Raw genomic sequence first — 55,560 nt, 5'->3', positions numbered from 1 at the left:
ATGGCATTCGTGGCGCGGGTCGCTTGTCCGGCGCATCTGGTGGTGGCGGCCGATGGCATGCTGGCCCAGCATCCGGAGTTGCTGGAGCGTCTACCCTTCAGTCATGAGCAGTTACCCGGCGGTCATCATTTGCACCTGAACGACGAGGCCGGTGCCGCGCTTGTAGCAGACTGTTTCAATCGGTTCTTCACCGTTCCTTGACTTGCGCCGGGCAACTGTCGAGGCTGAGCGGGTTGAAAGGGAGACAACCATGACAGACCTCTGTTTAGCAGCCTCGCGCTGCATCGACGACGCCCGTTGCGTCCAAGCGTCCCAGGCCAAGCCGATCCAATGAAAGTATCCGTTCATTCACTCGTCCTGCTGGTGCTGGCCTGCCTCAGCCCGGCGTCGTTCGCCGTCGATGTGCCGGGCAGCCGCGACCTGGAGCGTGTGCCGCGCATGCCCGACGCGCAGATTGTCGATTATCGGCAAACCAGCGACCTGGAACGCGTCTACCCCATGGGCTCGATCCGCAAGATCAGCGGTCAGCTGCGTTTCGACGGGCAGGTCGATGCCCGTGGCAATGTCACCTCGGTCACGTACGAACTGCCGCCGGAGCATTCCGCCACCCAGGCCTTTACCGCGGCGCGTGAAGCGCTGCAGAAACAGGGCGCCGAGCTGTTGTTCTGGTGCCAGGCCCGCGATTGCGGCGAAAGCAGCTTGTGGGCCAACGACGTCTTCGGCAATGCCAAACTCTATGGCGCCGACAGTGGCCAGGCCTTCTTGTTGCTGCGCCTGGCGCCGCCGGCGGACAACACGCTGATTGCGCTGTATGCCATCACCCGCGGCAATCGCAAGGCCTACCTGCATGTCGAGCAGTTCGAGGCGAACGCGGCGCTGGGGGACCTGCTGCCGACATCGGCCACGCTGCTGCGCCAGCTCAAGGACACTGGAGTCCTGGACTTGCCGCGTCTTGCCGGTGAACCCGACGACACCTGGTTGCGCCTGTTGTCCCGGGCGCTGAACCTGGACACGGGCCTGCGGGTCAGTATTGCCGGCCCCAGGGCCGAGGCCTGGCTCGAGGCTCTGGCGAGCCAGGGTGTCCGGGCGGCGCGGATGGAGACCGCTAGCGACGAAGCGGCGGGATTGCACCTGGAGTTGCTGCGCTAAGCTATCTCGGGGCAGCGGGTTTCACCGCGTTGCTTCGGTCCTGTTCATTTTTTCGAGACCCTACATGCTCAATAACGATCGGCTGTTGGTGCAGATCCTGCTCCTGGTGTTGTTCGGCGCAAGCCTCTGGGTCATGGCGCCGTTCTGGTCGGCGTTGTTCTGGGGGGCGGTGCTGGCTTTCGCCAGTTGGCCGCTGATGCGCCTGCTGACCCGCTGGGTCAATGGCCGCGAATCCCTGGCGGCGGCGTTGTTGACGGTGGGCTGGATGCTGCTGGTGGCGGTGCCGCTGGTGTGGTTGGGGTTCAACCTGGCCGACCATGTACGCGATGCCACGGCGTTCATCAAGGACGTGCAGGTCGACGGCTTGCCTGAAGCCCCCGACTGGCTGGCCGGCGTGCCGTTGGTAGGCGGGCGACTGGTAGGCATCTGGAACAGCATCGACCAGCAGGGTGCGGCGATGATGGTGTCCATCAAGCCGTACCTGGGCCAGGTCGGCAATTGGCTGCTGGCCCGCAGCGCGCAGATTGGCGGCGGCATGCTCGAACTGACCCTGAGCATCGTGTTCGTGTTCTTCTTCTATCGCGACGGCCCGCGCCTGGCGGTGTTTGTCCACGGCTTGCTGGAGCGCCTGATCGGCGACCGTGCCGGTTACTACATCGAACTGGTGGCCGGTACGGTGCAGCGGGTGGTCAACGGTGTGATTGGCACGGCGGCGGCCCAGGCCGTGCTGGCGCTGATCGGCTTCTTGATCGCCGGGGTGCCGGGCGCGCTGGTACTGGGTATCGTCACCTTCCTCCTGAGCCTGATCCCCATGGGGCCACCCCTGGTCTGGATCCCCGCCACGGCGTGGCTGGCGTGGAAGGGGGAGTACGGGATGGCGGTGTTCCTCGGCATCTGGGGCACGTTCATCATCAGTGGCGTGGACAACGTGCTCAAACCCTACCTGATCAGCCGTGGCGGAAACCTGCCCTTGGTCATCGTGCTGTTGGGGGTGTTCGGCGGGTTGATCGCCTTCGGCTTCATCGGCCTGTTCATTGGTCCGACCTTGCTGGCGGTGGCGTACAGCCTGTTGACGGACTGGAGCAAAAGCCAGGCGCGGTAGCCCACCCCAGAGGCAAGCACAAACCTTTGTGGCGAGGGGATTTATCCCCGCTGGGTTGCGAAGCGACCCCAAAAACTGCCGGCTCGTTCAGCCTGACACTCCGGGTCGTCTGATTTTAGGGCTGCTGCGCAACCCAGCGGGGATAAATCCCCTCGCCACAAGTGAGTTTCAATCCAGGCTTGCCGGTGAATCAGGTTGCCACGTTCAGGTGTTTACCCACGGTGGCGACGTTATCCAGCGAGTATTGCCGGCTGAGGTTGGCGATCATTCTGTTCAACGCTTCGCTGACATTGGCCTGTTCGGTGGAGCTGTCGCTGCGGCGACCGGCCTGCAAGGCGCTGTTGAATTCGTCGCTGCTGACACCACCGCTGCTGTCGCTGTCGAGTGCTTCCATCAGCATCGCGCTGGTGTCGGTGCTCGTGGACGTACCGTTGCTGGCCTGCAAGGCGCTGCTCAGTTCGCTGGCGGTGACGGTGGCGTCGCCATCGGCATCGAGCTGGCTGAACAGCTCTTCACTGGAGGTCTGTTGCGGTGGTGGCGGTGGCGCAAGGCTGGCGGCGAGTTCGTCAAGGCTGACAGTGCCGTCCTCGTTCTTGTCCAAGGCCGAGAACACTTGCTGGCTGTCGGCATCGCTGTCCGTGCTGGCCAGGCCGTTGCTCAACTCATCGCTGCTGACCACACCGTCACCGTCGGTGTCCAGGACGCTGAGCAGCGCATCAGCCAGTTCGGTATTCGGCGCCTGGTCTCGTGGCGGCGGAGGTGGCGGCGCCATTGCGGCCATTTCCTCGCCGCTCAGGTCACCGCTGCCGTCACTGTCCAGGTCGCCGAAATTGTCGCTCAGGCTGACCAGGATGCCATCGTCGCTTTTTTGCGACAGGGCGGTGCTCAACTCTTCCTGATTGACCGAACCGTCGCCGTCACTGTCGAGCTTGCTCAGCAGTTCCTTTTGAAACTGCTGGCTGCGGGCACTGCTGGTTGCGGTACTGCTGGTGCTGGTATAGGTCGAGTAACTGCTGACGCTACCAATCATGGGCGCTCTCCTTGGGCTGGGATAGCCGGTGGGTGCACCGGCTTATGCAGCCTCGGCGGGGTAGTTGTCGTGGGTATGTGGAGTTTGTACCGGTGGCTGTACAAAACCTTCAGATCGACGCTCCCACAGGTGATAGGTGTGTTCTCAGGTACGAGGCAGGCTGATCACCGCCGTCAACCCACCCCCTGGCGTCTCTTCCAGGGTCAATTGTCCGTCCAGGCGTTCGGCGGCTTCCCGGGCGATGGTCATGCCCAGGCCAACACCGCCGGAATTGCGGTTGCGCGAGCCTTCCAGGCGATAGAAGGGCTCGAACACGGCTTCGCGTTTGTCCGCTGCAATACCGGGACCGTGGTCGATGACCCGGATCAGAACCCGTTGAGGCTGGTCCTCCAGGGTAATCTCTGCATGGCCGGCGTAGCGCAGGGCATTGTCGATGAGATTGTTGAGGCACGAGCGCAGCGCCATCGGTTGTACCCGCAGGGGGGCGCAGCTGCCGCTGACGTGCACATCGGCGCCCCGGTCCTGGGCGTTTTCGCTCAACGATTCCGCCAAGGCCTGCACATCCATCCATTGCAGCTCTTCACTGGTGCGCTGTTCGTGCAAGTAGGTGAGGGTGGCATCGAGCATGCCGATCATGTCGTCCAGATCCTGGCGCATCTGGCTTTGCAGCTTGACGTCATCGATCTGCTCAAGGCGCAACTTGAGCCGCGAAAGCGGCGTGCGCAGGTCATGGGACACGGCGCCGAGCATGCGCGAACGTTGCTGCACTTGCTCGCGGATCCGCTTCTGCATCAGGTTGAATGTATGGGCTGCCTGACGCGCCTCACGGGGCCCGTTTTCATCCAGCGGCGGGCTGTCGAGGTTTTCGCTCAGGCGCTCGGCCGCCTCGCTCAGGCGCTGGATTGGTCGGGTCAGGAGTTTGGCGCCGTACCAGGCCGCGACGATCAGGAACACGAATTGAAAGGTCAACGGCACCACCGGGCCTCCGAACCAGGGACGTGGTGGACGGTTGGGGGGCGGGCCGTATCGCGGAGGGGCTTCGCCTTGTTGGTTCATGCCAGGTGACGGCCCGGGTGGTGGCTGGTCGTAATGGAAAAACCAGGCAAAGGCCAACAGGTGCGCCAGGACAATCGCCAGCAGGAGCACGCCAAACAGGCGGCCGAACAGGGAGTCCAGGCGCAGTCGCATCAACCGATGTCCCGGGCGTCGAACAAGTAGCCTTCACCGCGCACGGTCTTGATCAGTTGGGGGGCCTTGGGGTCGTCGCCCAGCTTCTGGCGCAGGCGCGATACAAGCAGGTCGATGCTGCGATCGAAGGCCTCGATGGAGCGCCCGCGAGCCGCGTCCAGCAGTTGTTCGCGGCTGAGCACCCGGCGCGGCCGTTCGATGAAGACCCACAGCAGGCGGAACTCGGCGTTGGACAGCGGCACCACCAGCCCGTCGGCGGAGATCAGTTGGCGCAGCACGCTGTTGAGCCGCCAGTTGTCGAAACGGATATTGGCCCGCTGCTCGGTACGGTCGTCGCGCACCCGGCGCAGGATGGTCTGGATACGCGCCACCAGTTCCCTGGGTTCGAACGGCTTGGCCATGTAGTCATCGGCGCCCAGTTCCAGGCCAATGATGCGGTCGGTGGGCTCGCAGCGAGCGGTGAGCATCAGGATCGGGATGTCCGATTCTGCACGCAGCCAGCGGCACAGTTGCAGACCGTCTTCCCCCGGTAGCATCAGGTCTAGCACGATCACGTCGAAGTGCTCGGCCTGCATCACCTGGCGCATCGCGGCGCCATCGCTCACGCCGCTGGCCCGTATGCTGAAGCGGGCCAGGTAATCGATCAGCAGCTCGCGGATCGGCACATCGTCATCGACGATCAGCGCGCGGGTACTCCAGCGCTTGTCATCGTCGGGCACTTTTTGATCGTCAGAATTTGCAACAGGGGTGTTCTGCATGGATGCATCATCTGCCAGGTAAGCTGCCAACCGCAAAGAAGGCGGCGAGGTTGAGGCTTCAGCATAGGCTTCGCGCCGCAGGGCGTGAAGCGCTGAAAGGACGGGTTGCGGCGCCAGACGGTAGCGTGTCGGCGTGTTGCGCGCATGTCATGAATGTATCGGCTTAGACACAAAGGCCGGTATCGTCCATGCTGCTCTGGACGCGATGATGATTTACCGATTATCGGGTCCCGCACGGGCGCTGGTTCCGCTATAATGCGCGCCGATTTCGACTTGCCTGAGAGCCCGCTCATGTCCGCCTGCCAGACGCCCATTATCGTCGCCCTGGATTTCCCTACCCGTGACGCCGCCCTGAAGTTGGCCGACCAGTTGGACCCCAAGCTCTGCCGGGTCAAAGTCGGCAAGGAACTGTTCACCAGTTGCGCTTCGGAAATCGTCGGGACCTTGCGTGACAAGGGTTTCGAAGTGTTCCTGGACCTGAAATTCCACGATATCCCCAACACCACCGCGATGGCCGTCAAGGCTGCCGCGGAGATGGGCGTGTGGATGGTCAACGTGCATTGCTCCGGCGGCCTGCGCATGATGGCAGCCTGTCGTGAAGTGCTGGATCAGCGCAGCGGCCCGAAACCACTACTGATCGGCGTGACCGTGCTGACCAGTATGGAGCGTGAGGATCTGGCCGGGATCGGCCTGGACATCGAGCCTCAGGAGCAGGTGCTGCGGCTGGCGGCGCTGGCGCAGAAGGCCGGCCTGGACGGCTTGGTCTGTTCGGCCCTGGAAGCCAGCGCCTTGAAAGCGGCCCATCCGTCGCTGCAACTGGTGACCCCGGGGATTCGCCCGGCGGGCAGCGCCCAGGACGACCAGCGTCGTATCCTGACTCCGCGCCAGGCATTGGACGCTGGGTCCGATTACCTGGTGATCGGCCGTCCGATCAGCCAGGCGGCCGATCCGGCCAAGGCGTTGGCGGCGGTCGTGGCTGAACTGGCCTGACCAAACCCTGAAGATCCCTTGTGGGAGCGGGCTTGCTCGCTCCCACAGGTGTTTTGTGACTAGACCTTCAATACCAGTTTCCCGAAATTCTCCCCACTGAACAATTTGGTCAGTGTCTCGGGGAACGTTTCCAGCCCTTCGACGATGTCTTCCTTGCTCTTGAGCTGCCCCTTGGCCATCCAGCCGGCCATTTCCTGCCCGGCGGCGGCGAACTGCGCGGCGTAGTCCATGACCACGAAGCCTTCCATGCGCGCCCGATTGACCAGCAGCGACAGGTAGTTGGCGGGGCCCTTCACCGCTTCCGTGTTGTTGTACTGGCTGATGGCGCCGCAAATCACCACGCGGGCCTTGAGGTTCAAACGACTGAGCACGGCGTCGAGGATGTCGCCCCCGACGTTGTCGAAATACACATCCACGCCCTTGGGGCATTCGCGCTTGAGGCCGGCGTGGACGTCTTCGTTCTTGTAGTCGATGACGCCGTCGAAGCCCAGCTCATCGATCAGGAACTTGCATTTATCGGCTCCGCCAGCGATGCCCACCACACGACAGCCTTTGATCTTGGCGATCTGCCCGGCAATGCTCCCCACCGCACCGGCGGCACCCGACAGCACCACGGTCTCGCCGGCCTTGGGCGCGCCGACGTCCAACAGGGCGAAATAAGCGGTCATGCCGGTCATGCCCAACGCGGACAAATAACGTGGCAGCGGCGCCAGTTTCGGATCGACCTTGTAGAAACCCCTTGGCTCACCGAGGAAATAATCCTGCACGCCCAACGCACCGTTGACGTAGTCCCCGACCGCGAACCCAGGGTTGTTCGAGGCGATCACCTGGCCGACACCCAATGCCCGCATCACTTCACCGATGCCGACCGGCGGGATGTAGGACTTGCCCTCGTTCATCCAGCCGCGCATAGCCGGATCCAGGGACAGGTATTCGTTCTTTACCAGGATCTGGCCGGCTGCCGGCTCGCCGACCGGGACTTGTCGATAGGTGAAAGTCTCACGGGTCGCCGCGCCTACCGGGCGTTTGGCGAGCAGGAACTGGCGATTGGTCTGGGCAGTCATGGCTGGCACTCAAGATGAATGGAGTCTTGTTGATAGACCTTCGAAGCGTTTGCCGCAAGGTTTGCTGATCCAGCGAATGCAGTTCGATCCAAGCGGGTGATAGTTCGCCCCAGGGCCTTATCACTGGCGCCCATGAATGCTCAAACGGCAATTGGATAGTGCTGCCGCGTCCTCGAGACCTGTGACTAGACTGTCGGCATCCCCCGCATTCTTCGAGGAACAGACAATGAGCATGACGTTTTCCGGACAAGTCGCCGTGGTCACGGGCGCAGCCGCAGGCATTGGCCGCGCCACTGCCCTGGCGTTCGCGGCCGAGGGCCTGAAAGTGGTGGTGGCTGACCTGGACGTGGCGGGCGGCGAGGGCACGGCGCAGTCGATTCGGGAGGCGGGCGGCGAGGCAGTATTCGTGCGCTGCAACGTGACGTTGGAAAGCGACGTACAGCATCTGATGAACGAGGTGATCAATACCTACGGTCGCCTGGATTATGCCTTCAATAACGCCGGGATCGAGATCGAGAAGGGCAAGTTGGCCGACGGTACCCTTGATGAGTTCGACGCGATCATGGGGGTCAATGTGAAGGGCGTCTGGCTGTGCATGAAGTACCAGTTGCCGCTATTGCTCGCCCAGGGCGGCGGCGCGATCGTCAATACGGCCTCGGTGGCTGGCCTGGGTGCCGCGCCGAAGATGAGTATCTATGCAGCGTCCAAGCATGCCGTGATCGGCCTGACCAAATCGGCCGCCATCGAGTACGCAAAGAAGAAAATCCGCGTGAATGCGGTCTGCCCGGCGGTGATCGACACCGACATGTTCCGTCGTGCCTATGAGGCGGACCCGAAAAAAGGCGAGTTCGCCAATGCCATGCACCCGGTGGGGCGTATTGGCAAAGTCGAGGAAATCGCCAGCGCTGTGTTGTATTTGTGCAGTGATGGTGCAGCGTTCACCACAGGGCATTCCCTGGCGGTGGACGGCGGGGTTACGGCTTTCTGAGGACGGTCTGCCAAGACTGTAGGAAATAGCCCGCACTGGTTGCGGGCTTTTTCTTGGGCGGCGCAAAAGTTCTTGGAAGGGACCATCAATGTGTTTCAAAGAGTGAGAATCAGCGGTTTTGATGTTGTTGTCTTACATCGTCTGGCGGCGGCCTGTGCTTAACTGTTTCCGGAAATAAAACAAACGCTTAGGAGCTTGGTTACTCATGGAATTGAGAATCGACCGACAGGCCCTGGTGCCCGTCGTGCAGCAAATTGTCGACGGGCTGGCGGGCTGGATCCGACAGGATGCGGTGCAACCGGGGACTCGACTGCCATCCGTCCGCCAACTGGCGCGGCAGAACCTGCTCAGCCAGTCCAGCGTCAATGAAGCGTGCGAACGCCTGGTCGCCCAAGGCCTGTTGGCGTCCCGCCATGGTTCCAGCTTCTTTGTCGCACCACCCCTTTCCCCCCTGCACGAGCCCACTGACCAGAATCGACAGCCAGATGCGCTTGCCGATGGGGGCGAAAGCGCGCAACGGGAATTGAAGTTGGGGTGTGGCGGGCTGCCCGAGAGCTGGCGTGAAAGTGATGACCTGGGTTATGCGATCCGTCAGGTCACCCGTACCGACATGGCGGGGTTGTTCAACTACAGCACGCCGTTGGGGCTGCCCGCCCTGCGCGAGCAACTGTCCAGGCGTCTGAAACAATTCAGTATCGAGGCCGATAAAAACCTGATCCTGACCACCACCGGGGCGACCCATGGGTTGGACCTCATCGTACGGACACTGTTGCCGCCAGGCTCCTGTGTGGTGGTGGAGAGTCCCGGCTATTCAAACCTGTTCGACCTGCTCAAGCTGCACAAGATCGACATGATCGAACTGCCCAGGACTCCGCGCGGCCCGGACGTCGATGCGCTGCAAGACCTGCTGGCGATGCACCGGCCTGCTGCGTTGTTCGTCAACAGTGCCTGCCATAACCCGACCGGTAGCAGCCTGGCTCCGGCCGTCGCTCAACGGCTGCTGCAACTGACGAAGGAACACGCCGTGCTGGTGATCGAAGACGATGCTTATGGCGACTTCCAGAGCTCGGCACGGACCCGGCTGGCGGCGCTGGATCCCGATGTGGTCTACGTGGGCAGTTTCTCGAAAACCCTGAGCAGCTCGTTGCGCGTCGGTTTCGTGGTGGCCGGGCCATCCATCATCGCGCGGCTGAGCGAGGTCAAGGGCATTACCAGCATGGGTGGGTCGCGGTTCTGTGAGTCGGTCCTTGCCTGCCTCCTGGCCAATGGGGCCTATCGCAAGCTGGTCCAACGCCAGCGCCAGCGCCTGGGCGCCGATATGGGGGTGTTGTTGCAGGTATTGGAGGACGCCGACTGGGAGGTCTTTGGCAAACCGGCCGGTGGGCTTTTCATCTGGGCAAGACCGCCATTGTGTGACTACGCTGGAGTGCAGCGCCTGGCCAAGCGGTTCGGCGTGCAGCTGTCTTCGCGTACAGCGTTCAGCCCTTCGGGCGCCGACAGCGACTGGCTACGGATCAACGTGGCCTATGCCCGGGACCCCAGAGCGCAGGCATTCTTTCGGGCCACGGCTCTGGATCGACCTCGAGTGTCCTGAAAACGACGCGGCTGTAGCTTTTTGCCATTATTCCGACGCCAGCATCTTGTGTTGCAGGGCGTCTCGTTGCGAATCTGCGATCAACACACACTGGCAGAGGACTGAGCGCAATGATTTCGGCCGTGCAAGGACGTTTTGCCAACCTGGGTATGGCAAAGAAACTGGGTATCGGGTTTGTCCTGGTGTTGCTGCTGACCGCTGTGGTCGCGGCCATCGGTGTCTGGTCCCTGCAGACCATCAGCTATCGCTTCGATGGCCTGAAACAGATGTCGTCCCTCAACAGCGGATTGCTCAAGGTCCGGCTGCTGGAGCAGGAATACGCCTCGCGTTCCGACCCCAAGACCGCCGACGCCCTGCGCCAGGGTGTCGATGGGCTGGTGGCCCAGGCGAACGAACTCAAGGTGCAGTCGGCTGCCAACGTACCAGTGATGAACGACGTGGAGCAGGCGCTGGCCGCGTATCGCAAGGCGTTCGACGAATTTGTCGGGTTGAGCCAGAGCAAGGACCTGGCGCTGGAAATGGCCAGTTGGTCGGTGTCCAGCGTCGCCAATAACCTGGATGTGTTGCAGGCCGGACTGGCGGATGACGGCGCCTATACCTTGAAAGACACCGAAGGCAAGGAGGGGGCCGAGTTCATCGAGCAGGCCAACCAGGTCAGCGAAGTGTCGCGGTTGATGTTGCAAGCCATGAATGAAGCGCGTGTCCGCTTGGACCAGAGCCGCAAGGGCAATGTCGAGGGCGCCGGGCAAGGCAGCATCGAGCAGGCCGAGCAGGCGATGAAACTGGCCGAAGCGCTCAAGACCACCGTCAAGGACCCGGGTTACCAGACCGTTCTGAATGAAGTGGCCGGGCATATTGGCGGTTTCAATGATCAACTGGCCGAATACACCGGTCTGTTGGCAAAGGAAAAAGTCGTCTACCAGCAACTGCACGAGCGCGCCGCCCAGGTGGTGGAGCGGGTGGACCAGGCCTTCAGTGCCGAAGACCATGCCATGCAGGCCGAACTGAAGAAAAACTCGCTGCTGATCATCGGTTCGTCGGCCTTGGCGTTGCTGGTGGGATTGATCGCGGCGTGGGTCATCACCCGGCTGATCGTGACGCCGTTGCGCAGTGTCATTCGTGTTGCCCAGCGGATTGCGGCGGGCGACTTGAGCGCCACGGTCGAAGTGACGCGCCGGGACGAAATTGGTCAGTTGATGCAGGCGATGCAACAGATGGGCGCGGGGCTGAGCAGTATCGTCAGCGGCTTGCAGGCCGGTATCGAGCAGTTGGCCAATTCGGCCCAATCGCTGTCGGCCGTGACTGAACAGACCAACCTGGAAGTCAGCAGCCAGAAAGAGGAAACCGAGCAGGTCGCTACGGCGATGAACCAGATGACGGCCACAGTGCATGACGTGGCACGCAACGCCGAAGAAGCGGCCCAAGCGGCCCAGACCGCCGACGACAAGGTCGAAAGCGGTCAGCAGGTGGTGCGTCAGAGCATGGTGCGCATCGAGCAATTGGCCGATTCGGCCACGTCGGCCAGTTCCAGCATCGAAAGCCTCAGTGCCGAGATCCAGAACATCGGTACGGTGCTGAGCGTGATCAAGAGCGTGGCCGAGCAAACCAACCTGTTGGCGCTCAATGCCGCTATCGAGGCAGCCCGGGCCGGGGAGCAGGGCAGGGGCTTCGCGGTCGTGGCCGATGAAGTGCGGGCATTGGCCAGGCGTACGCAACAGTCCACCGAGGAAATCGAGCGACTGGTGAGCGCCTTGCGCTCAGCGGCCCAGGCTTCCGTGCAGCAGATCCAGAGCAGTGGCGAGTTGGTGAAAATGGCCGTCAGTGATGCACTGCAGACCGAAAGCGCCTTGGGCAGTATTGCGGCCGCAGTGTCGTTGATCCAGCAGATGAACCAACAGATCGCGGCGGCGGCCGAGCAGCAGAGTTCGGTGGCCGAAGAGATCAATCGCAGTGTCACCAGCATACGCGCCAGTGCCGATCAATCCTCCCTGGCGATGCGCGGCAATGCCGCTTCCAGCATTGAGCTGGCGCAGTTGGGGATTGAGCTCAAGGGGATGGTGGGGCATTTCAAGTTGTAAGCCGTGGCGAGGGAGCTTGCTCCCGTTTGGGGGCGAAGCCCCCATCATTAAAGGGCTAGCGCGCCCGAAGCGCCGGACCGGCCCAGCGGGAGCAAGCTCCCTCGCCACAAGGGAACCCGATCCGACCCTCCAACCTCAGTCGTAGACTTTTTTCTTCTTCCACTCGTCGTTTATTTCGTCGTCCTTCAAACCTTCGGTCAACTGGTTGACCTCGCCTTCGACCGGCTGGGTGCTGGCCAGGACCTGGGCATTGGCCCGGGCCAGGAGTTTCTCCAGGTAGGCCAGTTGTTCGGCGTAGACCTGGGGTTCCTGTTGCTTGCGCAGGTACTGCACGCCGCGCTCGAAGGCCAGGCGGGCCTGTCCAGGCTGTTCTTGCTGCAGGGCTTGCTGGCCGAGGTTGTTGAAGAACTCGATGTGCAGCAGCACCAGGATATGTCGGACTTCGCGAATCCAGCGCTTGGCTTCGTTAGGCGGCAGGAAACCATCCTGGGCGGCGCGGGTGATCTGGCCGTGCAAGGCCTCGAGCAGGAAACGTACGTCCTTGGCCTTGGCTTCGGTCTGGATCGGCGCCGGCGGATTGTTCACCGGGATCGATTCACCCTGGGCGGCCAGTGCACTCAGCTCGTCCAGGCGTGCCTTGACTGCGGAATTGGTTTTATCCAGGTTCAGCAGGCGCTGGCAGACATTCATCTCAAGGCGCGTCATCAACAACTTCAGGGCCGGCGTCATCAACTGCCCGGGGAAGGTTTCGGTGAGTTCGCCGCAGCGACGCATCCGGTCGTTGAGTTCTACCTTGGTGCGGGCCTTTTCCAGCTTGTTGTTCTCCACCACGTGGTTCATGTAGCCAATGGCGATCAACAGGGCGATCCCGGCTACGACGAGCAGGGTGATCATGAGTGGTGTCACCGGTAAGACCTCTTTATTAGGGTACGCATGTCATGAGTGTAGTGGCTTGGCTTTTAAGCGCATAGGCCCGAGCGACGCGATTAGACGGGCGTCGTGCTGTTTATAGGAAGCACAACCGGGTGGGTGCACATTGCCATCATTTGCCGGGCGCGACTATAGCGCCCCGGCGGGTGACAGAATATAGGCGCCAGAGACTGGACAAGCAAAATGTCCGGATACGTCCCTTAAACAGGGCGAAGTCATTGATTTAAATAAATTTATATCTGGGGGTTGACGACCCTTCAATCCATCCATAGAATGCGCGCCACTTACAGCGTAAAGCACTCAGCCAAACGCTGTAAGCAGTGAATGTTGTACGTGTGTCCCCTTCGTCTAGTGGCCTAGGACACCGCCCTTTCACGGCGGTAACAGGGGTTCGAGTCCCCTAGGGGACGCCAATGCGGGAATAGCTCAGTTGGTAGAGCACGACCTTGCCAAGGTCGGGGTCGCGAGTTCGAGTCTCGTTTCCCGCTCCAATTTTAAACAGCGTTGCTTTCGGGCAAAGCTGAGTGAAACCAGAACCAACTCTTCGGAGGCGGATCTGGGCACTGGAACACACACCATGTGTTCCGGGCAGCGTGTCCCCTTCGTCTAGTGGCCTAGGACACCGCCCTTTCACGGCGGTAACAGGGGTTCGAGTCCCCTAGGGGACGCCATTTGCGGGAATAGCTCAGTTGGTAGAGCACGACCTTGCCAAGGTCGGGGTCGCGAGTTCGAGTCTCGTTTCCCGCTCCAAATTCAAAAAAACGCCGCTCATCGAGCGGCGTTTTTTTATGCGCGTGAAAAAGCCATTTCCGCGCTCACGTGCCTTTAGCCAGTGATTTTCGCTGTCTGAGGGGGGCTGTGGTGCTTTTCCTTAATAATGAAGGTAAAGCGCGAGTACTTCATACAAAACTTAAGGCAAAACCTTTAGGAAGATTAATAGTTCATTCCTAAAAAAAAGCGCTTCTCCTAACCTTCCAGTACCCATTCTGGAGGTGCACTTATGCTGATTTTTGTTAAATCGATGGTCATTGGGCTTTGCATTGCAGCCCCCGTGGGACCCATTGGGCTGTTGTGCATACAGAGAAGTCTCATGCTTGGATGGCGAGCCGGTTTCGCGACGGGATTGGGGGCGGCCACCGCCGATTCGATCTATGGATTCATCGGCGCCCTGGGTATCACGGCCATCATTGCGACGCTCATCAGTTTTAAACCTTGGTTGTGTATCGTTGGTGGGCTGTTCCTCGCCTACATCGGCTATCAAACAATACGGTCGAAAGGTGGCGCGACCGCCATGGCGGGTGAGCGGGCCAATATGTTCAAGGCCTACTCGACCACGCTGTTCCTGACCCTGTCGAACCCCATGACCATCTTGTCGTTCATCGCGATATTTGCCGCGTTGAGTGACGGCATGGCCAGTGATCAGGGCAGCCAGTACTCCGTGCTGCCGATGGTGGCAGGCATATTCCTCGGCTCGGCTGCCTGGTGGTTGGGGTTGAGCGGGTTCTCCTCCATTTTCAAGGCGCGGATTGCCCAATCAAAGCTAAGGTTGATCAACTATCTTTCAGGGGCAACCATCACCATCCTCGGGGCCTACCAGGTGGCCACCGGCGTCATGTTGGCCACAGGAACCTGAATCGGGAGAGTCACAAGGCTTATCCCTCGCCGAGCGATGTATAAGCCTTGGTATCCGTAGGACGTTTTATTGCAGCCTGAACTCGACGTATGCCTTGAAACGGCTTATCGCTTGGGTGATTTCTGAGGTTGTTGCATTGCTGAACGACAGCCTGACCTGGGTGGCAGCCTCATTCATCAGCGAAAACAAGGTGGTGGGAAATACAATCACCTTGAACAGCTTGGCGCATTCGCGCATTTCAGAGTATCCAAAGACGAAAGGCAGTTGCACATTGACGAAGAAGCCACCTGCCGGATGATTCCAGCTGACCGTTCTTTGGGCGCCGACCTTGAGTGGGAATTCCCGCTCAAGGCATTCAAGCATGTGGTTTCTTTTCTTCGTATAAGACAACACCCTGGGGTGGTTCAGCCCTTTCAACGAGTAGTCGTTCTCGATCAGCAAGCCGGCAACGACCGCTTGGCACAGGGCAGGGGTGTTGACGGTGATCAAGCTTTTGGCCTTGCACAATCGGCCGCTGAAGGACATGACCCCAGGGCCCTCTGGGGCGACCACATAGCCCATGCGCAAGCCCGGAAAAATCGACTTGGCAAAGGAGCCCAGCAAGAACACCCGACTGCTGTCGATGGACTTCATGGACGCAATGGCATCACCTTCGTACCTGAAGTAGCGGTAGGCCGTGTCTTCCAGAATGAAAAAGTTCTTTTCACTGGCCAAGGAAAGCATGGCGCTCCTGGCGTAGCAGGAAAGGCTGTCGGCGGTCGGATTGCTGAAGTCTGGGACGGCATAGAGTGCTTTGGTTTTTTCCCCTCGGGATTCAAGGTTTTCAACGATCTTGCGCAGGGCGCTCGGATCGAGAAAAGTCGCCATGGGGACGGGGACTATTTTTATGCCCAGCAGTTTTGCGATACCCGTGATCCCGGAAAACACCGGGTCAGGCACTAACAAAACACCGCCGCCTTCAAAAATGGACAGGAGCGTCAAGGTGCAGGCTTCCTGGAAACCCATGCACACCACAATACTTTCAGGGTTGGAAACGGTTATCCCTTCATCCACCTGCAAATAGGTGGCGATTATTTCATTGATGATTCCAGAGGTTTTTCCATATTGGCAAAGCAGCGTCGCCAGCGAATGCTCGGTGCCGGCAACGTGGTGTTTATATCGGGCCAGGCCCCTGTCGATGAGCGAAGGGTCGCACTGCTTATCATCAGGGCGACCGGAGGCCAATGAAATGGCCGCTGGGTTTTCTTGGGCGATGGAGTTTAGAAGGTGGATGACGTTCAGGATGGGGTCTTCGAATATCGTGTTTTCGAATGCGCTGGACACTTTCGTTTCTCCATAAAAAAGCAACGAGCCATCGAAGGCCCGTTGCTCATGATCGACACTCGCTAGGCCGGATCGACAGAGCTTTCTTGATCGATCTTGTGCTCCATGGCTTCGAATGCTTGCAGCAGGTCCTCCTTGAGGTCTTCCAGGTCCTCCAGGCCAAAGCACAATCGGACCAGGCCTTTCTCGATGCCCATGTCCGCTTTTTCCTGGTCCGTCATCGAGGCATGGCTGCCACTGAAGGGCTGGGCGACCATCGACGTCACGCAAGCCATTCCCGTGCCCGTGCCGAACCATTTGAGCGCGCTGGTGAATGTTTTGTAGAAGGGAACCAGATCGGGCCGAATATCAACAAACACGATGCCGCCATAACCGGTTAATTGTTTGCCGTCGATTCGTGGGTAATAGACATGCTCAATAAAAGGCAGCTCGCGCAGATAGTTGAGCATGCTTGCTGTGGTCTGGCTGTGTTTCTCCATGCGCAGGTTGAACGTCTGCATGCTTCTGCGCAGCAACCATGCGCTATTGGGGGTTAATATCGTGCCCGAATAAAAGCGACCCTCAAGGAGACGGTTATAAATCGTCTGATTGTTGACCAGAACCAGGCCGCCCATGACATCGCTGTGTCCAGAGAAGTATTTGGTTGCGCTGTACAGTGAGATGTCGGCGCCAAAGTTCAACGGTTTCTGGAAGATCGGCGTGGCCCAGGTGTTGTCAACGACCACCAGCGCCTGGGGGTTGTTTTGCTTGACGGCCCTGCTGACCGCATGAATATCAATGTCCTTCAGGAAAGGGTTGGTCGGTGTTTCGAAAATGACCATGTCGACGTTCGCCGGCAAGGCCTTCAGCCCCTCTTGTGTGGTGAGATCCAGAATCGTCAGGTGCGCGCCGATGCGGGCCGCATACCGCTGGAACAATTTATAAGAGCAGCCATAGATGTATTTGTTGATGACCAGCGAAGCACCCGGTTTCAACAGTTCCAACACCATGTAGATGGCGCTCATCCCGGTGCTGTAGGCCAGGGCATATTCGCTGCCCTCCAAGGACGCGACAACCTGCTCCAGTTCAGTCACATTGGGATTGGCCTTCCTTGAGTAGAAGAAGGCCGAGTCAGCGCTGAAAGCGCTGCACTGATAAATGGGCGTTACCGAAGGACGGGCGTCCCGGTCATCCACCTTGATATGAAGTATTTCAGTCGACACTTTCATGCTTGGCTGACCAGTTTGATGACTTGTTCATACATGTTTTGCTTGCCCTCATAACCAATGGTCGGGGTAATGTCATTTTGCGAAATACCAATTTCTTCAATCGACTCTGTCGGGAAGTGAGCCCTGTCGAATACTTCATGAAGATTCGAATTCACCCCTTTGGGTAGCCAGACCTCAGGACCGGTTTCATCGATGCGAGCCTTGGCAATAATGAATCGATAGCTTTCATGCGGCCGCAGCGTCAGTGATTTCCAATCGCTGTTGTGCCTGTCCGTATAATTACGCCGCAGGTAGACGGTCTGTTCGAAATCTTCGGTATTGAGCACTTGGGCGTGCAGCGACACGATATCCCCATGCCACTCGAACTTTCGCTTCTCGTGAGCGCTCAGTTCATCCTCTGGCAGCTCGACAGTGATGTTGGCTTGGTGTTCGCCCAGTAATTTGAAATGCGCATCGTGCCCGCATTGAGAGCAGCAACCCTTGCTGTCCAGCCCGATGATTTCAGCGTTCAAACCGTAGCGGGTGACGAGCAGGGCGTTACAGTTGTTGCAGCTGGTATTGGTGCCCTCGACATCATTCACGTTGCCCAGATAGACATGCTCGACGCCCATGCTGCGAGCCACCTCCCGTGCCTTGAGCAGCCTGTCCACGGGGGTACGGATGCTGTTGCTCATTTTGTAGTCGGGGTGGAACCTGACGAAGTGCAGCGGTACATTCGGGCCCAGTTCATCGAGTACCCACTGGCTGATTTTCCTGGCCGTCTCCTCGTCGTCGCTGATGTCGGTCACCATCAAGGTACTGACCTCAACGTATTTGCCAGCGTCATAGACTTTCTTGATGCCGGCCAGGACTGGCTCTACCCAGCCGGTTGTGACCTTGCGGTAGTACTCCGGGGAAATGGATTTCAGCGAAATCGAAAAAATATCGATGACCGGCAATAACTCATCAATGGCTTCTTCACTGATAAAAAACGCCGATTTATACAGGTTGATCAGGCCCGCTTCCTTGGCCAGCTTCGCCGTGTCGAGGATGAATTCATGCCAGACAACGGGATCGTTATACGTCCAGGAAATGACACGTATTCCGTGCTTGAGTGCGGTTTCCACAACCTGCTCAGGGGTGTAGTAGTAAACATCCTTGTCGGTTACATACTTGGCTTGTGAGGTTTTCCAGTTGTGGCAGTAGCCGCAGTTGAGCATGCAACCGATATTGCCCAGGGACAGGATTCGCTCCCCAGGAGCGAAGTGGAAAACGGCTTCGGTTTCAATCGTTTCTTCTGTGCTATGAACGCCTTTGCCGTAGTTCAATGTAACGAGTCTGCCGCCTCGGTTTCCGCGCACTTTGCAAAAACCTACCTTGCCTTCCTGTATGACACAGTTTCGTGGGGAAAGATGACACTTGACGGCGCCCCCTGGAAGGATTTCTTCCAGTTTTGCCGGGCTGCTTTCCAAGGTCCAGTTTTTATTTTTTGTAGTGTCCATCTCTCACTCCTCATCACGGAAGTTGCTATCGATATCATCGGTTAAAAAAGTCGAGGCGAAACAATTCAGCCGCCATGGATGGCAGTTATCTTCATAGGTATTAGTAAGCGGACGAAGCGCGAATCAATCCATGATTCTTGAGTGAAAAGCGCTTGGCATTCATATTCATGAAGGGTTGAATAAGCGGGCCGATCACTAACAGAAATGCAATCGTTCCCACACCGAAGGGACCGCCTAACAGCCAACCACTGGAAAAGATGCCAATTTCAATGATCATTTTGGCTTTGGTGAAGGACCAGCCCCATTTGGAGACCATGGTCAGTACCACGAGATCCATGATTCTGATGCCAATACCGCTCATGATGATCAATGCGGAAGAGTAGGCGCACAAGATCAGTCCCGTCGCCAATAACGTGTACTCATTCATTCTGGCGATCAAATACTCTCCGAGTCCCAACCCTGTCCAGAGGTCAATCAACAGGCCTGTCAGCGTAGTTGTAACGAAGGGACTTATCGGCGGGTATTTTTTGTTCCAGAGCATCCACCATGTCAGGAAGAAGAGGGATACGATCGCCGAGCAGATGCCCATGCCAAGCATAAGTATTTTATCGATCGAGATGATCAGGACGTCCAATGGGTCGGTACCCAGTTGACTGATGATGAAACATTTGGCACCCAGCGAAAAGAAACAGACACCCGTCAGGTACATCAGGACCTGATCCTTCTTGAAGCTGCGAAGACTTAGGACTTGCGTGCCAATGTAATGGGCGAAAGAGTATGACTTTTTTCCACACTTTATTTTTTCATCTTCCATGCGAACACCATCCCTGGAGAGAACATTTTATTATGAGTGCGTCACGCTAAAGAGCAGGGCTATTGATTGCCCGGTTCTTTTCAGGTTTTTCAGGCTGGAAATAGACTAGCGCCATGCTTTATTTTGGTGCATGCTTTTTTTAATGAAAAACGCGGGCTTTTCATTAAATTTTATACTTTTAACCGGGGAAAACGCACATGGATCGTATAGACGTCAAAATCCTGGGTAAGGTACAGGACTGTGGTCGCATTTCCATCACAGAGCTTTCCAAGCACGCGGGTCTTTCTATTCCTGCCACCAATGACAGGTTGCGCAAACTGGAAGACTCAGGGGTCATCAAGGGCTATTGCGCTCAGTTAGATCCAACCAAGCTGGGGTATGGCATATCGGCTGTTGTCGGCATCACCACCCTCAAGCCGGCGAAAGCCAAATTGATCGCGACACTCACCGACATACCCGAAGTCGTCGAGTGCCTGCACATCACGGGAAACGATTCCTATCTGATCCGGATCTACGCCCGATCCATGGCTGAGATCGAGGACATCATTGCGAAAATCAATGCGTACGGAGAGACGCGTACCAGCATTGTCCTGTCCATTCCTATCGAGAGAAGAAAGCTCGCCCCGTGAGTCGGGGCGCCTGTCCGGCAGGGTTGGGGAGTGGTCGATCGACAAGGTCGCTCCCCGGCCATGGCTAATTCCGGGACGGATGGGCAAGCCTATGCGGCCAGCGAGACATCCATACGAGTAAGAGCATCATGGCGGCGGGGCAGAGAGTGACCGTCAACAAACCGATGTGCAAATTCGAATGCGCTGAAACAATCCCCACGAGCCATGGAATCAGACTGCACCCGGCATTACCCGCAGCAGTCAGCACAGAGAACATGGTTGCGCCACCTTGAGGGTAGGCATCTGCCGAAATGGCGAGCATCGTTGGCCACAGGCAACTCCCTGAGAAGCCTGCGGCGATGGCGGCGGTTAGCGCGATTGCGGGGTTGGGGGCAAAACTGATCACGAAAAACAGGACGACGGTAACGGCACAGCAGCCCAGCATCAGTGAAACGGCGGGTATTCGCTCGTGCAGCAAGGCGGCGGCCATGCGCCCGAGGGCCATGCCCACTGAAAAACCGGCAAGCGCAAAGCCACCCACTTCTTTCGAATAGCCCAGCCCTTGTTCAGCAAAGGCGGGTAGCCATTGGGACAGACCCGTTTCCGTAGCCCCACCCAGGAAGATCGCGATCATGCAGGCAATGAAATAGGGCTGCCTGATAAGCGTGGGCATGGATTCACGCTGCACGTGCTCCTGTATCAAGGGCGGCAAGGTTAATCGCATGAACAATAGAAAGGTTGCAAGCGGGGCAATGATCAAGCCCAGGGCAACCATGCGCCATGAAATATCCCACTTCAACGCAATGCTTGCGATCAGCACGGCACTTACCGCGCCGATGCAGAAATACGAATGCAGCCAGTTCATGGCGGCACTCCGGCGTTCGGGTTGTAGGGCTGCGACAATGGGGCTGAGGATCATATCCAGCACACCCGCACCGAAACCCATGATGGCAACGGCCAGTAGCAGGAAGGCATAGGAGGGGGCGAAAGCCACAAGGCCCAGGCCTGCTGCAGTGGTCATCAGTCCAGAGAGAATGATCAGCTTGGCGTTCCCTCTGTCTGCCAATGGCCCGGTGATCAAAATGGCGATTATGAAACTGAGAAACATGACTGCGGGAATTCGTCCCAGTTGCTCCGTTGTCAGCCCTGACGAGGGGCCGAAGGCATCACTGAACGTGGTCAGATAGACCGGCAGAAAATTGAGTGCCATGGCCAGACACATCATGGCGGCATAACAAGCGTAGAGCGCGTGGCGACTAGGGGTGAGCGCAGACAGCATCAGGTATAGAACTCTTGAGATTAGAAACGTGGAGCGCCGTGCTCTTTCCAACAGCCTTCAGTCCATTCAATCTCTGAGAAATGTGCTGCGAAAGATGAATCGCCTGGGCTACTGGCAAAGAAACCGAATTGGACAAGTTCTTCTGCATGAAACAAGTGGAACATCCGCATCATGCAGAACTGTTTCCCGTCAACGGAGTTTTCAAGGAGGAAGTCACTGCCTCTTCGGCTCAGTCGGTAATACATGGTCTGGGTGACACGATCGAAGTCAGCCATGGACCAGTCCGAAAAACCATTGTTGGTCACGACAGAGAACAGTTGTTGAAAACCGTTTTTCTGATACTCGATGCCGCTTTTCATCCAGTTGTCTTTATCTTGATAGATAAGAAGGCCGCATTGGTCAAAGTAGGTATCTGAGGAAAAGGATACCTTGGCTTTCAATGTCCAGTAGCGTTCCTGGCTTGCAACCACGATGGCCGGTGCATTGTCATACTCCAGGCCATAGTAAGTGCCTCGCCAGAAGTCAGTGTCGGGCGAAGTGTGGATAATTATTTCCCGATCGCTGATGGTCGATCGCTCGGGTACGTTAATCCAGGTCCAGTCTGAAATGTTCAGTGTTTTCATATTTTTTATCGCCCGGAAAACCAATGGCTTATTTCACTGTGCTGGTGCACGCATAAATCCGCCGCACTCAGGTTCTGCCGCCCAGAGTTGGGGTTGAGCAAGCCGATACAAAACATGGTGGCGGCCTTTGCCGCCGCCACGCCATGGGCGGAGTCTTCAATCACCACACAGGAAGAGGGCGCAATACCCAAGCGCTTGGCGGCCATGAGAAAAATCTCGGGGTCTGGCTTGCTGTGCTTAACCTCATTGCCACAAACGACTTCATTGAAAAAAGTTCGTAGCCCGGCGTTACGCAAAATCAGTTCAACGAGTTCTCGAGGTGAAGAGGAGGCGACTGCACAGGGTATTCCTGCTTTCTTTAATGCATCGAGAAGTTCTGTCACCCCTGGCATGGGAGGCAAGGGGGTTGAATGTAACACCTCCATTAACTGCCGATGATGCTCCGTCATAAGGCAGTCCAGGGAATCCGCAAGCCCGTATTCGGTTTTGATGGTACTCCACATATGACGCTGCGTAGTGCCTACAAAACGTGACAGTTCTGCCTCATCGAGCACTACGCCATGACGCGAATAAGCGTCTCTTTCCTGTTTCATATAGACGGGCTCACTGTCAACCAGAACGCCATCCATATCAAAAATGAAGCCTTGAATAGCCCGCATCAATGTGCGCTCTGCTGTTTAGGGGCGCGCTTGAAATGCAGAAAGTTATAGTTCGAGCGTGCTTCAAATTCATGCAGCTTGAATGATTTGGTCATTTCAATATCTTGAAAGCCTTCGCCATCTATTAGCGTAGTGGTGTCCGCTCCACCAATAATGATGGGGAGTTGCATGAGCATGATTTCGTCGACCAAGTCGAGGTTGAATACCTGCCAATTCAGTTGGCCGCCACCCTCGACCATGATGTGATTTATTCCGCGGGCTTCCAGCATCGGGAAAAGCTGTTTGAAATCGACGCGTGCGCTGCCCGCAAAAAGTACCTCTTTACCATGGGCGCGGATTTGCTCGATCATCTCGTGGTCACGAGCCTGTTCTGTGGTCGCGATGATCGTTCGCTCGGGAGAACTTAGAATTTTTGCCGACGCTGGAAAGTTCAGCGATGTCGTCGGAATGATGCGAACCGGGTTGCGACCACTCCCGTAGCGATTGGTCAATTGGGGATCGTCGGTGATAATCGTGTTGCGCCCGACCATGATCGCATCGACTTCCCCACGGAATTTGTGAATAAAACGCATGTCCTCATCGTCGAAGTGCTGGAAAAGCGGTTTGCTCGATGCTTCATTGCCGAGCGTCAGTTTGCCGTCAATGGAGATCTGACTAAATACAGTAACTTTCATAAGGCGAGTCCACTTGGAGTACTTGTGAGTTTTAGCGTGACAGGTGCTTGGGATTGGGTGTGAAGACGCTTTTTATCGTGGGGGCGCAAGGATCATTCAACAAACTGTCAAAGACTGCTGAATACGCTTCCAGGGGATAGAGATGGGTGACCAGTTTTCCAAGTTCTGGAAGCCTATGGGCAATACGCAGCGCCAGGGGAAAGTGCTGGTTGTATTCGCCCGCGGCAATGATGCTGATGGCATTGACCAGAAAATGCTTTGCAGGAAGCGAGTATTTGTAGTCCCCGTTAAATCCGAACAGGACAATCCTGCCGCCTCGGCTGACTCTACTGGCGGCGGTTTCGAGCTGATTACCCACGGTATCGATGACGACATCAAATTTTTCTTGGTTTGGCCCAAGGCACTCAAGGTCCCGGGGATGAACGATGTCCAAACCCAAGGAGTGCCCGAATTCAATTCGAAAGGTGTTCAAATCGGTCGCACGGGTATGGACGCCCATGCCGCGCAAGAGTATTTGTGCGACCAGGCTCATTGGGCCCGATCCCAGAAGCAGCACCCGATCTCCCGCCTTGATGGACGCCTGCTCGATGTTGTTCAAGATGCACGCTACGGGTTCAATCAAGACGGCTGTTTCCCAGCTCATGTCGTCCGGGATGCCGTGTACAAAACGCTCGTGTGTGATAAATCGCTCTGCAAATGTACCGTGCTTGTTGACCCCGGCGATGTTCAGGCCCGCATTTGAACCACCACTGCATAGATGGGTTTTGGCTGAGTTGCAGTACGCACAATTGCCGCAATATTCATTGGGGTCTACAACCACGCGCATACCTTTACGCGTGCGGGTAACATCTGTTCCTACATTGACAACGACGCCGACCGCTTCGTGACCACGAACGATTCCCACCTGTCCTTCTTCGCGCCCTGACAATACCGCCAAATCTGTTCCGCAGATGCCGGACAGGACGATTTCTATTTCTACACCATCGGCGGGCAGCGTTTTGAATTCGTCGAGACTCACCAAGCTCAACTTTTGCGCGCTCACTAAACTGATTGCCTTCATATATACATCAGCGCTCTATTTGATTTTTGGATAAAGCATGCCAACTAGAGAACTCGCTCCGCTGTACCTGGAGCGGTCCACGGACGAAACCTGTTAATCCATTTGGAAACGGCCGGCATTATGCAAGGCTGGCAGAGTTGGTTTCAGTCTAAAAAGAATTACCGATAACGACATGATGATTCATGTTGTTTCAGCTTGGCGGCCCAGGCGCCGTAAATATGGGGGATGTATTGTTTTTTCTAATCTGGCGGGTGCGAATTTTATTATTTGGATACAAGTGCGCGGGCACAATGGAACTAAAGGAAGTGAGGGCCCCTTTTATCCCTCAAGGCTATGCACCAGGTTTTCAATCGCTTCCAGGGCCGCCTCATCCGGAGGCGGCGCAGCAGGACTTGCACTGCGCATCTGGTACGCGAGACGGTATTCGCTGGGGGTGCAATTGGCGTATTGCTTGAAGGCGCGGGCGAAGTAGGATGGGTCCTTGAAGCCTGCTTCATAACCGATACTGGTGATGGGCATCTGGCTGTTGTCGAGCAGTTCCTTGGCAAAGCTCATGCGTTTGTTCAGCACGTAGTCGGTGAAGCCGAGCCCATTGGCTTCCTTGAACACCCGGCTGAAGCGAAACGTCGTCATGCCACAGCGCTTGGCCAGATCGCGCTGATCGATGCTTTCGCGAAAATGCTGGTCGATGTACAGCATGATGTGGCTGAGGGCCTGGTGCTTCTGGTGTCCTGCGGTCAGGCGGATGCTGTCGGGCAGGGTTGGGGAGTGATCGATCTGCGAGGTCTTTCCCCGACCATTGGCAGTGCGGCGCAGCTCGCACAGTTGCATCACGGCCGTCAGGTAGCGCTTTCTCTCGGCGACAGACAGGGGCAACACCATGTATTCCCAGACGCTGGAGCGCATGGCCCATACCGCCAGTTCTTCGGAGTGCTGCACGGTGAACATGGTGATGGGGATGGTGGGAACGGTTCGCTTGATCTCCAGCAGGCGCCGCAGGCCTGGGGTGTCCGGGCGATCGAAGTGGATGCAGATCATGTCGACCTGTCCCCCGCTGGGCAGCATGGCGTTTTTTGCCAGCGTGCAGTCGCACGCGTCCTGGAACTGGGCGACGAGTTCCTGGGTGGACCGATCATGAGTCAGATCGAACCATAACAGCTTCGGCTTTTCAGTCGGGATTGACGCCATAGGACGACTACTCACAGGTTCTTTCTGCCCTTTAGCTAGCAGTATTGTCACTGTGCTATCACTTCGCCGAATAAATTTTTATAAAAATTCGATCTTTTAGCGTCATCCCTTGCCACGCAATGCTGGCGAGCGCCGTTTGCGCTGCGGCACGGATGGGTTTTCCGACCTCGCAGCCGTTCTCGTCCCCCGCAAAAAAATCCTAGCGATGTGCAAAATCCTCCTAACGGCTATCACCACCTGCTGACTAGGGTTGCATCAGGCAGTTCGCAATGTACTGCCCCTTGAGAAAACAACCCCGATGAGGTGTGCGAAATGACTCTTCAAACAATCAAGGCTTCGGTACTGAAGTTCGCCAAAGATGAAGATGGCCTGACCATTGTGGAATACGCCGTGGCTGGTGGGTTGATCACCGTCTTGGTGGCCGCCGCGTTTGTTCTCCTGGGCGGCGCCGTGAACACCAAGATCCGTGCACTGTGCCAGGCGGTCAACGGCAACGTTGCCTGCTGACAGCGGCAACTTGCGATGACGGGGACACGGCAACTTTCAAGGAATAACGCTGCGACTCTTTTGTAGTGAGTACAACGAATACATCAAATGGACTTCGCGCTGTCCCCTCCAAGCAAGTTCGTAGCAGTACTACTTACGAGCGTGAGGTTCATGAAATGACTCTCCAGACCATAAGCACTTCGATCAGCAAGTTCGCCAAAGATGAAGACGGCCTGACCATCGTTGAATACGCGGTGGCCGGTGGCTTGATCACGGTGTTGGTAGCCGCGGCATTCGTCCTTCTGGGCGGCGCCGTCGATACCAAGATCCGGGCGCTGTGCCAGGTCGTCAATAGCAACGTCGCCTGCTAACGAAAATCACTCTAGGGAGACGCATCATGTCCATGGAATTGCTGGTGTCGACGGTACTACTGCTGGGACTGCTGGGTGTGGCGGTGGTGAGCGATCTGCTTCGCCACCGCATCCCCAACACGCTGGTCCTGTTGGGCCTTGCCCTGGGATTGGCCGGCCAGGTCTATACCAGCGGGATCGGCGGCCTGGGCGATAGCCTGCTGGGCATGCTGATCTGTTTCGGGCTGTTCCTGCCCATGTACGCCGTCGGTGGCATGGCCGCCGGTGACGTCAAGCTGATGACCATGGTCGGCAGCTTCCTGCCTTTTCATTACGCACTGTGGGCGGCGCTGTTCAGCCTGATCGCCGGCGGTGTGTGCGGTTTTCTGATCGTCCTGGCCCGCGGCCAACTGCTCCAGACCCTGGGGCGCTACTGGCTGATTGTGCGCGCCCAGTCTTATCTGGCGCCGACTTCGGATGAAGTGGCCGGCAAACCCTTTCCTTATTCGATTGCGATCCTGATCGGTACTTTGAACAGCGTTTACTGGCAACTGGTTGCCGGCGGCTGGGGAGTCTAGTCATGCACGTCATCAACGATAGCGATGCCTACCCCAGCGAACGGGAAGCGGTGCAACGCCTGGCGCCACAGCCATGCACCATTCGCGACACCGGCCTGACCGACAGTTTCCTGGGTGAGTTGGTATGCAAGCATCTGCACGATGCCGGTGTGCTGGACATGACTCGGCTGGTGGAGCGCCTGGCCCTGACCGGCGCGGTACTGGAAGAAGTCCTGGCGTTCCTGCGCAAGGACGGTCGCGTCGAAGTGCTGGGCCAGTTGGGACAAACGGGCGTGCAGACGCTGCGTTATGGCCTGACCGAGCGCGGCCGCAGTTCGGCCCGCGATGCCCTGGCCCGTAGCGGCTACATCGGCGCGGCCCCGTTTCCGGTGAGCACCTATCGCTCGCTGATCAAGATCCAGACCATTCACCATGGCCGCATCACCGCCAAGGACATGCACCAAGCCTTGGCCGGCCTGGTGCTGAGCCAAGGCATGCTCGACCAACTGGGCGTCGCCCTGAATTCCGGGCGGGCGATCATGATCTACGGCCCGGCGGGCACGGGCAAAACCTACGTCAGCAGCCGATTGATCCGGCTGTTCGCCGAGGCCATCTGGGTGCCCCATGCCATCGTCATCAACGAGTCGGTGATCGAGATCTACGACCCGCAGGTGCATCAGCGCCTGGATGACAACGGCCAAGCGAACAACCTGATGCTCAACGAAGGCATCGACCGCCGGCTGCTGTGCTGCAAACGCCCGATCGTCATCACCGGCGGCGAGCTGAGCATGGAGCAGTTGGACGTGCGCTACGACCCGTTCACCCGGCAATACCAGGCGGCGTTGCAGCTCAAGGCCAGCAACGGGCTGTTCATCATCGATGACATGGGCCGCCAGCGCATGGCCCCGGCCGAGCTGCTCAATCGCTGGATCGTGCCCATGGAGGAGAAGCGCGACTTCATCAACCTGGGGGGCGGCCGGCATTGCGAGCTGCCGTTCGACCTGGTGCTGGTGTTTTCCACCAACCTCAACCCCCTCGAATTGGCCGACGAGGCCTTCCTGCGGCGCATCGGCTACAAGGTGCAGTTCGGTTACCTCAAGCCCGAGGAATACGAACGCATCTGGCGCCAGGAGTGCGAACGCCTGGGCATCCCCTACGATCCGCTGCTGGTGCGCTATGTCCTGCAGCGGCTGTATGCAGGCGAAGGCATGCCGCTGGTGCCTTGCCATCCCCGTGACCTGTTGAACATGGCGCTCGACCGCCAGCGTTACCTGGGCGGTTCCGGCCCCCTGTTGCCGCAAGAACTGGAATGGGCCTGGCACAACTACTTCGTTCAGCTCGACTTCCTTTGATCTGGAGATACCGACATGAGCTCTCGTACGCTTCCGCTGATAGGCGTTTCCCTGGTAATGGGCCTTGGTGCCGCATGGATGGCTGACTCCTGGCTGAGCGCGCGACTCAACGCGACCCCCGATGATCACCTGCGAAGCGTGGTGGTCGCCACGGTGGAAATCCCCTTCGGGCAGATGGTCGAGGCCCAGCAAGTCACCACCGTGCGCATGCCCATGGACACGATCCCGGACGATGCCTTCGATTCCAGCGAACAGGCCGTGGGCAAGATTGCCACCTTCGACATCCTGCGCGGCGACATCGTGCGAGGCGCGCGTCTGAGCGAGCACTTGGGCGGCAGCACCCTGGCTTCGCTGATCGCACCGGACAAGCGGGCCATATCGGTACGCGTGGATGATGTGGTCGGCGTGGGCGGCTTCCTCTTGCCGGGCAACCGGGTCGATGTGTTGGCAACCAAGACCACCAGCGCCGGCAGCAACAGCGCCACGTCGCGGACCATCCTGGAAAACCTGCGGGTGCTGGCGGTGGACCAGACGGCGGGCACCGACAAGACCCAGCCGGTGGTGGTGCGGGCCGTGACGCTGGAAATGTCCGCCAGCGAAGCGGAAGCGCTGGTCACTGCGCAAACCGAAGGCAAGCTGCAATTGGCCTTGCGCAACCCGCTGAACCTGGAGAAAAAGGCCGTGGCCGTTGCCCCGCCAGCCCCTGCGCCGGTCATGGCAGTGGCTGCCGCTGCGCCGCCAAAACCTGTGGTGCAGCGCAGTGCCAAGCCCCAAGGCGGGTCGATCACGTTGATCCGTGGGATTGAAAGCAGCGTGATCAATGTTCGCTGAATAGCGCCTGCATGCCAGGCCCTCCCGGGCCGTGGCGATACCGATCCTCAAACGTTGCAGATGAGGGCTCGATGATGAATGCCAATATCCGGCGCCAGGGAGGGGCGGTGAGTGTGTTGATGGTCATCGCGCTGGTGGCGATTTCCATGATGGCGGCGTTGGCCCTGGATGGCGGGCACATGCTGCTGAACAAGACGCGCCTGCAGAATGCGGTGGATGCCGCCGCCTTGGGCGGGGCCAAGACCCTGAGCCAGGTGAGCGGCGGCATCAATATGGCCAGCACCACCCGCGCGGCGGCCCTGGACACGCTCAACAGGAATGCCAACGCCGTCGGCAACACCGAGCTGGCCACCGCTGTCGCCGGCAACCCGGGTGTGTTTGCCGTGGTGGAACTGTCCAGCAGCGTCTACGGCCCGTTCTCCTACCCAGGACCTAGCGATGCCAAATACGTACGGGTGTCGGTATCCAGCTATCAATTGAGCGGGTTTTTCTGGAGCTTCGTGCAAACGATGGGCAGCGCCGGCTTGGGCAACAAGCGCGTGACGGCGATTGCCACTGCTGGTCCCAGCCCGACCTCGCCTTGTGACCTGGCGCCGTTGATGGTCTGTGGCGATCCCACTCAATACAACCCGGCCGCCGGTAATTTCTGGAGTTATCACTTTGGCGACTTGACGGTCTTGAAGACCGCGGCGGGCAACACATCGCCCATCGGCCCAGGCAACTTCCAATTGCTGGATTTCGGCTCAGGTGGCAGTGCAGTCCGTGAAGACCTGGCCGGCGGTGGCTCGGTTTGCCGCAATGTCGGGGACAACGTCCAGACTGCGCCAGGTAATAAAGCCGGCCCGACCTCACAAGGCTTGAACACGCGTTTTGGTATCTACAACGGCCCGGTCAGTTCTTCCGACTACCCGCCGGACCTGGTCACCACGTCCGGCACCCCGGCGATGACCTACAACGATGCGCTCTCCCAGGCGCAATACAAAGGCAAGGCCGTTACCTCGAGCAACGGCGATCTCTCGGCGGGCGGCGAGGCGATGCTGGACTACAACGACTGGCGTACCAGCGTCGCCGCGTGTGTCGCGGGAGGCGGCAGTGGCTGCCAAAGCAACGGCGTTTTCGAGCGCCGGATGCTGAAGATCGTGGTAGGCAACTGCACCGGTAAGCAGGGTGGCTCCACCTCGATTCCCGTCCTGGGGTTCGGTTGTTACTTCGTCCTGCAGCCGGTGAATGGTGGTGGTTCGGACTCCATCATCTTCGGTCAGTTCGTCAAGGAATGTGAAGGCGACAACGTACCGGGTCCCACGCCGTCCACCGATTCGGGCCCACAGATCATCCAGCTCTACAAAACCTACCTCAACGGCAGCGGCACTCCGAGCACCGACTCGTAGGAGGCGTCATGGGACTTTCTCATTTCAAACCGGCGCAAGCCCAGCGAGGCGTGGCCCTGGTGGAGTTCACCCTGGTGCTGCCGTTGCTGCTGTTGTTGCTGCTGGCCTTCGGCGAGTTCGGCCGCATGCTCTACCAGTACAACGTACTGCTTCAGGCCAGCCGCGATGCCGACCGCTTCGTCGCCAGCCAGGCGTGGAATGCCACTCTCGGCGGTATCACGTTGAACAACACGCTACTGACCCAGACGAAAAACGTCGCGGTGTATGGCGTGCCCAGTGCTGCCGGCACCGCCGTGGTGTCAGGGCTGACCACGGCTAACGTGCAGGTCGCCGCCGAGGGCATCGATCATGTGCGCGTCACCATTACCTACACCTTTTGCCCGGTGATCGGTGCGGGTAACTGCACCGGGTCTATTCCAGGATTTTTCGGCAATGCCATTCCGCTGGGCATCCAGTTGGTCGCGACCACCGTCATGAGGGCGCTGTGATGAACCATAAACACATGCGCGGCACCTACATCGTGGAGTTTTCCTTCGTGGGCTTGCTGGTGTTCATCCTGTTGTTCGGCGTGGTGGAAATGGGCCGGCTGTACTTCACGGTCAACGCGCTGGATGAAGCGGCACGGCGTGGAGTACGCCTGGCGGCGGTGTGCAATATCAGCGATCCGGTGGTGTTGCGCCGGGCTATCTTCAACGCCGCGACGGACGCCGGTACCAGCCAACTGATCACCAGCCTGGCGACCTCGAACCTGGCGCTGACTTACCTGGACGTCAATGGCGCCGTGGTGGCGAACCCCGCCGATACATCCGGCAGCACGGGCTTCCGTGCTGTCCGCTATGTCCGGCTGAGCGTGCAGAACTTCGTTTTCAACCTGTTCATTCCCGGCTTGGGCGTGCCCATTACCTTGCCCACCTTCAGGGCAACCTTGCCACGCGAAAGCCTTGGGCGTCATTCCGATTCCGGGGAGATCACACCATGCTGAACACCAGGGAAACTCCGCTTTCGACCACGACTGGCAGAGCCGGGCTGCGGATACTGATCAGCAGCCGCGATGCCACGGCCCTGCGCGACCTGCAATGCGTCTGCCAACGTATGCCTGGCCTTGAGGTCAGTACACGCCTGGTCAGCAACGGGCATGTCGACCCGCTCTATGGCCTGGAGCGCATGCCCGACCTGCTGCTGCTTCGCGTCAGCCACCTGTGGCGCGAAGAGCTGTCGGCATTGTTGCAGCGTCCGGCCCATGAGCGTCCACCGATGCTGGTGTGTGGTCCTTTGGGCGAGCAGGAGGGCATGCGTCTGGCGATGCAGGCCGGCGCTCGGGATGTACTGCCCGAACCCGTCGCCGATACGGAATTGGTCGCGGCGCTCAATCGCCTGGTGACGGAAGTCCGCCTCGGCAGCGGGAACGAAGGGAAGCTGGTCGCGGTGATCAGCGCCAAGGGCGGCTCAGGCGGGACCTTGGTAGCGTGCAACCTGGCCCAGCAGCTCAGCGCTCGAGCGGGCAATACCTTGTTGCTGGACATGGACCTGCAATTTGGCAGTGTGACCCATTACCTGGACGTGGCGCAGTCCCACAGCCATCTGGAAGTGCTGCAGCAGATCGACGACATGGACAGCGTCGCGCTGCGGGGTTTTTGCAGTCACTTCAGTCCGACCCTGCACATACTCGGTGGCCGGGCTGGCGAATTGTGCTTGCCCCAGGACGCCCAACCCGAACAGCTCGATGCCCTGTTGCAACTGGCCCGTGCCAGTTATGACTGGGTGGTGGTGGACCTGCCGCGGCAGATCGATCACCTCACCGGCTCGGTGCTGGAACAGGTGGACCGGGTGTACGTGGTGGTGCAACAGAGCGTCAGCCACCTGCGCGATGCCAGCGCCCTGGTGCGGATCCTGCGCGAAGACCTGGGCGTGCGCGGCGATCAGTTGCAGATCGTGGTCAACCGCTATGACAAATCCGCCGCCGTCAGCCTCAAGGACATCGGCGAAGCCCTGCGTTGCGCGAACCTGTCGAAATTGCCCAATGACTTCAACCTGGTCAGCCAGAGTCAGAACACTGGCGTGCCGTTGGGGCTACATGCGCCGAAGGCGGCCATCACCGCCGCCTTGCGCGATTTGACCGAAGACCTGGTCGGTCACCAGATGGCCACAGACAAGGGCCTGCTTAAACGTGCCTTCAACCGTTTTTTCGGGGGATGACCCATGATCAGCGACTTTCGTAACCGCTTGCGCAAACAGCCCGCCAAACCTGGCGCCTCAGTGGGTACCCCGCCCAATGACGGCCTGCCGGACCCGACAGACGCGTTGATGGCCTGGGAGCAGGCCATTCCGGATGTGCTTTACGAAACCCGCAGCCAGGTCACCCCGGTGGAGGCCGAATGGCGGGAGAAGATCTACCAGCAATTGCTCAAGGTCATGGACCTGTCGTTGCTCGATGCCCTCGAACAAGTCGAGGCCGCGCGGCAGATCCGCGATATCTGCCAGCGCCTGCTCGAGGAGCATTCGGCCCCGGTGAGTACCGCCAGCCGGCAGTTGATCATCAAGCAGATCACCGACGAAGTGCTCGGCCTGGGGCCGCTGGAACCGCTGCTGGCCGACCATAGCGTGTCCGACATCCTGGTCAACGGGTTTGCCTCGGTCTATGTCGAACGCTTCGGCAAGCTGCAACGCACCGATGTGCGTTTTCGCGATGACCAGCATTTGCTGAACATCATCGATCGCATCGTTTCCAGCCTGGGGCGACGTATCGACGAATCTTCGCCTTTGGTGGACGCCCGGCTCAAGGACGGTTCGCGGGTCAACGCGATCATTCCGCCGCTGGCCATCGACGGTCCGAGCATGTCGATCCGGCGTTTCGCCGTGGACCTGCTCAACACCGACAGCCTGATTCAGGTCGGCACCATGACCCCGGCCATTGCCTTGCTGCTCAAGGCCATTGTTCGCGGTCGCCTGAACGTGCTGATCTCCGGCGGGACCGGCAGCGGCAAGACCACCATGCTCAACGTGCTCTCCAGTTTCATTCCCCATAACGAACGCATCGTCACCATCGAGGATTCGGCCGAGTTGCAACTGCAGCAGCCCCACGTGGTACGCCTGGAGACCCGGCCTTCGAACATCGAGGGGCGCGGCGAGGTGAGCCAGCGGGAACTGGTGCGCAACAGCCTGCGCATGCGTCCGGACCGCATTGTCATCGGCGAGGTGCGCGGTGCCGAGGCGCTGGACATGCTCACGGCGATGAACACCGGCCACGACGGCTCCCTGACCACCATTCACGCCAACACCGCACGCGACGCCCTGGGGCGAATCGAGAACATGGTGTCGATGACCGGGGCGACTTTTCCGATCAAGGCCATGCGTCAACAAATTGCCTCGGCCATCGATGTGGTGATCCAACTGGAGCGTCAAGAAGACGGCAAGCGACGCGTGGTGAGCATGCAAGAGATCAACGGGATGGAAGGGGAGGTCATCACCATGACCGAAATTTTCTCCTTCGTGCGCCAAGGCATCGGCGAGCACGGCGAGGTGCTCGGGGAGTATCGGCCCAGCGGCATGATCCCGGCCTTCCGCGATGTGCTGGCCAAACGTGGAATCGAGTTGCCGCTGACCTTGTTTCGCCCTGAGTGGATGGAGGGCCGGTCGTCATGAACAATATTCCCGGCGAGTTCATCCTGATTTTCCTTGGCATGGTGTTCATTGCCGTGTTCCTGCTGTCCCAGGGCGTGGTGGTGCCGGTGTTCGGCGAGGCCGGCAAAATGCGCAAGCGCATTCGCGGGCGTCTGCATGTGCTGGAGAAGGCCAACCACTTGCCCAACATGCAGACCGTGTTGCGGCAGAAATACCTGACGCGCCTGTCGCCCCTGGAAGCCCGTCTGGAACAACTGCCGTTCATGGCCAACCTGACGCAACTGATCGAGCAGGCCGGTCATGAATACCGGGCTTATCGGGTCATGCTGCTCGGTCTGATCCTGGGAGTGGCGGCCGGTGCCCTGGTGCTGATGGTCTCGCCGGTCTGGTGGATGGCGCTGCTGGCGGCATTTGCGGTGACCTGGGTGCCGGTGTTGAAGATCCTGCGTGACCGCAGCAAGCGCTTCGCCGCGTTCGAAGAGGGTTTGCCGGATGCGCTGGACGCCATGTGCCGGGCCTTGCGCGCCGGCCACCCGTTCAACGAAACCCTGCGTCTGGTCGCCGAGGAGCACAAGGGGCCGGTCGCCCAGGAATTGGGCATGACGTTTTCCGACATCAACTATGGCAACGACGTGCGCCGGGCCATGCTCGGTCTGTTGGAGCGCATGCCGAGCATGACGGTGATGATGCTGGTGACCTCGATCCTCATCCACCGCGAGACCGGCGGCAACCTGACCGAAGTGCTGGAGCGCCTGAGCCGCCTGATTCGTGGACGTTTTCGTTTCCAGCGCAAGATCAGGACGCTGTCGGCGGAAGGGCGCATGTCGGCCTGGGTGCTGGTGGCGATCCCGTTCGTGCTGGCGATCGCCATCGTGCTCACCAGCCCCAGCTACATGCCGGTGCTGATCAATGACCCCATAGGGCACAAGCTGATCATCGGCGCGTTCTGCGCCATGTTGATCGGGATTTTCTGGATAAGAAAAATCATCCGGATCCAAGTTTAAGCGCTGTCGCGCCGAGAGGTTTCAGTCATGGACTTTTTGCTCGGATTGTTGAGTCGGTTTACCGGTAACGAAGAACTGGCGCGCCTGTTGTTCATTGCCGCGATTGGCCTCAGTACAGTGCTGGCGGCCGTCGCACTCCTGCTATTGTTGTTGGGCCTGCAGGATCCGGTACAGCGGCGTCTGGCGCTGATCAAGCGTGGTTACGGTGGCAATACCGGGCAAGAGGCGCCCAGTAACCTGCAGCTCTTGCTGGAACGGGTCGGCCAGCGCTTTGCCTCGACCGACCAAGCCCACACGTCCGCTACCCAGACTTTGTTGACCCACGCCGGTTACCGCTCTGCCTCGGCGGTGCAGATGTACTGGGCCGTGCGCCTGATGTTGCCGTTGTTGCTGGTCGGCGTTGCGTTGTTGCTGTTGCCGATGGTCAAGGTTTCAGTGGTCATCGGCCTGTTGGCGGTGACCCTCGTGGCAGGCATTGGCTGGTTGCTGCCGGCGATCTATGTCGGCAAACGCAAGCAGGCACGACAAGGCCGGTTGCGCGCCGCGTTCCCGGATGCATTGGACCTGATGGTGGTCTGCGTCGAGTCGGGCCTGGCCCTGCCCACGACGATTGAACGGGTGGCTGAAGAAATGTCGGTCAGTCAGGTTGAGTTGGCTGAGGAGCTGGCGCTGGTCAATGCGCAGATCCGGGCGGGCATCACCAGCACCGAGGCGCTCAAGCAATTGGCCGTGCGCACCGGCCTGGAGGATATCCAGGGGCTGGTCAGTCTGCTGGCGCAAAGTATCCGTTTTGGTACCAGTGTGGCCGATACTCTGCGCATCTACGCTGATGAGTTTCGTGATCGGCGGACCCAGGCGGCGGAAGAAATGGGGGCCAAGATAGGCACCAAGCTGATCTTTCCGTTGATCTTTTGCCTGTGGCCGAGTTTTTTCCTGGTCGCCATTGGTCCGGCCATGATTGGTGTGTTCAGGGCTTTTGGGAATATGTAGAACACGCAGCGCTTATTGTGGGAGCGAGCTTGCTCGCGATAGCGGTTTGACAGTCAATGAAGGTGTTGAATGTCGGTCCGTCATCGCGAGCAGGCTCGCTCCCACGGTTGATTTTGGGTGTTCAGGAGACTTGTGTTCACCGCAGGCCCATTGTGGGAGCGAGCTTGCTCGCGATAGCGGTGTGACAGTCAATGAAGGTGTTGAATGTGGGGCCGTCATCGCGAGCAGGCTCGCTCCCACGGTTGATCTTGGGTGTTCAGGAGACTTGTGTTCACCGCAGGCCCATTGTGGGAGCGAGCCTGCTCGCGATAGCGGTTTGACAGTCAATGAAGGTGCTGAATGTGGGGCTGTCATCACGAGCAAGGTCGCTCCCACAGTTGATCTTGGGTGTTCAGGAGACTTGTGTTCACCGCAGGCCCATTGTGGGAGCGAGCCTGCTCGCGATAGCGGTTTGACAGTCAATGAAGGTGTTGAATGTCGGTCCGCCATCGCGAGCAAGCTCGCTCCCACGGTTGATTTTGGGTGTTCAGGAGACTTGTGTTGACCGCAGGCCCATTGTGGGAGCGAGCTTGCTCGCGATAGCGGTGTGACAGTCAATGAAGGTGTTGAATGTGGGGCCGTCATCGCGAGCAGGCTCGCTCCCACGGTTGATCTTGGGTGTTCAGGAGACTTGTGTTGACCGCAGGCCCATTGTGGGAGCGAGCTTGCTCGCGATAGCGGTGTGACAGTCAATGAAGGTGTTGAATGTGGGGCCGTCATCGCGAGCAGGCTCGCTCCCACGGTTGATCTTGGGTGTTCAGGAGACTTGTGTTCACCGCAGGCCCATTGTGGGAGCGAGCCTGCTCGCGATAGCGGTGTGACAGTCAATGAAGGTGTTGAATGTGGGGCCGTCATCGCGAGCAAGCTCGCTCCCACAGTTGATCTTGGGTGTTCAGGAGACTTGTGTTCACCGCAGGCCCATTGTGTGCGAGCTTGCTCGCGATAGCGGTGTGACAATCAATGAAGGTGTTGAATGTGGGGCCGTCATCGCGAGCAAGCTCGCTCCCACGGTTGATCTTGGGTGTTCAGGAGACTTGTGTTCACCGCAGGCCCATTGTGGGAGCGAGCCTGCTCGCGATAGCGGTTCGACAGTCAATGAAGGTGCTGATCGTGAGGCCGCCTTCGCGAGCAAGCCCGCTCCCACAGGTTCAGGCCTGTGCTCTACCGACCATTCAAGCCAAAAGACCGCAGCCTTCAGGAGTACCTACATCGGATCAAATGTAGACACTGCCGAAGGCCGCGATCTTTCGTTTCCTGCGTGTTTCATTTACTACTGGTGATCTCTCCCCCCGAGTCCTGGTCAAAGAATTCCGGGATCGGGTAGTTGAAGCTGTTGAGCCAGCGCTGCATGGCCAGTTCGCGTTCGGCGGCCGAGGCGGTTTGTAGGTTGGTGGAGGCTACCACGCCGCGAATCTGCAGTTGCATCCAGCTCTCTGTGCCTTGCTGTGCTGGCGAAGAGGGGCCTGGTTCGATTGCCCAGGCGGTGCTGGAAAGGCCCACCAGGCATGCGATCATCAGTTGTTTGGTCATCATCTCTTGGACTCCTCGTAACGCTCTACTTGATCGCGCCGGTTGAGGCATCGACGATCTCGGTGGGGCGGTTGGCGGGTGACGTCATTGCGTTAGGGGCCGAACCCCTGATTCTTTCCGCGCGGGCTTGGGCATCCGCCACTTGCTGGGGGCTCAGCTTGGCCATGTTCGCGAGCTCGGCGGCCTGCTTCCAGTTGTCCTGGTAGATCAGCAGAGTCACCATGTTGAGCGCTGCCAGCGGGTCTGACTGCTGGAGCTCCATGGCGGTCATGAACTCGAAGCGGGCTTCTGAAATGCGTCGTTGATTGAGGTAGACAACCCCCAGGTCATTGCGGATCTTGCCTTCGGTGGGAGCCATTTTCGCTGCGCGTTCGAGGTATTGCGTAGCGGCCGCATTGTCATTTCTGGCGGCCGCCAACTGGCCAAGGCCATGTTCACCGTCAGCGGCCAGGCATGTCCCGAGCAGGCTTTTGTATAACGGTTCAGCCTCGTTGCGCCCCATCAGGCGCAGTACCCGAGCCTTGCGCAGGCGGACCTGGACCAAGTCCTCGGGCAAGCGTTCGAGGTTCGCCAGGCTGGCGTACAAACGGCCCTCGTTGGCCATGTCTTCCGCCATGTTCAGGGCCAGTTCCTGGTCGGATCCAGGCTTGGCGCAATCGGCCGTGCGTGGAGCCACCGCGCTGTTGCTGGCACAGCCGGCGAGCATCAAGGTCGCCGTTAATGCGATCACTGTTTTCATTGAATGCCCCTTGGCAACCCGTTGGATATTGGATGCCTTGCACATCAGGCGCCGGCTCATTGAGAAAGCCCGCTGCGGTTGTCAAATTCGCCATGTTCAAGGAAGTACATGCGATAGAAGTTCGGGTCGTAATTGCGCAGTTGTTCACCTGGCAATGTTGGCAGTTGCGCGTCGGCGGCCAACGGTTGAACCAGGTGTGGCGTGACGATCATCAGCAGTTCACGCTCTTCGCGGTTGATGGAGTTGTCGCGAAAGAACGCGCCGAGAATCGGTATATCTCCCAGCCCCGGAAACTTGTTCACCTGTGAGCTGTTGCGGGTGCTGATCAGGCCGCTGATGACGAAGCTTTCGCCGTCGGCCAGGGCGATGCTGGTATCGGTACGGCGCACCGTGAGTGCTGGCACTAATGTCCCGGCGATGTTCACCGCGTTGGTGAAGTCCAGTTCACTGACTTCCGGCGCCACCTTCAAGGCGATGCGATTCTTGCCGATGACGGTGGGGGTCAGGGTCAGGCGAATACCGAATTCCTTGTATTCGATGGACACGTTGTCGCTGCCGGCGCTGGGCACCGGGATCGGCACTTCACCGCCGGCCAGGAAACTCGCGCTCTGCCCGCTGAGGGCCACCAGGCTTGGCCGCGCCAGGGTATAGGCGAAACCACTGCCTTCCAGCGCGTTGATCATCAACAGCGTTTTACCGGTGGCGAAAGACAGGTTGAACATGTCGTTGTTGACCGGCAATGAAGGCCGGACAATGCCGCCGATGGAGGGCAAGGTCCTCGGCGCGCCGAACTGGAAATTGCCACGGCTGCCGAAAATCGACGTCGAGGCTTCCTTGAGTTTGTTCCGGCTGACTTCAACGAAGCGAATGTCGGTCTGCACCTGGGCGAGCAGCATCGGGTCTTCGGAAGGCATGCTCGCTGCGCTGGTCAGCGCCTCAGTGGCCCTGCCTTTGACAAAGACCATGCTCTGGCGGGGGATCTTCGAACAGTCCGTCCAGACCATCAGGCTGGTGGCGCCGGGCGCCAGACCCGTGAGAATGAAGGCATCGCTGCCGCTGGGCTGTACATCGGCAATTTTCGGGTCGCCGACTGCCAGCTTCGTCACGGGGGCGAGGATGCGCAGTTCGCTCTGGAGCCCTTGGCCGACTTCGAAGGTCGCCGGCAGATTGTCCAGTTGCGAACAGTTTGCCGCGGCGGCCTGGGCCGCATCCAAGCCAAGACCCATCCAGAACAGGCCATGAATGAAATGTTTTAGAACCGGAGCAGTACGATGGGTCATGAAGTGATCCTCGATAAAGAGACCATCCCTAGGCTTAACCATTTGCCTCGGATCACTTAAGAGGCCCGGGCTGCCCCTTTCCATCTCGCCGGCCTGTTCATATGCCGGTTTCAGGCCTCGTCGCTATAAGCAAACGGGCGCATTTCTCCGGCCTGACTGAACGACAGGCAGCTTGCGAACAACTTTTCGGTTCCCGGGTCTCCGGGGTTTTCGAAGGCAACGACGGTGTCGATCAGGTCGCTTCATGAGCGTTTTGCCGAGCCTGTCATCGCTTCTGTTTCACGGTAGTTCAAACATGGCAAAGCGCCACGCCACGAATCAAAAAAATGACTAAAAAGTGACGGGTGGAAAAATTAGCTCACATGACCGTCAATAATTTGTCTTTTCGTGTTGTGAAGGGCGATACGCAGGGCATATCTTTCTGGGGACAGGGGGATGCCTGCGAGCCGTTTTTTGGTCGCAGGGTCTGGCGCAGATCAGGCCACGTGGTAGTGCACTGACAGTGTTCCTTTCTTTTGCGAAAGCGAGGCAATGGTGACTGTTCCCAGTTCGCGCAGGCGCTGCACGTGAGTACCGCCGCAACCGTAGGCGGCCAGCTCACCGAAACCGACTTCCCGCAGGCCTTCGCGCGACGTGATCAGGCGCGGCAGGTCGTCGGCAATCCATTCGTCGATGCCTTGCTGAATGATCGAGATGTCCAGTTCCTGAGGGTCTTCCCCAGGCTGGAACTGCACGCGGCTTTCGCCGGGCCAGTGATGGGCCTTGATCGGCTTCCAGCCACGGCTTTCGGCGAAATGGCCGATCAGGTGCCCGGCCGAGTGCAGGCGTGAATTCAACTGTCGCCGCTGCGCATCCACGCGGATCGCAGCCATGCCCAAGGCCACCGGGCTGTCGACGTAATGAACGATCTGTTGCCCGTCCTGGACCACGCGCAGCACTTGGCTTGCGCCGATCCATCCAGTGTCGCAGGGCTGACCGCCACCCTGGGGGTGGAACAGTGTGGCGCTCAGCACCACGGCAAACTCGTGTTCCCGGGGGCTGCAATCCAGGACTTCCACATTGGCCTCGAGGTCATCGCTATGGAAAAAGAGGCGTAGCGTCATGTGCCATATCCACATCAGAAATTGTGACGGGATTATAGGTAGGGCGTAAAAGGGTGATAATCCGTTCAAATTTCAAAGGACTGTTGCGTCATGAGCACAAATCTACCGTTGCCGCTGCTGGCCGAAATGGCCATCTTCGTCAAGGTCGTGGAAACCGGCAGCTTCTCCGAGGCGGCCCGTCAGTTGGGCTCATCACCGTCGGCCATCAGTCGCAGTATTTCCCGCCTGGAGAAAGCCCTGGCGACCCGACTGTTGCAACGCACCACCCGCAAGTTGCGTTTGAGCGATGGCGGAGAAGAGGTGTTCAAGCGCTGCCAGGAGATGGTCGCCGCCGCTCGGTCGGTGATGGAAATCAGCGGCCAGTTCACCCAGGAGGCTGAAGGGCGCATCCGCGTCAGCGTGCCCAAGGCGGTGGGGCGTTTCGTGATTCATCCGCACATGCCTGAATTCTTGCGTCGCTACCCGAAGGTCGATGTGGAACTGTTGCTGGAGGATCGGCAGGTTGACCTGATCGACGATCACGTCGACCTGGCCATCCGGATTACTGATCAACCGCCGGTCGGGCTGGTGGGGCGTCAGTTGTTGACCATCGATCACCTGCTCTGCGCCACGCCGCAGTATCTGGCTGAACACGGTACTCCCGCGCATCCCCACGACTTGTTGGAGCACAGCTGCATTTACCTGGGGGCAACTCCGAACGACGCTCGCTGGAAATTCAAGAAAGGGAGCAAGTCCGTCACCGTAGGCGTGCACGGACGCTACGCGGCCAATCACACGGGTGTGCGGTTGGGGGCCGTCCTGCAGCACATCGGCATCGGCAGCCTGCCGTATTTCACGGCCCGTCATGCCTTGGAGCAAGGCTTGATCGTGCAGGTATTGGCCGACTGGACGTTCCTGGCTTCCTACCACGGTGGCTTGTGGTTGCTGCATTCGCCGACTCGCTACCTGCCACCCAAGCTGCGAGTGTTCATTGATTATCTGGTGGCGTGCCTGGAGAAGGAGCCGACCCTGGACAAGGTGGGCAGTGGGAATCGTCCCAGCAATGTCGCGGCGCACTATGAGTTGCCGGAGAGTGATGGGTTGTACTGACGGCCCGTCCAGGCGACACACTTTGGCTAGGCAAAAAAAAGCCCGCCGGGTTAACCGTGCGGGCCTTTGCATGACCGGTCGCGATCAGTGCTTGCTGTCCTGGTCCGACATCGCCAGCAACTGCTTTTCCTGGTTCCAGTCGAAGGGCTCGTCGTTTTGCTCGGCTTCGAAACGACGTTCCTCCAGGGCCTGGTACAGGGCGATCTCTTCGTCGGGCATGTAGTGCAGGCAGTCACCGGCGAAGTACCAGAGCAGGTCGCGAGGCACCAGGTGGGCGATCTGTGGGTAACGGACGATCACCTGGCACAGGAGGTCCTGGCCCAGGTACTGGCTTTCGATCGGGTCGACGGGCAGTTGCGCGCGTAACTCGTCGAAGCGCTCCAGAAACAAGGCGTGGCTTTCTTCGGGCACCTGTTCGGCCTCACCCACGGCGACCAGGATGCTGCGCAAGTGGTCAAGCAAGACAAGGTGATCGGCAACGACATTGGACACGAGATAAGTCCTCAAGAGTAAAACGGGCGCAGGAGTATAAAGCCCTTGCGCCCGCTTTTATAGGTAGAGAGCTATAGGTGACGGGTCTACCGGCTCGTCGTCAACGAACCTTGTCTTGCGCCAGCGTCAGCTCTTCCTTATCGAAGTCATCCACGTCGATGACCTTGCGCCGCGCCGCCTCGGCCGCGCGCAAGGTCTGTGCTTCACCGGCTTGTAGCACACCCGTTTCCAGGGCCGCATCGATGAGCGGTTCGCCTGGCGCCGGATTGAGCTGACCCTGCTTGAGCGCTCCGTGCAGCTTCTTGTGCAGCGGATGGGCGGCAGCCAGCAGGTCGGCGGCGTGTTGCAGGGCGCCCACCGGATCGTCACTCGATTGCGGGCGATAGCAGCCTTGCAGTAACTCTTCGAGGGTCGGGTCACCCTTGGGCCGGCCGATGACCGCCGCCACCTCGGCGTCGAGCCTGTCGCTCGGGCCCTTGTGACGACGACCGAAGGGGAACACCACCAGGCGCAACAGGCAACCGAGCACCCGACTGGGGAAGTTGCTCAGCAGCTCATCCAGCGCACGTTCCGACTGGCCCAGGCTTTCCTCCATGGCCCAGGTGAACAGCGGCGCCATGTGGTCCGGCGAGTCCAGGTCGTGATAGCGCTTGAGCGCCGCGGACGCCAGGTAAAGGTTGCTCAAAACATCGCCCAGGCGGGCCGACAGGCGTTCACGGCGTTTGAGTTCACCTCCCAGCAACATCATGCTCAGGTCCGCCAGCAGGGCGAATGCCGCTGCCTGCCGGTTGAGGGCGCGGAAGTAACCCTGGCTCAGGGTATTGCCGGGGGCTTTCTCGAAATGCCCCAGGCCCAGATTGAGCACCAGGGTGCTGGCGGCGTTGCTGACGGCGAAACCAATGTGCTTGAGCAACAGGGCATCGAACTCGACCAGCGCCTGGTCTTTGTCTTCACGGGTTGCCAGGGCCATTTCCTTGAGCACGAACGGATGGCAGCGAATGGCGCCCTGGCCGAAGATCATCAGATTGCGCGACAGGATATTCGCGCCTTCGACCGTGATGAAGATCGGCGCACCTTGCCAACTACGCCCCAGGTAATTGTTCGGGCCCATGATGATGCCCTTGCCGCCATGTACGTCCATGGCGTGGCTGATGCACTCGCGGCCGCGTTCGGTCAGGTGGTACTTGAGAATGGCCGACAGCACCGAAGGCTTTTCCCCCAGGTCCACCGCGTTGGCGGTCAGCATGCGTGCCGCGTCCATCAACCAGGCGTTGCCACCAATGCGCGCCATGGCTTCCTGGATACCTTCGAACGCCGATAGCGGTACGTTGAATTGCTCGCGCACCTGGGCGTACTGCCCCGTCACCAGGCTGGTGAACTTCGCCGCGCCGGTGCCCACCGCCGGCAGGGAAATCGAGCGCCCGACCGACAGGCAGTTCATCAGCATCATCCAGCCCTTGCCCAGCATCGCCTGGCCGCCGATGAGGAAGTCCAGGGGGATGAACACGTCTTTGCCCCAGTTCGGCCCGTTCATGAACGCGGCGCCCAACGGCAGGTGACGGCGACCGATATGCACGCCAGGGGTATCGGTGGGAATCAAGGCCAGGCTGATGCCCAGGTCTTCTTCATCCCCCAGCAGGTGGTCAGGATCATAAGCCTTGAAGGCCAGGCCGAGGAGGGTGGCCACCGGACCGAGGGTGATGTAGCGCTTTTCCCAGTTCAGGCGCAGGCCGAGGGTTTCCTGGCCTTGCCATTCACCCTTGCAGATGATGCCGGTGTCGGGCATCGCCCCGGCGTCGGAGCCGGCCAGTGGCCCGGTCAGGGCGAAGCAGGGAATATCGTCGCCACGGGCCAGTCGCGGCAGGTAATGGTCGCGTTGTTCATCGGTGCCGTAGTGCAGCAACAGTTCCGCCGGGCCGAGGGAGTTGGGGACCATCACGGTGGAGGCCAGGTCGCCGCTACGGGTGGCCAGTTTCATCGCGACCTGGGAGTGGGCGTAAGCGGAAAAGCCTTTGCCGCCGTATTCCTTGGGAATGATCAGCGCGAAAAACCCGTGCTCCTTGATGTGGGCCCAGGCTTCAGGCGGCAGGTCCATGGCCTGGCCGATCTGCCAGTCGCTGACCATCGCGCAGAGTGCTTCGGTGGGGCCGTCGAGGAAAGCCTGCTCCTCCTCGGTCAGTTGCACCTTGGGATAGGCCAGCAACAAGTCCCAATCCGGACGACCGCTGAACAGTTCGCCATCCCACCACACCGTGCCGGCATCGATGGCGTCGCGCTCGGTCTGGGACATGGGCGGCAGGGTTTTCTGGAACCAGTCGAACATCGGCGCACTGAAGTATCGGCGGCGCAGGTCTGGCAGCAGCAACGGGGCGGCGACGGCGGCGAGTACCACCCAGAGGATCAGCAGCAGCCAGCCGGGCGCATGGCTGAAAATGCCCATGGCCAACAGGTAGACCGCGACGATACCTAGCGCGGGTAGCGGGTCGGTGCGCCGATGCGCCAGCCAGGCGATCCCGACGATCAGCACCAGTATCCACAACAACAGCATATGTAATCCTCCGTGAACCAAGGCAAAACCGACCTTCAGAGCTTAGACGGCATCTGCAAAACCGGTGGTCAGCGCGATGTGATTGATTTCGTGGGAAACCCCAGTTGTATTGCGCCAGTCTGGTTGGCAACAGCCGTGGGAAATCGTTCGTTAACAAGGTGAGAAAACGCCATTGTTTGGCCGGAATGCCGTTATCGCTGGGCGGGGGCTGTGGATAAACTCGGACACAGTCAGCCCCAGCCGAACACAGTACTTGTGGCGAGGGGATTTATCCCCGCTGGGCTGCGAAGCAGCCCCAAGGCAGGCCCACTCAATCTGCCTGGCACACCGAGGTGTCAGGGTTAGGGCCGCTTCGCGTCCAGCGGGGATAAATCCCCTCGCCACAAAGACCGAGTTCGACCCTGAGGGGGAGTGATGTTTCCCGAGAGGCTTTCCTTTTATGCAGCAATACCTGAACCCCGGCCCCTTCATCGACAGCGATCACCCTGCGGTCATCGACTTCACCGAAACCCACCGCGGTGCCGAGCGCGACCCGCTGGCCCAGGCGGTCAGCCTGTATTACGCCGTGCGCGAGGCGGTACGGTACAACCCCTATACCTTCAGTCGCGACCCGGCGACCCTGCGCGGCAGTCATGCGCTGGTTTCCGGTGAAAGCTATTGCGTGCCCAAGGCCACCTTGCTGGCCGGTTGTGCCCGGCATTGCGGCATCCCGGCGCGTATCGGCCTGGCGGATGTGCGCAACCACCTGTCCACCCCACGCCTGCTGGAATTGCTCAGGAGCGACGTGTTCGCCATGCATGGTTATACCGAGCTGTACCTGAACGACCGCTGGGTCAAGGCGACGCCGGCTTTCAACCAGGGGCTGTGCGAGTTGTTCGACGTGGCTCCGCTGGAATTCGACGGTCGTCACGACAGCGTTTTCCACCCGTTCAATCGACAAGGGGCGAAGTTGATGGAATACGTCACCGACCACGGTCAGTACACCGATGTGCCCGAGGCGTTTTTCTTCGAACACCTGGAGAAATGCTATCCGCATCTATTTGGCGAGCAGGTGCCGCTCCTGCTCGGCGACATGCAGGGCGATTTGAGTCGCGCCTGATCCGGCGTATGCTGCGGCGGCATTTATCCATCGAGGACGCCGTGATGCTGAAGATATGGGGCCGGAAAAATTCATCGAATGTGCGCAAGGCGTTGTGGTGCGCGGAAGAGTTGGGACTGGCCTACCAGGCCATTGATGCGGGCGGGGCATTCGGGGTGGTGGACACGCCCGAGTACCGTGCGAAAAACCCCAACGGCCGCGTGCCGATGATCGAGGACGACGGTTTCGTGCTCTGGGAATCCAACACCATCGTGCGGTACCTGGCTGCTCGCCATGCGTCGGGTTCGGCCTGGTATCCCGCTGACGTGCAGGCACGGGCCCAGGCTGAAAAATGGATGGACTGGACCACGTCCAGCTTTGCCGCACCGTTTCGTACGGTGTTCTGGGGCGTGTTGCGCACCCCGGCCGAGCAACAGGACTGGGCGGCCATCAACGCGGCGATCAAGGAGTGCGATGACTTGTTGGCGATGGTCGAGCGAACCTTGAGCGAACAGCCCTACCTGTCGGGTGATGAAATCGGCATGGGCGACATTCCCCTGGGCAGTTTCATTTATGCCTGGTTCGAGATGCCCATCCAGCGCGCCGAGCTACCTGGCGTAGGGGCCTGGTACGCGCGGTTGCAGCAGCGTCCGGCCTACCGCAAGGCCGTCATGACCGCGTTGACTTAATACTTACTATCGACACACTTGACTGTACTTGTGCGGCGACGCCACGCACCATTGCCTTCGCGCGCCGTGGTTGCATTGCTCGCCGCCCGCCCTTATCTATTGTTTTCTTCCCTCCCTTCTTGGTGCGTAATCCGATATGAGTTCCGCTCTGTCCATCCGGCAGCTAACCAAAACCTACGGCAACGGTTTCCAGGCCTTGAGTGGTATCGATCTGGACGTCGCCGAAGGTGATTTCTTCGCCTTGCTCGGCCCTAACGGTGCCGGCAAATCCACCACCATCGGCATTCTTTCCACCCTGGTGAACAAGACCAGCGGCACGGTGAATGTCTTTGGTCATGACCTGGACCGCGAGCCCGCCGCCCTCAAGCGCTGCATTGGCGTGGTGCCCCAGGAGTTCAACTTCAACCAGTTCGAAAAGACCTTCGACATCGTCGTGACCCAGGCCGGCTACTACGGCATCCCGCCGAAGATCGCCAACGAGCGCGCCGAGCAATACCTGACTCAGTTGGGCCTGTGGGACAAGCGTGACGTGCCGTCCCGTTCATTGTCCGGCGGCATGAAGCGGCGACTGATGATTGCCCGGGCGCTGGTGCATGAACCGCGGCTGCTGATCCTCGACGAGCCGACCGCTGGCGTGGACATCGAGTTGCGTCGTTCGATGTGGAGCTTCCTGACCGAGCTGAACCAGAAAGGCATCACCATCATCCTCACCACCCATTACCTGGAAGAGGCTGAGCAATTGTGCCGCAACATCGGCATCATCGACCACGGCACCATCGTCGAGAACACCAGCATGCGCCAGTTGCTCAGCCAACTGCATGTGGAAACCTTCGTGCTGGACCTGAAACACGACCTGAAGACCGCCCCCCAGCTCATCGGCTATCCGGCCCGCCTGGTCGACAGCCACACCCTGGAAGTCCAGGTGGACAAAACCGTGGGTATCACCGGGCTGTTCACCCAACTGGCCCTGCAAAACATTGAAGTGCAGAGCCTGCGCAACAAAACCAATCGCCTCGAGGAGTTGTTCGTGTCCCTGGTGGAGAAAAATCTGGCGAAGGTGGCGGTATGAGCATGAGTTCTGAACTGCGCCCCAACCTCATCGCCCTCAATACCATCGTTTACCGTGAAGTCCGGCGCTTCACGCGGATCTGGCCGCAGACGCTGCTGCCGCCAGCCATCACCATGGTCTTGTACTTCGTGATCTTTGGTAACCTGATCGGCCGGCAGATCGGCGACATGGGCGGCTTCACGTACATGGACTACATCGTGCCGGGGCTGATCATGATGTCGGTGATCACCAACTCCTACGGCAACGTGGTGTCGAGCTTCTTCGGCAGCAAGTTCCAGCGTTCGATCGAAGAACTGATGGTCTCGCCGGTGTCGCCCCACACGATCCTCATCGGCTACACCCTGGGCGGTGTGTTGCGGGGGCTGGCGGTGGGCCTGATCGTGACCCTGCTGTCGTTGTTCTTCACCCATCTGCAGGTGCATCACCTGGGGGTGACGGTGCTGGTGGTGGTGCTCACGGCGACGATCTTTTCATTGCTGGGTTTCATCAATGCCGTGTTTGCGCGCAACTTCGATGACATCTCCATCATCCCGACGTTCGTGCTCACGCCGCTGACCTACCTGGGCGGGGTGTTCTACTCGATCTCGCTGCTGCCACCGTTCTGGCAGACCGTGTCCCTGGCCAACCCGGTGCTGCACATGGTCAACGCCTTTCGCTACGGCATCCTCGGGGTGTCGGACATCAAGATCAGCATCGCGATTACCTTCATGCTGGTCGCGACCGTAGTGCTCTACATCGGTTGTGCGCGGTTGCTGGTCAGCGGGCGCGGGATGCGTACCTGATCCAGCAGGTGTGTTGACTGATATATCGCGAGCAGGCTCGCTCCCACATTGAAATGCGTTACCTTGTGGGAGCGAGCCTGCTCGCGATGGCATCAGCAAGCGCTGTCTAGTCCTGAAATAGGTTTACACCTGTTTCAGTCTCAAAACGCCCGATGCACCGCATCGGGCGTTTTGTATTTCAGGGCCAAATGAGGTCGCTTACGGTTATAGATTTCTATCGATTCCTCAACCATGCGCTTGGCTTGGGCGAGGTCTTTGGGACGGTGTAAAAGAAATTCTGTTTTCAGAATCCCATTCACTCGTTCCGCTAGGGCATTCTGGTAGCAGTCGTAGCCATCCGTCATCGAACACCTGACGCCATGCTTGGCGTGCAGCTTTTGGTAGAGATCAGAGCAGTATTGCGAGCCCCGATCGGAGTGATGTACCAGTGGCTGATTGGTTCTTCGGTGTCGAAGAGCTTTCGTCATCGCCCGGATGACTGACTCGGTATGCAGGCTTTCATGCACATGATGGCCGACTATTTTGCGCGAGAACGCATCAGTGACCAGACTTACGTAAGCGACGCTTTGCTCGGTCGGTAAATAGGTTATATCCGCCACCCACACCTGTTCCGGGCCGGTGGCAGTGACTTGGTCAGGGCCGGGCTTGAGCCGATTCGGATGTCGACGGAAGCGATGATGACTGTCGGTAGTCTTGTGATAAGCGCGTTTGCGTGGGACCAGTTGTCGATGGTCTCGCAGAATATCGAACAATCGATCTCGGCCTACCGTTTGCGTTAGTTCAGGTTCGGCTTGCATTAGCCCATGCAGCTTACGGGTGCCCAACCGAGGCATTTCAAGGCGTGCCTCCAGCACAAACCCCAGCACCTTTTGCGCATGGCTAGCTTGCGCGTCGTAAGCTCGATTGCGCTTGTAATACGCCTGCCGTGAGATGCCCAGAAACTGGCAAGCCCTGGTGACACTCAGGCCTTCGATTTGCCCTTGGCTGAGGACTTGCCGGATCGCTTTTTTACGACAGAAACACCGTAATCGTTTTTCAGCACGTCAACGACAGCTTCAAAAAATTGGGCTTTCTGGTTGGCAAGGGCCAGCTTTTCTTCCAGCTCCTTGATTCGCTGCTCTGGTGTCAGCGGCAAATTTGGCTCGGCCATCGGTCGGTTCCTCTGGGCACGAATGGAGGCGCCTTGGCTCCAGTCCTGCCGCCCATGCTTGCGTAACCATACCAACACAGTCGACCGGCCCTGAATCCCATAACGCCGTTGAGCCTCTTTATAACTCAGTTCGCCCTTTTCAACCTGATCGACAACCGCCAATTTAAAGCCCAGCGTGTAATCACGCTGACTACGCCTTCTTCCTGAATCCATTGGTTCCTCCTGAGGATAGGTCAGAAGGTGTAAACCTTATTCAGGACGAGACAACGCACCAAAAAAAGGCCTCCATTCCCAGGAGGCCTTTTTGCATTTCACATTCGGCTTTTCTTGCGCCGCCTCCACTGCCGGGCCACCCACCAGCGCCAGTAACTCATGGTGACGAAGTAGGCCAGGGCGCCGAGTACCAGGCCGGTCACCACCGAACCGAGCAGGAACGGCTGCCACAAGGTGGACAACTGGCCGCTGATCCATTCCCAGGTCAGTTCTTCGGGCAATGTCCGGGCGGGCACGTCCATCAGCCAGGCGCCGGTCTGGTAAGTGCAGAAGAACACCGCCGGCATGGTGATCGGATTGGTCAGCCACACCAGGCTCACCGCGATCGGCATATTGCCGCGCACCGTGACGGCCAATGCGGCGGCCAGCAACATTTGCAACGGGATTGGCAAGAACGCGGCAAACAGGCCAACAGCCATCGCCCGGGCCACGGAGTGCCGATTGAGGTGCCAAAGGTTGGGGTCGTGCAGCAGGGTGCCGAGAAAACGTAAGGATTTGTGTTCCCGGATGCTCTCTGGGTCTGGCATGTAACGTTTGAATAGGCGCCGGGGCATAAGGCTTCTCGGTCGGTTCAACGCAGTGAGGCCGCAAGTATGTCCGGATTCTACGGCTGGCAGATTCAGACTTTGTGACAATTGATAACGCCGGCAGTGCCATGGACCGTCTATGCCTGGAGAGGGCACTCTCAAGGACGGGTTATGCGCACAGGGTTAGTCGCGCTTGCACTGGGGCTGTTGGCCCCGATTTTTTTACCGGCACTGCCACCGTTGTGGCTGATTGCAGCCATGCCGGTAGTGGCATTGATGGCGTTGCCGTTTCGAACCTATCCGCTGGGTTTCTTCCTGTTCGGGCTGGCCTGGGCCTGTCTGTCGGCGCAGTTTGCGCTGGACGATCGGTTATCCGTCGCGCTCGATGGAGAAACCCGTTGGGTCGAGGGGCGCGTCGTCGGTTTGCCGCAACAGGGCGATGGCGTGGTGCGTTTCGAACTGGCTGATGCCCGTTCACGTCGTACCCGGCTACCGACGACACTGCGTCTCGCGTGGTTCGGTGGCCCGCCGGTCAACAGCGGCGAGCGCTGGCGATTGGCGGTGAAACTCAAGCGACCCGCCGGGTTGCTGAACCCACACGGCTTCGATTATTCAGCCTGGTTGTTGAGTCGCGGCATCGGCGCGACCGGTACGATCAAGGACGGCCGTCTTTTGCAGGCGGCCCGGGGCGCCTGGCGGGATGAGGTGCGCCAGGCGCTGGCACAGGTCGACGCCCACGGCCGCTCCGGTGCGCTGGCAGCGCTGGTTCTGGGCGACGGCGGCGGGCTGACTCGCGAAGATTGGCAGGTGCTGCAAGACACCGGCACCGTCCACTTGCTGGTGATCTCCGGGCAACACATCGGCCTGCTTGCCGGCCTGGTTTACCTGTTGGTAGCTGGCGCGGCGCGCTATGGCCTGTGGCCGGCAGGTCTGGCGTGGTTGCCTTGGGCCTGCGCGCTGGCCTTCTGCGCCGCCCTGGGCTACGGCTTGCTCGCCGGGTTCGAGGTGCCGGTGCGGCGGGCCTGCACGATGATCGGCCTGGTGTTGTTGTGGCGCTTGCGCTTCAAGCAGCCAGATCCGTGGTGGGCGTGGCTGCTGGCCTTCGCCGGAGTGCTGGTGTTCGACCCGCTGGCCAACCTGCGGCCAGGGTTCTGGTTATCGTTTGCGGCTGTCGCCATCTTGATGTTCACCTTTGGCGGTCGCCTGGGATCCTGGCGCTGGTGGCAAACCTGGACCCGTGCCCAGTGGCTGGTCGCGGTCGGCCTGTGTCCGTTGTTGTTGATCGTGGGGTTGCCGGTCAGTCTCAGCGGGCCGCTGGTGAACCTGCTCGCGGTGCCCTGGATCAGCCTGTTGGTCTTGCCGTCGGCGCTGCTCGGTACGGCGTTGTTGCCGGTCCCTCTCATTGGCGAAGGACTGCTGTGGATCGCCGGCGGACTGCTCGATCTGTTGTTCAAGGGGCTGACGCTGGTCGCCGGACGAATGCCGGCCTGGGTCCCGGCCGCAGTCCCGAACTGGGCCCTGGGTATCGCCGTTCTCGGCGCTTTTCTGCTGCTGTTGCCCAAAGGTGTGCCGCTACGTGTACTGGGGTGGCCAATGGTGTTGCTGATGGTTTTTCCACCGCGAGAACACCTGCCGCCAGGGCAAGCCGAGATCTGGCAACTGGATGTGGGCCAGGGGCTGGCGGTGCTGGTGCGGACCCGACGGCACACCCTGCTATACGACGCCGGGCCGCGTTTTGGCGAGGCCGATGTGGGCGAGCGGGTCGTCCTGCCGACCTTGCGCAAACTGGGGGTTCGAGGCTTGGACCTGATGCTGCTCAGCCATGCCGACGCCGATCATGCCGGTGGTGCCCCGGCCGTACGCAACGGGCTGCCGACGAGGGAAGTGATCAGCGGCGATCCCGATGCGCTGCCCGCCGAGTTGCTGGCCGGGCCTTGTGACAGTGGCCGGCGCTGGGAGTGGGACGGGGTAGGGTTCGAGCTATGGCGATGGGCCTCTGCTGTCGAAAGCAACCAGAAATCCTGTGTCTTGCTGGTGGAGGCCGGCGGTGAACGCTTGCTGCTGACCGGCGATATCGACATCCATGCCGAACGCGCCTTGCTCGACGAGGCCCTGGCACTACCGATCCAGTGGCTGGCCGCGCCTCACCATGGCAGCCGCAGTTCGTCGTCGATGGCGCTGCTGTCACGTCTCAAGCCGCATTCGGTGTTGATTTCCCGAGGGCAGGGCAACGCGTTCGGCCATCCCCATCCGCAGGTGATGGCCCGCTATCGACGCTCGGGCCTGGCGATCTACGACAGCGCCGAGCAGGGCGCCATTCGTCTGCAACTGGGGGCTTTCGAGCTGCCGCGCACAGAGGCCGGACACCGACGTTACTGGCGCGATCGGCCAACAGTCGGGCCACCGGGGCAATATTGATCCAGCGCAATCGGCTGATGCGCTTATCGGCGGGGCGGGTCTGCAAGGCGAGTCTGTGTGATAAAGTGGCGCACTTTTTCGAGGGGGCAGTCACTGTGTGGGAATTGGTCAAATCCGGCGGCTGGATGATGTTGCCGATCATTCTGAGTTCCATCGCGGCACTGGGTATCGTTGCCGAACGCCTGTGGACCCTGCGGGCCAGCCGCGTGACCCCGGAGCATCTGCTCGGGCAGGTCTGGGTCTGGATCAAGGACAAGCAACTGAACAAGGACAAGCTCAAGGAACTGCGGGCCAGTTCGCCCTTGGGCGAAGTCCTCGCCGCCGGACTGGCGAACTCCAAGCATGGTCGCGAGATCATGAAGGAGTGCATCGAGGAAGCCGCCGCCCGGGTCATCCATGAACTGGAGCGCTACATCAATACCCTGGGGACCATCGCCGCCATGTCCCCGCTGCTGGGCCTGCTGGGTACCGTGTTGGGCATGATCGACATCTTCAGTGCGTTTACCGGCTCGGGCATGACCACCAACGCCGCGGTACTGGCGGGGGGGATTTCCAAGGCCCTGATCACCACTGCCGCCGGCCTGATGGTGGGTATTCCGGCCGTGTTCTTCCATCGGTTCCTGCAACGCCGCGTGGACGAACTGGTGGTTGGCATGGAGCAGGAAGCCATCAAGCTGGTCGAGGTGGTGCAAGGTGACCGTGATGTGGACCTGGCTGGGGACAAGAAGTGAAATTCCGCCGCAAGCCACGGGAAAACATCGAGATCAACCTCGCGTCGCTGATCGACGTGGTGTTCATCCTGCTGCTGTTTTTCGTCGTGACCACCACATTCACCCGGGAAACCCAGCTCAAGGTTGAATTGCCGCAGGCCGTCAGCGGCTCGCCGGCCGAAGACCAGCAACTGAAGAACCTGGAAATCACCATCAGCGCCGAAGGGGCGTTCTCGGTGAACAACCAATTGCTGCCCAAGAGCGACCTGGCGAGCCTGATCGAGGCCCTGCAAAAAGAGTCTGGCGGCGACACCAACCTGCCGCTGTCCATCAGCGCCGACGGCAAGACCCCCCATCAATCGGTGATCACTGCCATGGATGCGGCCGGCAAGCTCGGTTTCAGCCATCTGCGCATGACCACGGTCGAGGCGGCTCCCGCACCCTGATGGCCATGTCCGATCGATTGCTTGCCGCGTGGTACGAAGGTCACCCGGCCCTGACCCTGCTACGGCCGCTGGAGTGGTTGTATCGACGAGTGGTGGTGGGCAAGCGCCAGCGTTTCCTGGCGGGTGAAGGGCAGATCTATCAGCCCCCCGTGGCGCTGGTGGTGGTGGGCAATATCACGGTCGGAGGCACTGGCAAGACGCCGCTGATCCTGTGGATGATCCAACATTGCCAGCGCAGCGGCTTGCGGGTCGGCGTGGTCAGCCGGGGTTATGGCGCCAAGCCGCCGCAACTGCCCTGGCGAGTCACGGCCGAGCAGGGCGCCGACGTCGCCGGTGATGAGCCGCTGTTGATCGTCCAGCGCACAGGCGTGCCGTTGATGATCGACCCTGATCGCAGTCGTGCGGTCCAGGCATTGCTTGCGGCCGAACCGCTGGACCTGATCCTGTCCGACGACGGCCTGCAGCATTATCGGCTGGCCAGGGACCTTGAGCTGGTGCTGATCGACAGCGCCCGGGGCCTGGGCAACCGCCGTTGCCTGCCCGCCGGGCCATTGCGTGAGCCGGTCGAGCGCCTGCAATCGGTCGACGCCGTGCTGTACAACGGCGCCAGCGCCGACCGCGAAGACGGCTTTGCCTTCCAATTGCGCCCCACCGAACTGGTGAACCTGGCCAGTGGCGAACGCCGTCCTCTCGACCATTTTCCACCTGGCCAGGCCTTGCACGCCGTGGCCGGCATCGGCAACCCCCAGCGTTTCTTCAAGACCCTCGAAACGCTACACTGGCGGCCAATACCGCACGGGTTTGCCGACCACGCCGAATACAGCGCCCAGGCCTTGAGTTTCACACCTTCGCTGCCAGTGGTCATGACGGAAAAGGATGCGGTCAAATGCCGTGCCTTTGCTGCACCTGACTGGTGGTACCTGGCGGTGGACGCCGCGCCATCGCCGGCCTTCGCGGCCTGGTTCGATACGCAGTTGATGCGCCTGTTGCCGGATCGGCTTTTGCCTTAAACCTTTCATCCAGGGGAATACCATGGACACCAAATTGCTCGATATTCTGGCCTGCCCGGTCTGCAAAGGCCCGCTCAAGCTCAGCGCCGACAAGACCGAACTGATCAGCAAGGGCGCCGGCCTGGCCTACCCGATTCGCGACGGCATCCCGGTGATGCTCGAAAGCGAAGCCCGCACCCTGACCACCGATGAGCGCCTGGATAAATGACCGCAGCCTTTACCGTTGTCATTCCGTCGCGCTTCGCCTCGACGCGCCTGCCCGGCAAGCCGTTGCTGTCGATCGCCGGCAAGCCGATGATCCAGCACGTCTGGGAGCAGGCCTGCAAAAGCAGCGCCCAGCGCGTGGTGGTGGCGACTGACGATGCGCGCATCGTCGAGGCCTGCAAAAGCTTTGGCGCCGAGGTGGTCCTGACTCGCGAAGACCATAATTCCGGTACCGATCGCCTGGCGGAGGTCGCGGCGAAACTCGGTCTTGCCGCCGACGCCATCGTCGTCAATGTGCAAGGTGACGAGCCCTTGATCCCACCCAGCGTCATCGATCAGGTCGCCGCCAACCTTGCGGCCCACACCGAAGCGCGCATGGCCACC

The 55,560-nt window shown here is 59.6% G+C and carries 55 protein-coding genes, 4 tRNA genes and 1 pseudogene (2 of these 60 only partly in view); 37 read left to right on the top strand and 23 right to left on the bottom strand.

Going from position 1 to position 55,560, the window contains the following annotated elements; all coding sequences use genetic code 11:
- The 3 genes from PSH86_RS22245 to PSH86_RS22235 all read left to right on the top strand — a co-directional run.
- On the top strand, positions 1 to 201 hold the 3' portion of the coding sequence (locus PSH86_RS22245; protein ID WP_109754443.1) for an alpha/beta hydrolase. The gene continues 651 nt to the left of window position 1, outside the view; only the last 201 of its 852 coding nucleotides appear in the window; its start codon lies off the left edge, out of view; it ends in the stop codon at positions 199 to 201.
- A 129-nt stretch (positions 202 to 330) separates the two neighbouring features.
- Entirely contained in the window at positions 331 to 1,149 is an 819-nt protein-coding gene (locus PSH86_RS22240; RefSeq protein WP_305484956.1) for a DUF4892 domain-containing protein, read from the top strand.
- A gap of 64 nt (positions 1,150 to 1,213) precedes the next feature.
- Positions 1,214 to 2,251, top strand: a complete 1,038-nt coding sequence (locus PSH86_RS22235; RefSeq protein ID WP_109754441.1) for an AI-2E family transporter — start codon at positions 1,214 to 1,216, stop codon at positions 2,249 to 2,251.
- Between the two features lie 190 nt (positions 2,252 to 2,441).
- Here the strand turns inward: PSH86_RS22235 and xopAW are convergent, their stop codons facing one another.
- The 3 genes from xopAW to PSH86_RS22220 all read right to left on the bottom strand — a co-directional run bounded on the left by xopAW (position 2,442) and on the right by PSH86_RS22220 (position 5,227).
- On the bottom strand, positions 2,442 to 3,281 hold the full coding sequence (gene xopAW, locus PSH86_RS22230; protein ID WP_116833174.1) for a XopAW family type III secretion system calcium-binding effector: 840 nt from the start codon (positions 3,279 to 3,281) through the stop codon (positions 2,442 to 2,444).
- Between the two features lie 144 nt (positions 3,282 to 3,425).
- On the bottom strand, positions 3,426 to 4,469 hold the full coding sequence (locus tag PSH86_RS22225; protein ID WP_116833173.1) for a HAMP domain-containing sensor histidine kinase: 1,044 nt from the start codon (positions 4,467 to 4,469) through the stop codon (positions 3,426 to 3,428).
- A complete protein-coding gene (locus PSH86_RS22220; protein ID WP_109754438.1) occupies positions 4,469 to 5,227 on the bottom strand; it encodes a response regulator in 759 nt (252 codons plus the stop codon). Before PSH86_RS22220 ends, PSH86_RS22225 begins: the two co-directional genes overlap by 1 nt.
- A gap of 291 nt (positions 5,228 to 5,518) precedes the next feature.
- Here PSH86_RS22220 and pyrF point away from each other — a divergent pair, with 291 nt between their 5' ends.
- Positions 5,519 to 6,217 (top strand): orotidine-5'-phosphate decarboxylase, encoded by a 699-nt coding sequence (gene pyrF / locus PSH86_RS22215; protein WP_160893102.1) that lies wholly within the window; start codon positions 5,519 to 5,521, stop codon positions 6,215 to 6,217.
- A 59-nt stretch (positions 6,218 to 6,276) separates the two neighbouring features.
- On the opposite strand, the gene PSH86_RS22210 is transcribed toward pyrF, so the two are convergent.
- Positions 6,277 to 7,281 (bottom strand): NADP-dependent oxidoreductase, encoded by a 1,005-nt coding sequence (locus tag PSH86_RS22210; protein WP_163857329.1) that lies wholly within the window; start codon positions 7,279 to 7,281, stop codon positions 6,277 to 6,279.
- 226 nt (positions 7,282 to 7,507) lie between these two features.
- On the opposite strand from PSH86_RS22210, the gene PSH86_RS22205 reads away from it, so the two are divergent.
- From PSH86_RS22205 to PSH86_RS30710, 4 genes and pseudogenes are all read left to right on the top strand, one after another.
- Positions 7,508 to 8,269, top strand: a complete 762-nt coding sequence (locus PSH86_RS22205; RefSeq protein WP_109754436.1) for an SDR family oxidoreductase — start codon at positions 7,508 to 7,510, stop codon at positions 8,267 to 8,269.
- Positions 8,270 to 8,474: 205 nt separating this feature from the next.
- Entirely contained in the window at positions 8,475 to 9,863 is a 1,389-nt protein-coding gene (locus PSH86_RS22200) for a PLP-dependent aminotransferase family protein (protein ID WP_305484941.1), read from the top strand.
- Between the two features lie 110 nt (positions 9,864 to 9,973).
- A pseudogene (locus tag PSH86_RS30715) lies at positions 9,974 to 11,032 on the top strand (HAMP domain-containing protein); the annotation flags it as partial.
- Positions 11,033 to 11,059: 27 nt separating this feature from the next.
- Complete coding sequence (locus PSH86_RS30710; RefSeq protein WP_370873828.1) at positions 11,060 to 11,941, top strand: methyl-accepting chemotaxis protein; 882 nt, start codon at positions 11,060 to 11,062, stop codon at positions 11,939 to 11,941.
- Positions 11,942 to 12,076: 135 nt separating this feature from the next.
- Here the strand turns inward: PSH86_RS30710 and PSH86_RS22190 are convergent, their stop codons facing one another.
- Positions 12,077 to 12,835 (bottom strand): hypothetical protein, encoded by a 759-nt coding sequence (locus PSH86_RS22190; protein WP_109754433.1) that lies wholly within the window; start codon positions 12,833 to 12,835, stop codon positions 12,077 to 12,079.
- Between the two features lie 373 nt (positions 12,836 to 13,208).
- On the opposite strand from PSH86_RS22190, the gene PSH86_RS22185 reads away from it, so the two are divergent.
- The 5 genes from PSH86_RS22185 to PSH86_RS22165 all read left to right on the top strand — a co-directional run bounded on the left by PSH86_RS22185 (position 13,209) and on the right by PSH86_RS22165 (position 14,504).
- A tRNA-Glu gene (locus PSH86_RS22185) sits at positions 13,209 to 13,284 on the top strand.
- 2 nt (positions 13,285 to 13,286) lie between these two features.
- Positions 13,287 to 13,362 (top strand) — tRNA-Gly (locus tag PSH86_RS22180).
- A gap of 104 nt (positions 13,363 to 13,466) precedes the next feature.
- Positions 13,467 to 13,542: transfer RNA gene (locus tag PSH86_RS22175), tRNA-Glu, on the top strand.
- A 3-nt stretch (positions 13,543 to 13,545) separates the two neighbouring features.
- Positions 13,546 to 13,621 (top strand) — tRNA-Gly (locus PSH86_RS22170).
- Positions 13,622 to 13,871: 250 nt separating this feature from the next.
- Entirely contained in the window at positions 13,872 to 14,504 is a 633-nt protein-coding gene (locus tag PSH86_RS22165; RefSeq protein WP_109754432.1) for a LysE family translocator, read from the top strand.
- A 66-nt stretch (positions 14,505 to 14,570) separates the two neighbouring features.
- Here PSH86_RS22165 and PSH86_RS22160 read toward each other — a convergent pair whose 3' ends face one another.
- From PSH86_RS22160 to PSH86_RS22145, 4 genes are all read right to left on the bottom strand, one after another.
- Complete coding sequence (locus PSH86_RS22160; RefSeq protein ID WP_305484936.1) at positions 14,571 to 15,827, bottom strand: PLP-dependent aminotransferase family protein; 1,257 nt, start codon at positions 15,825 to 15,827, stop codon at positions 14,571 to 14,573.
- A gap of 62 nt (positions 15,828 to 15,889) precedes the next feature.
- Entirely contained in the window at positions 15,890 to 17,035 is a 1,146-nt protein-coding gene (locus PSH86_RS22155) for a PLP-dependent aspartate aminotransferase family protein (protein ID WP_116833168.1), read from the bottom strand.
- Positions 17,032 to 18,516: an AmmeMemoRadiSam system radical SAM enzyme gene (amrS, locus tag PSH86_RS22150; protein WP_305484931.1), complete on the bottom strand. Its 1,485-nt coding sequence runs from the start codon at positions 18,514 to 18,516 to the stop codon at positions 17,032 to 17,034. The genes PSH86_RS22155 and amrS overlap by 4 nt, the downstream gene beginning before the upstream one ends.
- A 100-nt stretch (positions 18,517 to 18,616) precedes the next feature.
- On the bottom strand, positions 18,617 to 19,330 hold the full coding sequence (locus PSH86_RS22145; protein WP_109754428.1) for a YitT family protein: 714 nt from the start codon (positions 19,328 to 19,330) through the stop codon (positions 18,617 to 18,619).
- A 197-nt stretch (positions 19,331 to 19,527) separates the two neighbouring features.
- On the opposite strand from PSH86_RS22145, the gene PSH86_RS22140 reads away from it, so the two are divergent.
- A complete protein-coding gene (locus PSH86_RS22140; protein WP_060741195.1) occupies positions 19,528 to 19,959 on the top strand; it encodes an Lrp/AsnC family transcriptional regulator in 432 nt (143 codons plus the stop codon).
- 64 nt (positions 19,960 to 20,023) lie between these two features.
- Here the strand turns inward: PSH86_RS22140 and PSH86_RS22135 are convergent, their stop codons facing one another.
- The 6 genes from PSH86_RS22135 to PSH86_RS22110 all read right to left on the bottom strand — a co-directional run bounded on the left by PSH86_RS22135 (position 20,024) and on the right by PSH86_RS22110 (position 25,421).
- Positions 20,024 to 21,148, bottom strand: a complete 1,125-nt coding sequence (locus tag PSH86_RS22135) for a sugar MFS transporter (RefSeq protein ID WP_305484928.1) — start codon at positions 21,146 to 21,148, stop codon at positions 20,024 to 20,026.
- A gap of 89 nt (positions 21,149 to 21,237) precedes the next feature.
- Positions 21,238 to 21,840: a DUF1349 domain-containing protein gene (locus tag PSH86_RS22130; RefSeq protein WP_109754426.1), complete on the bottom strand. Its 603-nt coding sequence runs from the start codon at positions 21,838 to 21,840 to the stop codon at positions 21,238 to 21,240.
- 5 nt (positions 21,841 to 21,845) lie between these two features.
- Entirely contained in the window at positions 21,846 to 22,499 is a 654-nt protein-coding gene (locus PSH86_RS22125) for an HAD family phosphatase (RefSeq protein ID WP_109754425.1), read from the bottom strand.
- Positions 22,499 to 23,173: a dihydrofolate reductase family protein gene (locus PSH86_RS22120; RefSeq protein ID WP_109754424.1), complete on the bottom strand. Its 675-nt coding sequence runs from the start codon at positions 23,171 to 23,173 to the stop codon at positions 22,499 to 22,501. The genes PSH86_RS22125 and PSH86_RS22120 overlap by 1 nt, the downstream gene beginning before the upstream one ends.
- Positions 23,174 to 23,204: 31 nt before the next feature.
- Positions 23,205 to 24,233 (bottom strand): zinc-binding dehydrogenase, encoded by a 1,029-nt coding sequence (locus PSH86_RS22115; RefSeq protein WP_163857427.1) that lies wholly within the window; start codon positions 24,231 to 24,233, stop codon positions 23,205 to 23,207.
- Between the two features lie 318 nt (positions 24,234 to 24,551).
- A complete protein-coding gene (locus PSH86_RS22110) occupies positions 24,552 to 25,421 on the bottom strand; it encodes a DNA-binding response regulator (RefSeq protein WP_305490383.1) in 870 nt (289 codons plus the stop codon).
- A 312-nt stretch (positions 25,422 to 25,733) separates the two neighbouring features.
- Here PSH86_RS22110 and PSH86_RS22105 point away from each other — a divergent pair, with 312 nt between their 5' ends.
- From PSH86_RS22105 to PSH86_RS22050, 12 genes are all read left to right on the top strand, one after another.
- A complete protein-coding gene (locus PSH86_RS22105; RefSeq protein ID WP_008070254.1) occupies positions 25,734 to 25,928 on the top strand; it encodes a Flp family type IVb pilin in 195 nt (64 codons plus the stop codon).
- A gap of 155 nt (positions 25,929 to 26,083) precedes the next feature.
- Positions 26,084 to 26,278, top strand: coding sequence for a Flp family type IVb pilin (locus PSH86_RS22100; RefSeq protein ID WP_109754421.1), 195 nt, complete (start codon positions 26,084 to 26,086; stop codon positions 26,276 to 26,278).
- Positions 26,279 to 26,304: 26 nt separating this feature from the next.
- On the top strand, positions 26,305 to 26,835 hold the full coding sequence (locus PSH86_RS22095) for a prepilin peptidase (protein ID WP_109754420.1): 531 nt from the start codon (positions 26,305 to 26,307) through the stop codon (positions 26,833 to 26,835).
- Between the two features lie 2 nt (positions 26,836 to 26,837).
- Positions 26,838 to 28,166, top strand: a complete 1,329-nt coding sequence (locus tag PSH86_RS22090) for an AAA family ATPase (RefSeq protein ID WP_109754419.1) — start codon at positions 26,838 to 26,840, stop codon at positions 28,164 to 28,166.
- Positions 28,167 to 28,181: 15 nt separating this feature from the next.
- Positions 28,182 to 28,997 (top strand): Flp pilus assembly protein CpaB, encoded by an 816-nt coding sequence (gene cpaB / locus PSH86_RS22085; RefSeq protein ID WP_109754418.1) that lies wholly within the window; start codon positions 28,182 to 28,184, stop codon positions 28,995 to 28,997.
- A 71-nt stretch (positions 28,998 to 29,068) separates the two neighbouring features.
- Positions 29,069 to 30,385: a TadE/TadG family type IV pilus assembly protein gene (locus tag PSH86_RS22080; RefSeq protein WP_305484921.1), complete on the top strand. Its 1,317-nt coding sequence runs from the start codon at positions 29,069 to 29,071 to the stop codon at positions 30,383 to 30,385.
- An 8-nt stretch (positions 30,386 to 30,393) separates the two neighbouring features.
- The gene (locus PSH86_RS22075) at positions 30,394 to 30,873 is read left to right on the top strand and encodes a TadE/TadG family type IV pilus assembly protein (RefSeq protein WP_109754416.1); all 480 of its coding nucleotides are present in this window, start codon (positions 30,394 to 30,396) and stop codon (positions 30,871 to 30,873) included.
- The gene (locus tag PSH86_RS22070; RefSeq protein WP_109754415.1) at positions 30,873 to 31,367 is read left to right on the top strand and encodes a TadE/TadG family type IV pilus assembly protein; all 495 of its coding nucleotides are present in this window, start codon (positions 30,873 to 30,875) and stop codon (positions 31,365 to 31,367) included. Before PSH86_RS22075 ends, PSH86_RS22070 begins: the two co-directional genes overlap by 1 nt.
- Positions 31,361 to 32,581, top strand: coding sequence for an AAA family ATPase (locus PSH86_RS22065; RefSeq protein ID WP_163857437.1), 1,221 nt, complete (start codon positions 31,361 to 31,363; stop codon positions 32,579 to 32,581). Before PSH86_RS22070 ends, PSH86_RS22065 begins: the two co-directional genes overlap by 7 nt.
- A gap of 3 nt (positions 32,582 to 32,584) precedes the next feature.
- Positions 32,585 to 34,027, top strand: coding sequence for a CpaF family protein (locus PSH86_RS22060; RefSeq protein WP_109754413.1), 1,443 nt, complete (start codon positions 32,585 to 32,587; stop codon positions 34,025 to 34,027).
- Positions 34,024 to 35,010, top strand: a complete 987-nt coding sequence (locus PSH86_RS22055; RefSeq protein ID WP_305484911.1) for a type II secretion system F family protein — start codon at positions 34,024 to 34,026, stop codon at positions 35,008 to 35,010. The genes PSH86_RS22060 and PSH86_RS22055 overlap by 4 nt, the downstream gene beginning before the upstream one ends.
- Positions 35,011 to 35,037: 27 nt before the next feature.
- Positions 35,038 to 36,000: a type II secretion system F family protein gene (locus PSH86_RS22050; protein ID WP_109754411.1), complete on the top strand. Its 963-nt coding sequence runs from the start codon at positions 35,038 to 35,040 to the stop codon at positions 35,998 to 36,000.
- A 1,302-nt stretch (positions 36,001 to 37,302) separates the two neighbouring features.
- Here PSH86_RS22050 and PSH86_RS22045 read toward each other — a convergent pair.
- From PSH86_RS22045 to PSH86_RS22030, 4 genes are all read right to left on the bottom strand, one after another.
- Entirely contained in the window at positions 37,303 to 37,572 is a 270-nt protein-coding gene (locus PSH86_RS22045) for a DUF3613 domain-containing protein (protein ID WP_109754409.1), read from the bottom strand.
- 22 nt (positions 37,573 to 37,594) lie between these two features.
- Positions 37,595 to 38,308 carry a tetratricopeptide repeat protein gene (locus PSH86_RS22040; RefSeq protein WP_109754530.1) on the bottom strand — a complete coding sequence of 238 codons (714 nt, stop codon included), beginning with the start codon at positions 38,306 to 38,308 and terminating at the stop codon, positions 37,595 to 37,597.
- A 56-nt stretch (positions 38,309 to 38,364) separates the two neighbouring features.
- Positions 38,365 to 39,588 carry a type II and III secretion system protein family protein gene (locus PSH86_RS22035; protein WP_249015411.1) on the bottom strand — a complete coding sequence of 408 codons (1,224 nt, stop codon included), beginning with the start codon at positions 39,586 to 39,588 and terminating at the stop codon, positions 38,365 to 38,367.
- 476 nt (positions 39,589 to 40,064) lie between these two features.
- Positions 40,065 to 40,691, bottom strand: a complete 627-nt coding sequence (locus PSH86_RS22030; protein WP_305484906.1) for an alanyl-tRNA editing protein — start codon at positions 40,689 to 40,691, stop codon at positions 40,065 to 40,067.
- Positions 40,692 to 40,781: 90 nt separating this feature from the next.
- On the opposite strand from PSH86_RS22030, the gene PSH86_RS22025 reads away from it, so the two are divergent.
- Positions 40,782 to 41,780 (top strand): LysR family transcriptional regulator, encoded by a 999-nt coding sequence (locus PSH86_RS22025; protein WP_163857448.1) that lies wholly within the window; start codon positions 40,782 to 40,784, stop codon positions 41,778 to 41,780.
- Between the two features lie 84 nt (positions 41,781 to 41,864).
- Here PSH86_RS22025 and PSH86_RS22020 read toward each other — a convergent pair whose 3' ends face one another.
- Positions 41,865 to 42,272, bottom strand: coding sequence for a PA2817 family protein (locus PSH86_RS22020; protein WP_003204309.1), 408 nt, complete (start codon positions 42,270 to 42,272; stop codon positions 41,865 to 41,867).
- Positions 42,273 to 42,372: 100 nt separating this feature from the next.
- Positions 42,373 to 44,820 carry an acyl-CoA dehydrogenase gene (locus tag PSH86_RS22015; RefSeq protein WP_116833157.1) on the bottom strand — a complete coding sequence of 816 codons (2,448 nt, stop codon included), beginning with the start codon at positions 44,818 to 44,820 and terminating at the stop codon, positions 42,373 to 42,375.
- A 439-nt stretch (positions 44,821 to 45,259) separates the two neighbouring features.
- Between PSH86_RS22015 and PSH86_RS22010 the strand changes: the two genes are divergently transcribed.
- From PSH86_RS22010 to PSH86_RS21995, 4 genes are all read left to right on the top strand, one after another.
- On the top strand, positions 45,260 to 45,919 hold the full coding sequence (locus tag PSH86_RS22010; RefSeq protein ID WP_305484900.1) for a transglutaminase family protein: 660 nt from the start codon (positions 45,260 to 45,262) through the stop codon (positions 45,917 to 45,919).
- A 44-nt stretch (positions 45,920 to 45,963) separates the two neighbouring features.
- The gene (locus PSH86_RS22005) at positions 45,964 to 46,587 is read left to right on the top strand and encodes a glutathione S-transferase family protein (protein WP_116834262.1); all 624 of its coding nucleotides are present in this window, start codon (positions 45,964 to 45,966) and stop codon (positions 46,585 to 46,587) included.
- Between the two features lie 136 nt (positions 46,588 to 46,723).
- Positions 46,724 to 47,656 (top strand): ABC transporter ATP-binding protein, encoded by a 933-nt coding sequence (locus PSH86_RS22000; RefSeq protein ID WP_116833155.1) that lies wholly within the window; start codon positions 46,724 to 46,726, stop codon positions 47,654 to 47,656.
- A gap of 2 nt (positions 47,657 to 47,658) precedes the next feature.
- Complete coding sequence (locus PSH86_RS21995) at positions 47,659 to 48,438, top strand: ABC transporter permease (protein ID WP_162893915.1); 780 nt, start codon at positions 47,659 to 47,661, stop codon at positions 48,436 to 48,438.
- 140 nt (positions 48,439 to 48,578) lie between these two features.
- On the opposite strand, the gene PSH86_RS21990 is transcribed toward PSH86_RS21995, so the two are convergent.
- A protein-coding gene (locus PSH86_RS21990) for an IS3 family transposase (RefSeq protein ID WP_122568800.1) occupies positions 48,579 to 49,801 on the bottom strand; the annotation gives its coding sequence in 2 pieces (ribosomal slippage) (positions 48,579 to 49,450 and positions 49,450 to 49,801; 1,224 coding nt in all).
- Positions 49,802 to 49,899: 98 nt separating this feature from the next.
- On the bottom strand, positions 49,900 to 50,415 hold the full coding sequence (locus PSH86_RS21985) for a DUF2062 domain-containing protein (protein ID WP_046063671.1): 516 nt from the start codon (positions 50,413 to 50,415) through the stop codon (positions 49,900 to 49,902).
- A 144-nt stretch (positions 50,416 to 50,559) separates the two neighbouring features.
- Between PSH86_RS21985 and PSH86_RS21980 the strand changes: the two genes are divergently transcribed.
- The 6 genes from PSH86_RS21980 to kdsB all read left to right on the top strand — a co-directional run.
- Positions 50,560 to 52,806 carry a DNA internalization-related competence protein ComEC/Rec2 gene (locus tag PSH86_RS21980; RefSeq protein ID WP_305484895.1) on the top strand — a complete coding sequence of 749 codons (2,247 nt, stop codon included), beginning with the start codon at positions 50,560 to 50,562 and terminating at the stop codon, positions 52,804 to 52,806.
- Between the two features lie 95 nt (positions 52,807 to 52,901).
- Positions 52,902 to 53,537 carry a MotA/TolQ/ExbB proton channel family protein gene (locus PSH86_RS21975; RefSeq protein ID WP_162893858.1) on the top strand — a complete coding sequence of 212 codons (636 nt, stop codon included), beginning with the start codon at positions 52,902 to 52,904 and terminating at the stop codon, positions 53,535 to 53,537.
- A complete protein-coding gene (locus PSH86_RS21970; RefSeq protein WP_013694002.1) occupies positions 53,534 to 53,962 on the top strand; it encodes a biopolymer transporter ExbD in 429 nt (142 codons plus the stop codon). The genes PSH86_RS21975 and PSH86_RS21970 overlap by 4 nt, the downstream gene beginning before the upstream one ends.
- Positions 53,962 to 54,972, top strand: coding sequence for a tetraacyldisaccharide 4'-kinase (gene lpxK / locus PSH86_RS21965; protein WP_305484890.1), 1,011 nt, complete (start codon positions 53,962 to 53,964; stop codon positions 54,970 to 54,972). The genes PSH86_RS21970 and lpxK overlap by 1 nt, the downstream gene beginning before the upstream one ends.
- Positions 54,973 to 54,994: 22 nt before the next feature.
- The gene (locus PSH86_RS21960; RefSeq protein WP_003179363.1) at positions 54,995 to 55,180 is read left to right on the top strand and encodes a Trm112 family protein; all 186 of its coding nucleotides are present in this window, start codon (positions 54,995 to 54,997) and stop codon (positions 55,178 to 55,180) included.
- Positions 55,177 to 55,560 carry the 5' portion of a 3-deoxy-manno-octulosonate cytidylyltransferase gene (kdsB, locus tag PSH86_RS21955; RefSeq protein ID WP_109754398.1) on the top strand. It continues 381 nt past the right edge of the window, so only the first 384 of its 765 coding nucleotides appear in the window; it begins with the start codon at positions 55,177 to 55,179; its stop codon lies off the right edge, out of view. The genes PSH86_RS21960 and kdsB overlap by 4 nt, the downstream gene beginning before the upstream one ends.

The organism is Pseudomonas sp. FP2300 (assembly GCF_030687595.1).
In the GTDB taxonomy this organism is placed as follows: Bacteria; Pseudomonadota; Gammaproteobacteria; order Pseudomonadales; family Pseudomonadaceae; genus Aquipseudomonas; species Aquipseudomonas bijieensis.
Note: the sequence above shows the minus strand (reverse complement) of the source record. Positions and strands in the feature narration are given on the sequence as shown.

Coding starts and splice junctions, on each gene's coding strand:
- pyrF (WP_160893102.1), top strand. CDS start 5,519: ATGTCCGCCTGCCAGACGCCCATTATCGTCGCCCTGGATTTCCCTACC.
- PSH86_RS22135 (WP_305484928.1), bottom strand. CDS start 21,148: ATGGCACTCAATTTTCTGCCGGTCTATCTGACCACGTTCAGTGATGCC.
- PSH86_RS22220 (WP_109754438.1), bottom strand. CDS start 5,227: ATGCAGAACACCCCTGTTGCAAATTCTGACGATCAAAAAGTGCCCGAC.
- PSH86_RS22035 (WP_249015411.1), bottom strand. CDS start 39,588: ATGACCCATCGTACTGCTCCGGTTCTAAAACATTTCATTCATGGCCTG.
- PSH86_RS22000 (WP_116833155.1), top strand. CDS start 46,724: ATGAGTTCCGCTCTGTCCATCCGGCAGCTAACCAAAACCTACGGCAAC.
- PSH86_RS22130 (WP_109754426.1), bottom strand. CDS start 21,840: ATGAAAACACTGAACATTTCAGACTGGACCTGGATTAACGTACCCGAG.
- PSH86_RS21960 (WP_003179363.1), top strand. CDS start 54,995: ATGGACACCAAATTGCTCGATATTCTGGCCTGCCCGGTCTGCAAAGGC.
- cpaB (WP_109754418.1), top strand. CDS start 28,182: ATGAGCTCTCGTACGCTTCCGCTGATAGGCGTTTCCCTGGTAATGGGC.
- PSH86_RS22125 (WP_109754425.1), bottom strand. CDS start 22,499: ATGCGGGCTATTCAAGGCTTCATTTTTGATATGGATGGCGTTCTGGTT.
- PSH86_RS22005 (WP_116834262.1), top strand. CDS start 45,964: ATGCTGAAGATATGGGGCCGGAAAAATTCATCGAATGTGCGCAAGGCG.
- PSH86_RS22055 (WP_305484911.1), top strand. CDS start 34,024: ATGAACAATATTCCCGGCGAGTTCATCCTGATTTTCCTTGGCATGGTG.
- PSH86_RS22165 (WP_109754432.1), top strand. CDS start 13,872: ATGCTGATTTTTGTTAAATCGATGGTCATTGGGCTTTGCATTGCAGCC.
- PSH86_RS21995 (WP_162893915.1), top strand. CDS start 47,659: ATGAGTTCTGAACTGCGCCCCAACCTCATCGCCCTCAATACCATCGTT.
- PSH86_RS22115 (WP_163857427.1), bottom strand. CDS start 24,233: ATGAAGGCAATCAGTTTAGTGAGCGCGCAAAAGTTGAGCTTGGTGAGT.
- PSH86_RS22225 (WP_116833173.1), bottom strand. CDS start 4,469: ATGCGACTGCGCCTGGACTCCCTGTTCGGCCGCCTGTTTGGCGTGCTC.
- PSH86_RS22040 (WP_109754530.1), bottom strand. CDS start 38,308: ATGAAAACAGTGATCGCATTAACGGCGACCTTGATGCTCGCCGGCTGT.
- PSH86_RS30710 (WP_370873828.1), top strand. CDS start 11,060: ATGCAGGCGATGCAACAGATGGGCGCGGGGCTGAGCAGTATCGTCAGC.
- PSH86_RS22075 (WP_109754416.1), top strand. CDS start 30,394: ATGGGACTTTCTCATTTCAAACCGGCGCAAGCCCAGCGAGGCGTGGCC.
- lpxK (WP_305484890.1), top strand. CDS start 53,962: ATGGCCATGTCCGATCGATTGCTTGCCGCGTGGTACGAAGGTCACCCG.
- PSH86_RS22025 (WP_163857448.1), top strand. CDS start 40,782: ATGAGCACAAATCTACCGTTGCCGCTGCTGGCCGAAATGGCCATCTTC.
- PSH86_RS22015 (WP_116833157.1), bottom strand. CDS start 44,820: ATGCTGTTGTTGTGGATACTGGTGCTGATCGTCGGGATCGCCTGGCTG.
- PSH86_RS22190 (WP_109754433.1), bottom strand. CDS start 12,835: ATGATCACCCTGCTCGTCGTAGCCGGGATCGCCCTGTTGATCGCCATT.
- PSH86_RS22140 (WP_060741195.1), top strand. CDS start 19,528: ATGGATCGTATAGACGTCAAAATCCTGGGTAAGGTACAGGACTGTGGT.
- PSH86_RS22090 (WP_109754419.1), top strand. CDS start 26,838: ATGCACGTCATCAACGATAGCGATGCCTACCCCAGCGAACGGGAAGCG.
- PSH86_RS22200 (WP_305484941.1), top strand. CDS start 8,475: ATGGAATTGAGAATCGACCGACAGGCCCTGGTGCCCGTCGTGCAGCAA.
- PSH86_RS22080 (WP_305484921.1), top strand. CDS start 29,069: ATGATGAATGCCAATATCCGGCGCCAGGGAGGGGCGGTGAGTGTGTTG.
- PSH86_RS22050 (WP_109754411.1), top strand. CDS start 35,038: ATGGACTTTTTGCTCGGATTGTTGAGTCGGTTTACCGGTAACGAAGAA.
- xopAW (WP_116833174.1), bottom strand. CDS start 3,281: ATGATTGGTAGCGTCAGCAGTTACTCGACCTATACCAGCACCAGCAGT.
- PSH86_RS22105 (WP_008070254.1), top strand. CDS start 25,734: ATGACTCTTCAAACAATCAAGGCTTCGGTACTGAAGTTCGCCAAAGAT.
- PSH86_RS22010 (WP_305484900.1), top strand. CDS start 45,260: ATGCAGCAATACCTGAACCCCGGCCCCTTCATCGACAGCGATCACCCT.
- PSH86_RS21980 (WP_305484895.1), top strand. CDS start 50,560: ATGCGCACAGGGTTAGTCGCGCTTGCACTGGGGCTGTTGGCCCCGATT.
- PSH86_RS22120 (WP_109754424.1), bottom strand. CDS start 23,173: ATGAAAGTTACTGTATTTAGTCAGATCTCCATTGACGGCAAACTGACG.
- PSH86_RS22155 (WP_116833168.1), bottom strand. CDS start 17,035: ATGAAAGTGTCGACTGAAATACTTCATATCAAGGTGGATGACCGGGAC.
- PSH86_RS22210 (WP_163857329.1), bottom strand. CDS start 7,281: ATGACTGCCCAGACCAATCGCCAGTTCCTGCTCGCCAAACGCCCGGTA.
- PSH86_RS22045 (WP_109754409.1), bottom strand. CDS start 37,572: ATGATGACCAAACAACTGATGATCGCATGCCTGGTGGGCCTTTCCAGC.
- PSH86_RS22205 (WP_109754436.1), top strand. CDS start 7,508: ATGAGCATGACGTTTTCCGGACAAGTCGCCGTGGTCACGGGCGCAGCC.
- PSH86_RS22095 (WP_109754420.1), top strand. CDS start 26,305: ATGTCCATGGAATTGCTGGTGTCGACGGTACTACTGCTGGGACTGCTG.
- PSH86_RS22100 (WP_109754421.1), top strand. CDS start 26,084: ATGACTCTCCAGACCATAAGCACTTCGATCAGCAAGTTCGCCAAAGAT.
- amrS (WP_305484931.1), bottom strand. CDS start 18,516: ATGGACACTACAAAAAATAAAAACTGGACCTTGGAAAGCAGCCCGGCA.
- PSH86_RS22235 (WP_109754441.1), top strand. CDS start 1,214: ATGCTCAATAACGATCGGCTGTTGGTGCAGATCCTGCTCCTGGTGTTG.
- PSH86_RS21985 (WP_046063671.1), bottom strand. CDS start 50,415: ATGCCCCGGCGCCTATTCAAACGTTACATGCCAGACCCAGAGAGCATC.
- PSH86_RS22060 (WP_109754413.1), top strand. CDS start 32,585: ATGATCAGCGACTTTCGTAACCGCTTGCGCAAACAGCCCGCCAAACCT.
- PSH86_RS22070 (WP_109754415.1), top strand. CDS start 30,873: ATGAACCATAAACACATGCGCGGCACCTACATCGTGGAGTTTTCCTTC.
- PSH86_RS22065 (WP_163857437.1), top strand. CDS start 31,361: ATGCTGAACACCAGGGAAACTCCGCTTTCGACCACGACTGGCAGAGCC.
- PSH86_RS22240 (WP_305484956.1), top strand. CDS start 331: ATGAAAGTATCCGTTCATTCACTCGTCCTGCTGGTGCTGGCCTGCCTC.
- PSH86_RS22110 (WP_305490383.1), bottom strand. CDS start 25,421: ATGGCGTCAATCCCGACTGAAAAGCCGAAGCTGTTATGGTTCGATCTG.
- PSH86_RS22145 (WP_109754428.1), bottom strand. CDS start 19,330: ATGGAAGATGAAAAAATAAAGTGTGGAAAAAAGTCATACTCTTTCGCC.
- PSH86_RS22030 (WP_305484906.1), bottom strand. CDS start 40,691: ATGACGCTACGCCTCTTTTTCCATAGCGATGACCTCGAGGCCAATGTG.